We start from the raw sequence: 57,671 nt of genomic DNA, 5'->3' as shown, positions 1-57,671 counted from the left end.
GGGATTCCGTCATCGGTAAAGCCCACAGCGCCCGCCGCCAGGAGCGCAGGCATGTCAGTCAGCTCCTGCCCCTTCATTCCCCTGGTCACATTGGCGCAGGTGGTTACATGGATTGCCGTCTGCTTTCCTTTTTCCAAAACCCGGGCAAGGGTTTCCGGGTTATCCACGCATGGATTCGTGTTGGCCATGAGAACCACGGTGGTAACGCCTCCCGCCGCCGCAGCGCGGGCTCCCGTCCGGATATCTTCCTTATGTTCAAAGCCCGGTTCCCGGAAATGGACATGGGCATCCACAAGTCCCGGCGCGGCAATCATGCCTCCGGCATCTATGACCTGAAGCATGTCCACCTCCTTGCCGGAAAAAACAGCAGCCTCTTTTTCCGTGACAGAGTCTGCTATTTTTATGATTTTATCATCCTGAATCAAAATGTCTTTCCTGGCGTCAGTGCCTGACGCCGGGTCTATCATATGTGTATTTTTGATAAGCAGCATATTTTTCTCCTTCTGCTGTTGCCGACCTGCGGTTCTTTGTTTTGGACACTGCCCTGCCCGAACCGGCGCAGGTATAATGTCGGCTACACCGACATTATACCATACACCCGTTTTTTTCTTCAACCGCTTTGCCCGGATTTATGGCTGCCCGGATTTTCCGCACACAGTCACCGATCCCTGTAAAAACGGACGCTCACAGGAATCCCTGCCGCTTCTCTTCAATCAAATACTACCGTTTTGTCCCTGAATTCTATTTTCAGTACAATATAAGGATAGGAGGGACTGGTCCCGGGCGAGCTTCCCGCTTTGGGGCCAAGCAGGTTGGTATTGACGTAAATGGCATTGTCCGTTTCATACAGTTCATTTACCGTCACGCTGTAGCCGCCGCTTTCCTGCTTTCCATAGCCGACGCAGATGTAAAGATAGCCTTCGTCCGCATAGGTCAGCTTGAAGGCGCTTTCCTTTTTCTGATCCAGAATTTCCTTCAGCTCATCCGGCAGCCTATCCTCGCTTACCACCGTAAATTCCAGATTGTTCCTGTTCTCTTCTTTTTCTGTTTCGCCGCCGCAGGCAGAAAGCATAGCAGCCATGATGGAGACTATCACCAGCAAGCATATTTTTTTCATAGAAAAACCTATCCGCCTTTTTTACTAATCTATTGGCGGACAGGATGTCCTATGCCGGATATTTACAATTTCCCCCGAAAAAGGGGGACTATTCAGCCATGCCATTCATATTGCGGCGGATGGTACATATTGATGATAAATTTTTCCCGGCCCCGTCCGCTTATCAGGCGGGCATTCTCCCGCAGAACGGGATACCTGGACAGGCCAATCTGTGGTAAAGTATGTTTACCGGCCGGAACAAAACAGGATGCAGCGGCGTTATTGTATGTAAAAAAGCTTAACGGCCGCGCGGCATTTAGATTACAGGGGGACACTTTATGGCAGAATTTCAATTTCAAATCGCTCCGTTACGAAAACAGCACGGCCTCAGCCAGCAGCAGTTGGCCGCGCTTCTGGGCGTGGCGCCGCAGACCGTCAGCAAATGGGAAACCGGCGTCACCTTTCCTGATATTGCCCTGCTGCCACAGCTGTCCGGGATATTCGGCGTATCCGTGGATGAACTGATGGGGCTCAAGCCTCTTCCGGATGCCGCCTATATTCCCACAGATAAGGGGAAAAAAGGCTATTGGGGCAGGCAGCTGGATTATCTTACCCGCACCCGTTCTTCCTTCTGGAACCAGGATTATATCGGTTTCCTTGTGGAAAAGGTGTGGAAGCTTACAAAGCCCGTCCGTGTCCTGGACTGCGGGTGCGGCTATGGTTTCCTGGGCAGCCTCCTGCTGCCGCTGCTTCCTGAGGGAAGCACCTATACCGGCGTGGACTTTGACGAAACACTCATCCGGGAGGGAAAAGCCATGCTGTGCGATACGGATTTTGACGTTTCTCTGCACTGCGCGGATTTTATGGAATGGATGCCGGAAAAAGCATCCGAATGCAGCTATGATCTGGTTCTCTGTCAGGCGGTGCTCCGCCATATCGACAGAGCGGAAGCATTTCTGGAACGGATGGTTTCCTTCACCCGCTCCGGAGGGATTACCGCTTGCTTTGAGGTAGACAGAGAGCTGGAATGCGACGGGCTGTACATTGAAGGAATGGATTATGGGGAGCTGTGCAGCCGCACCGGCCTGCGCAGTCTGTGGAAAAAAGAACGGGAATGCCAGGGACGTGACTACGCCATAGGAATCAGGCTTCCTGTCCTCATGGAACGTATGGGGCTTTTGCATGTGGATATCCGGCTCAACGACAAGGTCCGTTATATCAGCCCGGCCCAGCCAGATTATGAACAGGCCGTTTCCGATCTGCTCCGGGCCAACCACTGGATGCCGGAGGATATGGCCGTGGATACCCAGGCCGGCGCGGAGGGCTTTATGAACCATGGCATGAGCCGCCAGGAGGCTGAAAGCTACTATTCCAGGCAAAGAAAAATTGCCTCCTTCCTAAACGGAAACAGAGACAATCTTTCTATCCTCCAGACACTGGGGCTGCTGATTTCCTACGGCTATAAGCCATAGCTTTTCCACAGCCGGCCCGTAAAAATCAGCCGTTATCCACGATTCTGCGGGCTACATCCGGTTTATTTGTGATAATCGCATCGATGCCTTCCTGCACCAGACGGCGCATGTATTTTTCATCATCCACGGTCCACACGTGAAGAAGGAGTTTCTTTTCCCGGCAGGCCTTAAGAAAGCCTTCATACTGCAGGTTATAAAGCGCAGGGTGCAGAGCGTCCGCTCCCAGCCCTGCCGCATAGCCGGGCACATCCTGGAAGCCGTCCGCATACAGCAGACCGGTTTTGGCCTTCGGATCATACTCTCTCATCTTCATCACACTGTAATGATTGAAGGAGGAATAAATAATTTTCCCCTGCATTCCCAAAGCCTGTTCCAGCCGGAACAGCTTTTCTTCTATTCCGGGATAAAAATAGATTCCCGTCTTGATTTCCACATTGATTTCCAAGCCTGTGGGCTTTAACAGTTCATACACCTCTGCCAGCGTGGGGATGCGCGCATCCGCATATTCCGGGTGAAGCCTGTTAAAATGAAACCGCTTCAATTCCTCCAGCGTATAATCCCTGACATAACCTGAGCCGTCGCTCACCCGGTCAATGGTTTCATCGTGAATGACCACCAGCTCTCCGTCCTTACTCAGCTGTACATCCAGCTCCACGCCGTCCGCCTTCTGCTCCGCCGCCAGACGGAAGGCCTCCAGTGTATTTTCCGGCGCGTAGGCGCTGGCTCCTCTGTGTGCCCATACCTTAGTTTTCATAACCCTGCTCCTTTTTTCACTGCCTGACCGGCATTTATTCCAATTCGCTATATTTCCAGCCGCATCCCGTCGTAAGCCACTATTTTGCTTCCGTAATCCTCATCCGGCCTGTGCAGCTCCCGGGATAGATGGGACAGCACCACCAGGGAATCCTTCCTCAATATCCCGCATTCCTCCATGGCTTCCACCAGCATATCCACCATGGCCAGCGTATTGTGGCTGGCGATCCTGTAATTGGCCCGCATGGAACCCACCGTCGCCTCCATGATGGCCAGATCCAGCTCATGCTTTCTGAGAACCGACCAGGTCTGGGCAAGAAACCAGGCGCCGTCACAGCCGTAGAAAAATTTCTTTCCTTCACAGGCAAACAGATAATGCAGCGCCGTCTCCCGGGTCCTGGATACCTCATGGTTCGCCCCCAAAGCCTGCATGGTCACCTTGCCCAGCTTCACCCTGTCCCCTGTTTTCAGCGGGTGCAGCCTCATCCGGGACAGCTCCTTTTCCGTCAGCTTCAGCGAGGGTATCGTGCCCTCATGGCAATAAAAGCCTACCTTTCCCCTGGCCTCCCCCAGGAATCCATCCAGCGCCTTAAGGCTGAAATGATCCCCGTGGCTGTGCGTCAGTATAACCGCCTTCAGCCCGGATAAATCAAGCTTAAGCACCTTAACGGCAAAAAACCAGGATTCCGGCGCAGGATCAATCAGGTATTTACCGTTTATAAGCAGGCTGCAGGTCCGCCGGATGAGACCGTCCGTATCATATCTCACATCGGCCTGCGGCCTCACGGGCCAGTCCGCGGCCCCCGTTCCCAGAAAAACCAAATCAAATGCTGCCATCCTGTTCTCCTTTTTCCAGCCGGAGGCCTCACTGCCCCTGGCCCTTCTGATATTCCTTCGGCGTCATCCCGTATTTTTTCTTAAACAGGCTGAAAAAATAAGGATAACTGCAGAAGCCCACTTCATCAATGATTTCCTTCAGCCTCAGCTGCGAGCTGTCCATCAGTTCCTTTGCCCGCTCCAGCCTGACCTCGTTCAGATATTCCACGAAGCCCGTGCCCACCTCATTTTTAAACAGGGTGCTCAGATAGGAGCTGTTCATACCGGCATTATCCGCCGCGTCCCCTAAAGATATCCCGTCCATATAGTGCTGATGGATATAGGATACCATTTTTCTCACCGGAACGGAATAGCCATTCTGCCCCTCCAACACTTTTTTCTCCCGGATAATCGCAGCGAAAAGCTCATGAAAAAATTTCCCGCACTCCCTCAGCTTTTCCATCTGCGCCACATACTCCATGACGCCGGTTCTGTGCGTATATACCTTTTCATAAGGAATCCCCTGTTTTTTGCAAAAAGATATAGAAAGGATAGTCAGATCGGAAAACAGCTGGGTACAGCCGGAACGCAGGATATTCCCCTCAAAAATCTCCCGGAAAATATGGTCTACGGTTTCCTCCGCCAGCGTCTCATCCCCCTGTCGCAGCGCAGCCGTAAGCCTCTGCTCATCCTCCAGCCTGATGCCGTTTCCTCCATTATATTCCTGCGCCTCCTCCCTCCCGCTCTCCGGCTGCAGATCCATAAATTCCTTTTTCCTGCGTTCCTCCAGTTCCTGAAAGGCCTCCGGCATCTCCCGCAGGGGACACATGCGGCCGATATGGAAGTTTCCATTCAGACGCATGAACTTATTCAGACAAAAGCTGCTGCGGTTCATCATCTTCTGCAGTTCCTCTCCCGTCCGCTGCTCGCTGGCACAACCGTTTAACGAAATCAAAAGCAGGATTTCATTATTTTCCAGGGGAACCGCCATCCCCTTATGATCCTCCCTGATAATTTCCTCCAGCACATTGCAGACGGAAAAAATTATGATCATCCGGTCACGCAGCGTCCCGCCTCCCGTCTTTTCTTCAAGATTGCGGATAACCAGCAGCACCGGGATCACCCTTCCCATATCCATATCGATGGAAAGCGTCTGCATTTCCTTTTCTATGGCCGCTTCCTTTCCCTGGTATTCCTTTCCGATCAGACGCAGCACAAACTGCCTCCTGAGCGCCTGCAGATTGTTTTCATCCTTTTCAATGCCCGGCCCCGTCTTCAGTATCTCCTCCGCCTTGTGCAGCGATTCCAGCAGAAGCTCTGGCGTCAAATCATTCTTGATCAGGTAATCGATGGCATTATTTTTCAGCACGTCCCTCACATATTTGTAATCATCATAGCCGCTGAAAACAATGGTGCAGATTTCCGGATACTCCAGGGCGATGCGGCGCACCAGCTCATCCCCGTTCATCCGGTTCATCTTCACATCCGTAATCACGATCTGCGGCCGAAGGGACGGTATCGCCGCCCAGGCCTGGGTCCCGTCGCTGCATTCCCCACAGATGGTATAGCCCTCTTTTTCCCAGTTAATCAGCGAGCGGACCGTCATCCGGCTCAGCAGCTCGTCATCCACCAGTAATACTCTAATCATCTTCCTCACCTGCCTGTGTCCGTTTGGGAATACGCAGGGAAACACAGGTAAAAATCCCCTTTTCCCCGGTAATGCTCACCCCATATTCCTCGCCGTAATACAGCTGGATCCGCTTCTGGATATTAAACAGCCCGATTCCGTCCCCTTTCTGAAGCCGGGCCAGAATATCCCTGCTTTCTTCCTCGCTCAGACCCCGGCCGTTATCCTCCACGTCGATTACCACATCCCCGCCGTCCGCATAAATGGAAATGGAGATATAACCGTCCTTATCCTCCATTACCCCTCCGTGCTTCAGGGAATTTTCCACAATCGGCTGTATCAGCATTTTCAGGATATAGCACTGTCTCAGCTCTTCCTCAATTTTGCATACAAATTTAATTCTTGCCGCCTTCTGGAATTCCTTCATGCATATGTATTTGTTCAGGTAATCCAGCTCCTCCTGAAAGGTCATATATGTTTTCTTGGACATGTTCACCTGCATGATGGAGCTTAAGGCATCCACTGCGTCCACTACCGCTTCCGCCCCCTGCATCTGCCCCATCCACTTGATTGTATTCAGACTGTTATACAGAAAGTGGGGATTGATCTGCGCCTGAAGGGCACGCAGCGCCAGCACCCTCTTTTCCTTCTCATGCATTCTGATATCGATGATCTGTTCCTTGATTCGATCCACCATATCCTCAAATCTGTGATAAAGCACCTCCGCCTCATCCCCGGAGGTAATGACCACATTCAGCTGCAGATTATCCTTTCCGATCCCCTCCACGGCATCCGTAAGAAGCTCTATGTTACGGAGAAACCTCTCCGCAAGGATACGGCATAACAGAAGCGCGGTCAAAGACAGAAGCAGCAGAACCACCGCATTCATGGAAAGCATTTTCCCATGCTGCCCTGAAATCTGTTTATACGGAATGAGAATAATGCTCTGCCAGCCGGTCACCTCTGACTGCATGCTCATGAGCAGAACCTTGTTTTTCCCGATCCTGCTCACCGTTCCGTCCTCTTTTTCCGCCAGGACGGCCACCTCTTCCTCCGTCACCGGCCCGCCCCGCTCCAGCCCTTCCAGGTTGTTGCGGTATATTTCCTGCCCTGCCTGTCTGTCCCAGATAATCACACCCGCATCGTACCGCTGCATTTCATTATAAATTCCATAAATTCCCCGGCAGTTAATGGACATGACCACCCAGCAGAGCGGCTTCCCCCTTCCCAGATCCAGCTGCTTTGTCAGCATCATTTTGGGATAATCGTATTTATCCCTGGCCGGCTGGACCGAAAATAACACATCCTGCTCCCCCGCCAGCCTTTTATAGCGCTCCAGCTCCTGTTCATCCGGCGTTGACAGCGAGCCTCCCGCAGAAAATTCCATCCCGTTTTCCGTAAACACATAGATGTTCTGCATATACTCGGCCCCTGTCATCACGGCCTTCAGAAGCAGCTGCATATTTTTCATGTCAGTCAGCCGCTCGCTGTCATTGGAATAGGAGGTCTTATTCAGTATGGGCTTTGCAAGCGAATTATTCTGCAGGATATAGGCAATCAGCCGCAGCTTCTTCAGATAGCCCTCCACATTCTTATTCGCGCTCTCCGTCATCTCCCTGGCATACTCCACGCCCCTTTCGGAAATTTCCCTCGTAAAGGCAACGCCCCAGATCACCGTTGTCGCCAGCACAAAACACAGAAGCAGGCTGGCGACCATGATGACAAATTTATGCTTCATACTGAAAAATTTTTTCTTCATAACCTATCCCTTAACCGCCCCGTCCGACAGCCCCGCCACAATATATTTCTGCATACACAGATATAGGATGACGATCGGCATGGACACCAGAACCACATCAGCAAACAATAGCTGCCAGTCCGAAGCCTTCTGCCCCATGAACAAATAGGTGGTCAGCACCGCCGTCGTCCTTTTTGCGCTGTTGAGCAGATACAGGGAGATTCCGAAATCATTCCAAATCGTCATGACGCAGTGCATCAGCGCCGTAATGGTAACCGGCTTGAGCAGCGGAAAAATAATCCGGAAATACATCAGCAGCGGACTTGCGCCGTCTATAATCGCCGCTTCATCAATTTCACCGGATATCCCTTTGATAAATCCCGTATAGATAAAAAAGATAAACGGAAAAATACTGGCTGCATATACCAGTATAGCACCTGCCACCGCCCCTGTGCCAGTCGTCATATGCACTTTTGACAGAAGAAAGTATACGGGAACCATTGCCAGCGGCAGCGTCAGCCCCATTACGATAAAATTATTTACCGCCTTCATGGCCTTTGTTTTTCTGCGCACTACTACAAACGCCGCCATGGAAGCGAAGGTCAGCACCAGCGCAGATCCGCAGAAGGTTACAATCGCGCTGTTAAGGAAGCTGGATACCAGCCTGGCCTCTTTAATCACCGTACCGTAATTTTCCACAATCTGCCCCAGGGAAATCCCTTTCAGGTTCAGCTGGAGCAGATTTGCCTGTCTTTTACTTTTCATGGAATTCACCAGAACCATCAGAAACGGGATCAGCACCAGAAAGCTGATGAGAACGCCGATTGTCTCAAACACGGCCTGTTTAATTTTCTTTTTCCTGTTTTCCCTCATAGCTCCACCTCGTTTTTGGCTATCGTCTGATAGGTGCATAACGTGATCACAAGAATAATCACGGCCAGCAGCGTCGTGCCTGCCGTGGCTTCTCCGTATTTCTGATAGCTGTAGGAATTGTAAATCATGGTATTGAATACCTCAGTGGCATAGCCGGGACCGCCTCCCGTGGTCGCCACCACAATATCAAACACCTTCAGCCCGCCGATGATGCTCAGCACCACCACATTGTTCACGGAAGCCATCAACAGGGGAAGCGTAATATTTCTGAACTGCTGCCATTTGGTCGCGCCGTCCACAATTGCCGCTTCATAATAATCCCTGGAAATATTCTGCATCCCCGCCAGAAGAATCATCATGGTATAGCCGGACCACTTCCAGATTTCAATGGCACAGATAGAGAGCATGGCAATTCTGGTATCGGTCAGCCATTTCGGCTGGAAGCCGGTCATTCCCAGACCTCGGATTACCGTATTGATCAGCCCTTTGGAGGGATGCATCAGGGAGGTAAACACAATGCCGATAGCAATGGAATTGACCACTGCAGGCAGATAAAAAACGGTACGCAGATAATTCGTGGTCCGCAGCTTCCTGTTCAGCAGCACGGCCAGAAGCATGCCCAGGCAAACCTTCCCCGCGGTCGTTACTATCGTAAATAAAAAGGTGTTCTTAAAGGCAATACTCATATTTGGATTTTTAAGTATACTGATATAATTTTCCAGCCCGATAAAATCCGCTCTCCTGAAATTCCAATTGGTAAAGGAATACCGGAACCCAACCAGAAACGGAACAATAAAAAAAGTAATAAAAAGGATGATGCCCGGCAGGGCAAAATAAACCGGATACTGTTTTTTTCTTAGCATAATTCGTCCCTTCCTTTAACAGGGGGAAGGTGCCTCCCGGCCCCTTCCCCGCTTTTGGCGCAGCAGATATCTGCATCCGTTATTTGCCGCCTTGTTCTGTTCTTTTTTGGCAACGGTCCAATCCCCTCACAGTTACCGCCGCAAATCAATATCCCCAGTCAGGATTTCCCGCTTCCTTCGCATAGGTATCCTAGTCTGTGTCATAGCCTGCAAGCACGTCCTTGGGAGTTTTGTCTCCGGCCAGCATAGCCTGTACGTCGCTGGCCATGGAAGGCGTGGAATAAATGGTGTTGGGCAGCGTGCTTGTTTTACCTGCTTCAATGAGTGCGGAAACATCCGCCGGGATACTGGTCAGCTTAACATCAACGCCGTTAACTGCAGGAATTCCCTGATGCATCTTGTAATACTCGGTCATAGCTTCCTTGGTTACCAGTTCTCCTACAATCTGTACTGCCAGATCCACTTTCTTTCCTTCCTTAGGCACTACAAAGCCGGTAGGAGTCTCCGTATAGGCGATGGAATCCTTGGCTTCTGTTGCCGGGATGGGGAAAAATCCGATATTTTCCAACTCCTCCTGGGATTCTGCAAGCTTCGTCAGCTCCGCATAAATCCAGGTTGCCTGTGAATACATGGCCGCCGTACCGGTAAGCAGCGCTTCCTGTGCATCCGCATAGCTGTCGGAAAGGAAGGTATCCTGGATATAACCCTTATCCTTCATTTCCTTCATACGGTCAAAGGTCAGCTGCATATATTCCATATCGGTCCAGAGCTTTTCGTGGGAATTCAGCGAATCCATGCTTCCCGGCACGATGGATTCCTGTTTCAGCCTGGCGTCAATAGGAATGATCTGAAGCGTCCATTCATTGTCTGTCGTACCGGATACATACATCGGTGTCACTCCGGCTGCCTTCAGCGTCTCACAGGCCGCCATCATTTCATCCCATGTCTGCGGAATTTCGATCTGATTGTCCGCAAATACCTTTTTGTTATAGCACATGCCAAATACCGTCACATCACCGAAAGGCGCGCAAATCAGTTTCCCGTTGTAGGTCTGGTTGGGAGACTCCAGGATGCTGGCATTATAATCGTTTACCCAGTCTCCAGACAGCTCTACGAACAAATCCTCGCCAATTTCCGTGGCGCTGGTCTTCGCTCCCTGCCACCAGAGAATATCCGGCACCTCGCCTGACTGCATCTTTGCAAAAATAAGCTCGTTTCCTGAACTGCCCTCCGGCACCTCTTCGAACTCAAATTTTACATTGCACTTCTCCGCCACATAATCAAATACCGCATTGGCCTCGTCCGTCCGCCAGCTGGAATGACAGAGCACATTCAGGATTTCCCCGCCTCCGTCAACCGCCGCTTCCGCTGCCACAGTGCTCTCCTGGCTCTCCGCCGCCTCCGTGGATTCAGGCGCCGCGCTCTCCTTGCTCTCCTCCGCAACGGCTGCTGCCGGTTCACTTGCCACCGTCGTGCCTCCTGAAGCGCCTCCGCAGCCTGCCAGAGTAGTAATCCCCAGCGCCGCACACAATAAAATACTGATCATTTTCTTTTTCATAGATAACCCTCCTTCTCTTTCCTTATGCTTCTATTCTAACAAATCACAGGAAAGGAAAATCCTTCTGATTTTTTGGATTTATTACTGTTTTTTTGGAAAATTGGTTGTGCCGCCATCCAATCCGTGTTAAATTATCCCTACGGATATTCTAATCTTCTTCCGGCCTTTTTAACAGGCCTTTAAATATCCGTTCTTTTCTCTTATGCCGCTAGGCGGCATCCGGCGTTTTCGCCATCATCTCTTTTCTATTAATTACGAAACAGAAAGCGTGGTGTACAGCCTATGGTTTAATTTCGCCCACATTACCGTTGAAACAAAAAGAAAAATACTGTATAATGGAGGTAACACAAAAATTGGAAGTACAAATTACCAAAGAATACAAGGACAGGCTGTACGGCAAAAAGCTCATTCCCCTTCCCCGGCCGAAATTTGTTGTCTTTTACAACGGCCTGGAGGATCAGCCTGACCGCGTTGAGCTGAAAATGTCCGACGCTTTTCCTCCTGCTTCGGATGCCGGAGAGCCATGCCTGGAATGCCGGGCAATTATGCTTAACATCAACGCGGGACACAACAGCGGGCTCATGGATAAGTGCAGGAAATTAAAGGAATATTCCATCTTTGTAGAAAAAGTACGAACGAAACTGCAAATGAATCTGCCCTTCGATGAAGCGGCAGATGCCGCCATCCGGGAATGTATTCAGGAAAATATACTGAAGGACATTCTCACAGCCCATCGCGCGGAGGTGATTGATATGTTATTTACGGAGTATGACGAGCAGGAGCACATGGCTTTTTTAAAGGAAGAAGGTCTGGAAGAAGGCATAAAAGAGGGAGAAAACAGGGTCAATCAGTTAATACGGCTCCTGATTGAGAACGGACGCAGCAGTGAAATAGAAAAGGCCGTTACCAGCCATGACTTTCAGGAAATCCTGTTCCAGGAATTTGGCCTCTGATATTTGCATTATTTGCTGAAATAACCTTTCCCTGCATCTATCGCAGGATAAACGCATCCATCGACACAAAGCAAATAAATTCTTGCTTTGCAAATAATGGTAGTATATACTTAAAAATACAAATACCCCGGGCATTTATCACGGTTTCCGGGGACAGGGAAAGGAAGGAATCATCCCATGATTCGTTTTATCAGTGTGGCAGTATTTGTAGTTTTATTTCTTATTCTGAGCATTCCGCTTATGGTCGCAGAGTGGATTATCGGGAAATTCAATATGGACGTCAAAAACAGGAGTTCCCTGGCTATTGTCAACTGGGCTTTCCGCTGGTGTCTGCGCCTGTCCGGCGTTAAAATCACCTACATCGGCGAAGAACGTGTTCCCAGGGATCAGGCCGTGCTTTACATCGGAAACCACCGGAGCTATTTTGACATCCTTATGACCTATGTCCGGGTTCCACGCCCCACCGGCTATGTTGCCAAAATAGAAATGTTGAAAATACCTCTCCTCAGCAACTGGATGAAGAACCTGCATTGCCTGTTTCTGGACAGGAATGATTTGAAACAGGGCGCCAAAATTATTTTAACCGCCATTGGAAAAATTAAGGATGGCATTTCCATCTGCATTTTCCCGGAAGGCACCCGCAACAAGGTTCCCGACACTTTCCTGCCTTTCCATGCAGGAAGCTTCAAAATTGCCGAGAAATCCGGCTGTCCCATCGTCCCTATTGCTTTGAATAATGCCGGTGATGTTTTTGAGGATCATCTTCCCAAGATAAAGAAAACCCATGTCGTCATCGAATACGGCGAGCCGATTTATCCCAATGAGCTTCCAAAGGAAGACAAAAAGAGGCTGGCGGATATTACGCTGGAGAGAATAAAAGAGATGTATTTTAAGAATAAAGAGCTGGTGTAAACATACCGTAAAATATAGTAAATTATCATTTTTGTCTTTTGTATACATAAAATTCCCATCAGACTCTGCAAATCCCTATAAGTACTGCATTTCTCTGTTAAAGCTATGAAATAATTTTTATTATCTGGGGAATGCTTGGAGAAGAAAAATGAATATAATCGCCCGCACGGCCGAACTGACCGGAACCCATAGGACTATTGGCAGACAACTGACAAAATACTGCGGTGAACAGATCATCTCATTTATGAAGTCCGGCGAAGAACTGAACAAGGCGGATATGAATGAAATAATCAGATTATTGGATCGATGGTGTCCGGGTCTTAACGATGAACTGCAGGGGTTTGCCGATGCAAGTAGTATACCAGTCTCGAAAGTTGCTTATTATGCAGGTACATATCTTCGTCCGTCATGTAGTCAAATTGCAATATCTGCCCAGAAAAGTGCAAACGGCCACCCTATTCTTGCACGGAGTTATGAATATCATCACGATTTAGAAGAATTTACACTGGCGCGCACATGTGCAGATGGGAAAAATGCTCATATAGGTACCTGTGTGATGATGTTTGGGCGGGAAGAGGGAATTAACGATAAGGGATTAGCTGTAGCTATGAGCATGAACACCGGACGCCAGATAAAAACCCGTGGGATGATGTACTGGGCAGCGTTGCGTTCCGTGCTTGAGAATTGTTCGTCTGTAGACGAAGCCATCAGTTTTTTGAAAGAAATGCCCATTGCTTACAACATGAATATGCTTTTAGCGGATCATGGAAAAATGGCTCTGTATGAAACTATGGACGGACAAAATGCTTTTCGGTATGCGTCTTCCAGGGAACTTTCTTTGACTGCCACCAACCATCCGCTTCTTGAACCAATTACTGAAATTTATCCATATGCCGCTGTCCATTCTTTGCAGCGATATGAGAGAATCAATGCTTTTTTATCTAATCATCCCACAGTGCATCTCTCCCAATTAAAAAAATTCCTGCTCACTCCTTATCCCGAAGGGCTAAGCTGTATATATTATGAGGATTATTTTGGAACAACTAAATCGGTAGTTATGGATATTGAAGAAAAAACTTTGGAACTATGTTGGGGCGGCCAGGAAGAAAACGGATGGAACCGTTATGAGTTATCACAATCCCTGACTCCGCAGCAAAGGGAAATACATCTTACAATGGGCCGCGGTAATCCGGACATCTATAAAGAACAATCACTATGAATATCTGATCATTTAAGGGCATCCTGAATTTTTTCAGGATACCCTTTTTTACCACCTCAGCTTACCATTCTCATCACCAGTTACAGCCGGCCTATCCAATATCTGATATTTTAATCACACATATTTAAGCGCCGCTGTCGGAAAGAAGTATTCAAAAAACTCTAATACACGCTCCCTGCCTTCCTGACCAGTTCTTCCATCAGCCTCTCCATTTTCCCTACGACAGGATGCTTCTCCAGGCCATACTCCGCCGCCATCCGGGGAATTCTTGGAAATGCCAGCCATGTGCTTCCGGCCTCGTCCTCCCAGATGGAAATCCTGAGAGGCAGTTCCAGTGAAATACTCTGATCTGCCTGCATGAGACCCGTGCCAACCTTTGGTGAGCCAAATACCAATACGATAGTCGGACGCAGCTCAAGCCCTGCATCCTTTGCATTCTGCGCATGGTCAAACTTTGCAAAAACAGGTATCTCTCTGCCGGCAAGCTCCTTCTCCAGACGCTCCACCGTCTCCTCAGCCGGAAGCTGGCCCTCAAACAGATAAAGCTTATTATCATCGTAGTTCGTGGATAGTAAATCCCCGAAGGCGCCCGCGATGCGTCGGCCCAGATTTGTAAAATCAATTCCCTCCTTATTGGCCATCAGGGTAACGCATACCAGTTCCTTTGCATCCGTAAAGCGGCTCAGGAATGCGGAATATCCCGGAACTGAGCCCTTGATATCCATCAGTCCCCTGTGTTTATAGAACTGCCAGCCTGCCACTGCCGGAACCAACCGGCCATCGGGCAGCTCCCACGGCGCATAAACCTTTGCCCTGTTTTCCGGCTCATGAATCAGCACGGAACCGGCCAGTCCGATATCCCAGAAGGAAATATCCTGTGCAGATGCCCAAATATCTGAAAAACCTCTTAACGCGGAGGAATCCGTACGTGGTATCAAACCTCCTTCTCCGTCATAGCTTGCCGCAGGCTCTGTGGGATCAATGTACAGCCGATCCTTCTTAAACAGCTGATGTACATTTTCCGTAAGAGAAACATCCTCATACATAAAATGCCCCAAATCCTCCGCAAAGCCGGTATGGCGTAAACCAAGGTATTGGATCTGCCTTTTCGTAACAAAGTCATGGTAGCTCTGTTCCCCCGCCCTTTCCACAATTTCCGTCAGCAGAAGAAAATTCGTAGCGCTCTGCATCACCTCTGTTCCCGGTTTGAAGTGCAGCGGCAGCGCCTGAACCAAATCTATTAATTCTCCAAAGGCCCATGCCCTGTATGGATTAAAATCCTGCTGGAAGCGGTAATCCGGCAGACCCGTTGCATGGCGCAGCAGCTGAAGTATTTCAATTTCCTTCCAGGCTTCCGGAACCTCCTGAATCCATTTTCCTACCGTATCGGAAAGATCCAGCCTGCCGTCTTCATAAAGCTGCATAACGGCCACCGCCGCAAAAGCCTGGGAAATATGCCCCGCCGGCCACATAGTATTAGGGGAGGCCAGACGCCTCTGCTTTTCATCAGACATTCCGTATCCAACCACCCGCGGGATATACGGCGCCTGTACAATGGCAAGCGTAAGCCCGGGGATCTCATGCTCCCGCATAAAATCATATATCATACTGTCTACCGCCTGTCCCAGATAAGATATATCGCTGCTTCCCCGCATTTTCATTGTTGCATGCTCCCTTGTGTTCATTCCCATACCTTCCTTTCATTTTCCCAACCATTAATATGTTACACTTATAGCTTCCGTTCATTCTGTAACTTTATTAGTTACATTTAATATACTGTAATTATATCAGTTACAGATTAAAAGTCAAGTAAAACATAATATTAATATCCGCAAAGCTAATTATTATTTTTCTTCAAAAGCAAATATTATGCTTCCGTAAAGATAAATATTATTTTTCCACAAAGTAAAATATTATTTTATCTCCGACACATAAAAAGGGTATTCCACTACCTGAGCATACAGGCTTATGGAATACCCTTAAAGTCATTTCTGTTTTATTTTCTCTTCGTTCTTTCCTTAATCCTTCACGACGCCCTTCTGCAGCATCACATTGGCATATACAGCCATTTCACCGGTTGCCACAATGGCATAAGCAGTTTTTGCCTCATCATAGAAGGCAAACCTTTCAATATTGCCGACCGCAGCGCTTCCCCTGTCGTCGTGCCTGGAAATGATTTCTTTATACTCATCCCAGATAGGAGTCTCCACAGGATCCCCCGGCATTACCTCCATCAGGTTCACGGGATGCTCTACATAAGTATCAAGCGGGAATACCTGAAGGATGGCGTCCAGAATTTCCGGGACACCGTGTCCGTCCAACCGAACTACCTTGGCATTTTTCCCCATGGATTCCACTGGGAAATTCCCGTCCGCAATTACAATCCTGTCACTGTGTCCCATTTCACACAGAACCTTTAACAGCTCCGGTGATAAAACAGAAGGAATTCCTTTTAACATAGCTGCCTCCAATCACCATTTCCTGATAGCTTCACAATAGTTCCGATAGGCTTCCTCCCAGCGTTCTCCATCCTGCGGGTCAAACCTGCGGATTTCTTCCGAAGCCTTAATTACACTGCGGATTTCTTCCAGACTTCCCACAGCGCCTTCCGCCATCAGCTGAATCGCCACGTTTCCGTAAACAGTGGCCTCCACAGGACCTGCATATACGGGACGCCCGCATGCATTTGCTGTCAGCTGGCACAGCAGCGCACTCTGTGTTCCGCCGCCCACCATATGTATCACGGGATATTCCTTTCCCGTACATTCCCTGATTTCTTCAAAAGCCATACGGTATTTCAGCGCAAGGCTTTCGTTAATGCAGCGTACGATCTGCCCTTCCGTTTCCGGCACCGGCTGCCCGGTACGTTTGCAGAATTCCCGGATTCTGCGGGGCACATTTCCTGAAGGCGCAAATTCGGGAGCGTCCGGATCGATCAGAGAACGGAACGGCTCCTCTTTGGCAGCCAGCTTTTCCAGCTCGCCGAAGCTGAATTCCTTCCCTTCCCGCATCCACTGCCTGCGGCTCTCCTGAATCAGCCAGAGACCGATAATATTCTTCAGGAAGGAAATTTTTCCTCCCACGCCGCCCTCGTTTGTAATATTAAAACGGGCGCTGTTTTCATCAATAATCGGCTCATCCAGCTCTGTGCCAAACAGGCACCAGGTCCCGCAGCTTATGAAAATAAAATCCTTTTCCCCTGTAGGCACGGCCGCCAGCGCACATTGGGTATCATGTCCGGCGCCCGCCACTACCTTCATAGGCTCAATCCCCAGCTCCTCACACAGCTGCGGGCTGAGTGTTCCCACGGTAGTACCGCTGGGAACCACCTGCTGCAAAAGCCTTGCAGGCAGGCCCAGCTTTTCTATCACCTCATCCGACCAGTTCTTCTTTACAGCATCCAGCATCTGCGTTGTGGATGCAATGGAATATTCGCAGCATTTCCCGCCGGACAGATAATAATTGAATAAATCCGGCATCATCAGAAGGCTGTCAGCCTGTTCCAGCAGTTCCTTTTTATTCAGCGCAAGATACAGGAGCTGGAATACCGTATTGATTTCCATAAACTGATTGCCGGTGATTCCATAAAATGTATCCTTGTCTATTTTTTCAAAGCTTTTATCCAGCATCCCATTCACTCTGGCATCCCGGTAATGCACCGGATTTCCCAGCAGATTCCCTTCCTTATCCAGAAGTCCGAAATCCACTCCCCAGGTATCCACACTGATGCTGTCTATCTTCCCATATGCTTTGGATTTAATCAGCCCCTGCTTGATTTCATGAAACAGGCGGAGAAAATCCCAATACATGGTATTCCCCAGGATGACGGGATCGTTGGAAAAACGGTGCAGCTCCTCCACGGTTATCTTTTCCCCGTCAAAGCTTCCCAGCATGACTCTTCCGCTGGAAGCCCCCAGGTCAACCGCTAATACCTTCTTTGTCTCCATAGGCGGCTCCTTATTCTGATTCTGTGAAACAACAAATCAGGGCCAGGCGGACCTTCGATTCGTCTGACCCTGATGACCTGCTCCGGGATGTTATTTGTACATAGGGCCGTAAGTAGCACATGCACGGTAATCCTGGCCTTCCTTATCCATACCGAATGCATTCCATGCGGAAGGACGGAAGATCTTTTCTTCAGGCACGTTGTGCATGCTTACCGGGATTCTCAGCATGGAGCACATGGTAATCAGATCCGCTCCGATATGCCCATAGCTGATAGCGCCATGGTTTGCGCCCCAGTTATTCATTACATCATATGCTGTTGCAAATGCGCCCTTGCCGGTTGTGCGGGGTGCAAACCAGGTGCAGGGCCATGTATAATCAGTACGTTTCCAGAGCTTGTCAGAAACCTCATCAGGAAGCTTCACCGTCCAGCCCTCTGCGATCTGGAGCATGGGCCCAAGTCCCTTTACAAGGTTCAGACGGATCATGGTAACAGGCATCTGGGCTTCCGTAACAAATCTTGAGGAGTAGCCGCCCCCTCTGAAGTATCCGAAGTCCGCTTCATTCCATGTGGTGGCTTCCATGATAGCCTTCTGATCCTCCTGAGTAATCTCATACCAGGGCTTCATCACGTTGTTGCCGTCCTTATCCTTTGCCTGTCCGTTGGCATCCAGACATGCTGCGCCGGAATTAATCAGGTGGATAAATCCGCCCGCTTCCTTCGCTACGCCTTCTATCTCATAGCCAGTCGCTTTCTTAACCGCTTCCGGGCTCCAATAGGTACGCACATCTGCAAAAATCTGCGCCCGGTTGGTCAAAAGCTTCATAAACATCATTCCCAGGCCGTTGAGGACGTCATTTTCCGTCGCGAGTACATAAGGCTCTCTCGGTCCGTTCCAGTCAAAGGAGGTATTCAGCATCGCTTCCGCGAAATCACAGTTGGGATAGAAATCCGTCCACTGACGCTGTCCCTGGAAGCCTGCCGCAATCGCATTATGGCCTACCATTTCCTCTTCACAGCCAACGGGCAGGTTCTTGTTGCCGTTCATCAGATCTTTGATGATACACATCATCTTAACAACGAACTCCCAGTCCTCGTCCTTCTTCTCTCTGGATTTCTGAACCTCTTCAGGATTTTTATCAAAGCCTTCAATGCAGTTTGCTTTTGTCCAGGCCAGCGCCTTTTCAAATTCTGCCTTGTCATAAATGCCTTCCGTCATACGGCGGATGATTTCCACCTCATCCACGGATTCCACACGCATTCCCAGATACTCTTCAATAAATGCGGGATCAATGATGGAACCGCCGATGCCCATGCAGATAGAACCAATCTGCAGATAAGATTTTCCTCTCATAGTGGCAACCGCTACCGCAGCTCTTCCGAAGCGAAGCAGCTTCTCCACAACATCCTCCGGGATATCCGTTGCGTCCGCATCCTGAACATCATGTCCGTAAATACCGAATGCCGGAAGTCCCTTCTGCGCATGGGTAGCCAGTACACTTGCCAGATATACGGCTCCGGGACGCTCCGTACCGTTAAAGCCCCATACGCCCTTGATCGTATTGGGATCCATATCCATTGTTTCCGCGCCATAGCACCAGCAGGGTGTTACGGTCAGGGTAATATCCACACCGGCCTTGCGGAATTTGTCCGCGCATGCCGCAGTCTCGCCCACACGACCGATGGTAGTATCTGCAATAATCACCTTTACAGGCTCCCCGTTGGAGTAGCGTAAATTCTCTTCAAACAGCTTTGCCGCTGCCTTCGCCATATTCATTGTCTGCTCTTCCAGTGATTCCCTCACCTTCAGGTAGCCTCTTCTTCCGTCGATGGTGGGCCTGATGCCAATTACCGGATAATCCCCTACATATCTGTTTTCTGCCATTTCTTTCCCTCCTTGAAAAAATACCTTTACCGGTTTCCACAGGAACTTAACTGATACCGCTAAGTCCGTTAAGTTCAGTATATCATTGGCAATTTCTTTTTGCCTGTGTTATAATGGCAAAAAATATAACAATATTCACTTTTTTAAAAAAACTGTGAAATAAATAAAAACAGGGGAAAACCCCCGGCAGGCTGTTTGTGAAAGCGCCGTATATATGGAGGAAAGCGTATGCATTATCTGGATTATAATGAAAAAATAGATCATGGGACACCGGATTTTCCCATTGCATTTTATCATGTGGATGAGCATCATTCGCGGTATAATATGCCCTTCCACTGGCATAAGGAAATGGAGCTGATTCAGATATTAAGCGGTTCTCTCCGTCTTTATCTGGATGATGAGGAGATAAACGCAGGGGCCGGCGATGTGATTCTTATCGGGGAAGGCATCATACACGGCGGCGTTCCTGAGCATTGTGTATACGAATGCGCCGTTTTTGATTTAAATCCCACTCTCATGCATACGGATGCCTGTAAACGGTATATCCGGCTCATTTCCCGGCATCAGATACGGCTGTATAACTATTTTCAGGCGGGGGAAAGCAGGAATTCCCGCCTGCTGCAGGCAGCCTGCCGTCTTTTTGATGCGGTACGTTACCCCCATGCGGGAAGCGAGCTGAGAACGTTGGGAGCTTTGTTTGAGTTTTTCGGCTGTATTTTTGAAGAGGAATATTATGTTCCCACAACGGAGGAGCCTTCGTCGGCCCCCAAGAAAATGGATCAGCTTAAGCCTGTTCTGGAATACATTGACGCCAATTATGCCAGCCCTGTCACACTTGCGGATCTGTCACGGATTGCGGGCATGACGCCCAAATACTTCTGCCGTTATTTCCGTACCGCGGTGCACCGGACTCCCATGGATTATCTGAACTATTACCGTGTGGAGCGCGCCTGCTACATTCTGAGCACCACCGAGCTTCCCGTCACGGAAATTGCCTATCAATGCGGCTTTAATGACAGCAGTTATTTTGTCAAAACCTTTAAGAAATATATGGGAGTGACCCCGAAGCACTATGCCCTGGGACGAGTTTGAAAAAAGACAGGATTTCCAAAACAGAATCTTTTATCGCATTTCCGGTAATACAGGCACTTTCTGGGCCTTTCGGATAAAAATGTAAAAGATCCTGCTTCAGAAACCTCTGAGAGAACCGGACATCGGTATTAATATGGATAGATTCCATATCGATATGTTTTGTACATTTATATAGTAAATAATAACGTATTGCATTACATGTGTCAACTCTATAAAATCTTAGTTTTTCCGGTTTTCAGTATATAAAAAAATACTGTCCGGCTTCCTGTTCACCCCTCGGAAATGGACGCTGTTTCTTTATCTTCAAACTTAAAACAGACGCCTCCGGCTGCTGCCGAAAGCGTCTGTCATCAATGTTCTCAGATTTCGTACCAGATAATCTGGTTTGCTTCCAAATCCAAATCAAAGCCTGTTCCGTCACCCTTATATACAGTCGTGGACTGTGGTTCATAGGTGTTATTTACCACACAGTATTTGCCGTTTTTAATATAGGCATGTACTTCCACGTTATAATTGGTGCTGAACCACTTATTGATATTTTCTTCTTCGCCTGTGCTCCATAAAATAGCACGGTAGAGAAGCCTGCTGTTTTCAAAGCTGTAAGGAAGCCCGCTGATATATACGGCGCGGCCCTTGCCGAACTCATTCACCGCCAGCTTCACTTCTTTATCCTCGGATACAAGTACCTGTGCGTTTTCCAGCGCATAGATGTATTTCCTTGATTCGCCGAAATCAATTCTCTCCTGAGAGTCAGCCGTAATGAAGTGGCTGTGGTTTTCCCAGTTGTATTTATCATAGCCGAGTGTGAAGTCTCTCTCTTCCTCAACGCCGAACACATTTGCCAGCTGGAAGAAATGTCCGTTTGCCTGATGGCCGCTGGGTTCTCCCACACCGATAATGCCGCCGCCGTTATATACGAATTCCTTAATGGCAGAGGAAATTACCGGATTGCACCACCATTCGCCGCCTGTCTGTGCGGTATCCGCATCGCCTACGTTGATGATGACATCAATATCCTTTAAAATATCCTTATCTTCCAGGATATCTTCAAAGCTGATGAACTTCACGTCAAACGGCGCGCCGGAAAGCGCCTCTATAATTCCTGCATAGGAGTAATTCTGCTTGAAGTAAATCGCATGATGCACCATATGATTTCCCCAGGCTCTCATTTTTCCCCAGCAGTTCAGCACTGCCACCTTCTTAATGCAATAAGGCGTAGTGCCCTTGATATTATCGTAAAGCTCCCTGAATTCCGCACATACGGATTCCACGTAATCCACAAAATCGGGGAATTCATTCGCCAGCTTCAGGTATCCGCCATAGCCGATGCGGTCAATGGGCTTTCTCAGAATCGCACGTCTTGCCGTTACCCAGTTTGTCTTTGCTTCCTTAACAGGATCGCCTCCCTCATGGAAGGTATCCGGGAAGAAATAAGGCAGGAGGCGGCCTTCCGTATATTTCACCCCTTCGATATCGCTGATCAGACGGAGTGTTGCTCCGTTGCCCACGCTTCCAACCACCGCATCAAGGCCGATGGTCTTAAACTCATCCATAAACGGTTCCGTTCCAATCCAGTGGTCACCCAGGAACATCATCGCCTCCCTGCCGCATTCATGGCAGATATCCACCATTTCCCTGGCAATCTTGGCGACCTCTCTTCTCTGGAAGGCCTGGAAATCCTTGTATTCTTTGGAAGGAATACGGTACTGGTTATTGTAATAGCCCTGATCAATGATGAATTCAGGCCGGAATTTGTAGCCTGCTTCCTTTTCGAACTGTTCCAGGATATAAGGGGATACTGATGCGGAATATCCGTACCAGTCCACATATTTTTCTCTGGCCAGCTCGTCGAATACCAGCGTAAACTGGTGGAAAAATGTGGTGAAACGCAGCACATTTACATACGGATGCTCCTCAATAAATTTGCGCAGGCGCTTCATGGTATATTCATGGGTTTTTGGCTGTCTCACATCAAAGGTAATCTGATGCTCCACATCCTTCCACTCATTTACCACCGCGTTGTACATATGTACCGGATCCCACATGATATATGCAAGAAAGCTCACGGTATAGTCATGGAAAGGCACACTTTTGATTTCCACCTCTCCCGCTTCTTCATCATAGGTCCAGTCCGCTGTGGGAACCACTTCTCCCGTTGTCCGGTCGATTACCTCCCACCAACGTCTGATGTCATCCCTGCTGTTGGGGGTAAGCATATCAGGATACAGGCCTTTCATAAGCCTGATCCTCAAAGCTTCCCCGGCTGCCGTGTAGAACGGCGTCATTACATACATCTGCTGGATTTCATCAGGATTAGCCTTTGCCCAGGCATTATCCTTTCTCGTAGTATAATAGGTGGAATAAACCTTCAGTCCCACATCCTTTAACTCTACGGGAAAATCCGTGCCGTCGCAGTCACGCACCGCATCTGCGCCCCAGCGTTTGGATAAATCCAGTGTCTCCTGTATCACGTCTATATCGGTGGGAATTGTTACTCTCCCTTTTTCCTGACTCATATTGTGCCTCCTCTTCTTTAAATAAATACGGCATCCATGCCATTAACCTTTGATACCGCCGCCTGTAACACCGGCAATAATCTTCTCGGATAAGAAAATGTACAATAAGAATGTGGGCAAGAACACGATAACAACCGCCGCAAACAGTCCGCCGTAGTCTCCCGTGTACTTCATGGAGTTTACAATCTGGAGAAGGCCGACGCCTACAGGTGTCATTCTTTCGGAGCTTGCAAAGATCAATGCCATGAAGAATTCGTTCCACACACCCAGGAAGTTAAAAATAGTTACCGTAATCAGCGCCGGCTGTACCAGAGGCAGCATGATAACCCAGAAGGTTTTAGCCGGAGGGCAGCCGTCAATTGCCGCTGCTTCTTCGTAGGTCTTACTCAGAGTTGCGAAGAAGTTGAGCAGATAGGTTGTTGTATAAGGTACATTTAAGAAAATATACAAAAGTATCAGCAGAATCCTGCCCTTCAGGTTCCATTTTGTGGAGAGTGAGAAAATAGGCATGATAATCATAACCGCAGGAATACTCATGGCAACGATCAGGCTGGATTTCATGACCTTGTTGCCGAGGAATTCAAACCTGGACAGTACATAGGCCGCAGGCGCGGAAATCAGGATTACGCCGACACAGGCCGTTATCGCATACAGCAGGGAGTTGGCGAAGAATACGGAAACATTCTGCGCTTTCCATGCGTTTACATAGTTCTCAAAATGAAGGCCGCTCTCAAATTTGAATACTGATCCGGAGAAAATTTCCCTGGATGTGGAAAGGCTGGCGCCCAGAATCCATAATAAAAAGGCAGCTGTGAATATGATCCAGACAAGTACGATAATATATCCCGGAAGAAGAGATGCTTCTTTTCTCCAGTTAATTCTTTCTTTTACCTTAGGCTCTTTCTTTTTGCTCATAATCCACACCTCCTCTTAGAATTCCAGATCATCATCTCTGAGCAGTCTGTTCATGATGACATAGATAACAACAATGATGAGTGCCAGAATCACGCCGGTAGCAGCACCTGCGCCCGCATCTCTTGTTGAGTTGCCCTTGCCGCCGAAAACCGTATCATACAGATAAACAACGGGAACCGTGGTGGTAATCTCCGAATCCACAGGTGAAAACATTTTTGACCACAGGAAGAATGTGGTGGTATGTACGCTCCAGAAGGTAATATTCGTCTTGGTAATTCCCTTCAACAGAGGCATTGTTATCTTGCCGAACTGCTGCACCTTGTTGGCTCCGTCTATCGTTGCCGCCTCATATAAATCCGCCGGGATTCTTTCAATACCGCTGATAAATATCAGCATGTAATAGCCGACCGCACCGAAGATGAATGCAAACAGCATTGCCCAGAACTTGGTATCATTGCCCAGCCATTTTACGCCCTCCAGCCCAAATGTCCGAAGGATTTTATTGAGCATACCATAGTCGTTGTTGTAAACATACTGAATCCACATGGTTGCCAGGGCAACAGCACTGATAACGTTGGGAAGATAAATTGCAGCACGGAAAAACTTCTTAAAGCGGATGCCGCTTGTCAGTATAACAGCGAACAGAAGCGAAAAGGAAAGAACAATAATGCCGCCCACAAGCCAGATACGGAACATATTCCACATGGAAGCCTGCCATCCGGGGCTGTTGAAAATCTTCTGATAGTTGCTCATACCGTTAAAGACCCAGGTGGAGGTGTCTGATGTCACACTTTCAATCTGGAAGAAGCTCATGATTACGGTCCTGACCACAGGATAAAGATACATGATGAGGAGGGTTAACAAACAGGGTAATATAAAACCTACAATTAAGGACTTATTTTTTTTCATTAATATGTCACCTCTTCTTGTCAAAAGAGGCGGCACCACTTCAGTGCCACCTCCACTTGATAAACCTGTTTAGTTTTTATGTTTTAGTATAAAGCGTCCATTGCTGCTGCGAAATCTTCGCCGGTAGCATATTTGCCTTCATACAGGCTGATGATGATATCCTTAAAGCTGGTCTTTAATTCGGAGTTATCATTCAGGCCCATGTTCCAGGACAGGGGAGCTTTGGTAGCAACCAGAGCTTCTACGGTACCGCTCATGATAGCAGGTGCTGTATTGCTGGGGTCTGCAGGAATCTGATCCGCTGTATCAGCCATCTTCTGGTCAAATTCGCCGCTTGTTAAGAACATCAGGAAATCAAATGCTGCCTGTGCGTTCTCGCTGTATTTTGTGATAGCAAGGGAGTTAGCGCCTGCATATGCATTGGAAGGATCCGCGCCGCCTTCAACTGCAGGGTAGTTGAACATTCCCCAGTTGATTTCTGTGCCGGAGTTGTTGTTTACTTCAGGTGCTACGTAGTTAGCGCAGACAACCATTGCCACTTTACCAGTTAAACCAATCTTGTTCTGGCTGGAAGGATATTCATCCGGAGCGCCGTCTGCAAGATATCCTGCTTTAACAAAGTCGATAATCTGCTGAGCTGCTTTTACAACGCCTTCGTTCTTGCTCCAGCCGCCGTTTACAGCCAGGTCGGAGATTGCTTTTTCACCGATTACTCTGTCAAGATGGTAACCAAAGGTGAAATCTGCGTATGCGCTGTCAAGAGCCAGGGGCTGATAGCCTTTGTCAACCATGGTCTGGCATGCTGCAAGGAACTCATCCCATGTGGTGGGAACGGAGATTCCGCAGTCATCGAAGATATCCTGGTTGTAGAACACGCCGCCTACCTGAGGCTGCTCTGTTACACAGGGAAGGAATCCTGCCCACTCTGTTGCAACTTCATTGAAGCATGCATAGCTGGTTGCGTCATAGTTAGCTGCCTTAGCCATATCTGTAAGGTCATAGCAGTAATCTTTGTAGTTCTTTGCGATTCTGGAATAGTCATCTTCGAAGATATCAATCTTCTCATTGGATTCCAGAGCTGCCTGGATGATGGTGTTGATGTCACGGCCCTTCCACTCGATATTAATGGTTGCGCCTGTCTTCTCCTTGAAAGCATCTGCTGCTTCCTGGATTACCTGGCCCTGAGGCTCTGTGGAGTTCCACATAGACCACATTGTCAATGTAACGCCGCTGTAATCTGCTGCTCCGCTTTCTGCTGTCGTTTCAGCAGCTGCGGTTGATTCAGCAGGAGTTGTCTCTGCCTTAGCTTCCTCTGTGGCAGCTGCGGGAGTCTCTGCAGGCTTTGACTCAGCAGGCGCTGTTGTGCCGCTGTTGCCGCAACCTGCCAGCAGGCTTGTTGCCATAACAGCTGTTAAAAACAAACTGATGAATTTCTTTTTCATTTTTTTCCTCCTTTAGTTTGTGCATCATGTATCGTTTTTTGATAATCTCAGTATATCTTTTATAGCCAATCTATACAATCCATATCTTGCTTCTTTTTTTAGAAATATTGCTTTTTATCGCAAGATTTGTTAATATACTTTTAGTCATATACGTGCGCCATCAGATTTAACTGCTTGTTTTTTTAAACAGATTGCTTAATCGCTTACTATAAAAACCTGTGTTTTTTATATTTTTATACATCTTTTTTGCACAAATGTTTGCTTTCCATTGTTATCCGCCCGTTTTCAAGCGCAGTATTTCTAAAAAGAAAAGGAAAGACGGATTGCATGTATAACCTGAAAGATACCGGCCAACCAAAAAGGAGAAATTTATGCCGATTACAAGATACCCCCTGGAAACCGGGGAAATTGATCCTATTAATGCAAAGCTTTTGTATGTCACGCATTCCATTTATGAAAACGACTGGCCCAGCCTGCCGCATATGCACTATTTTACTGAGCTTTGCTATATTAAAAAGGGTACGGGGAATTATTTGATTGAAGATCAGAACTTTCCTATTAAAGAGGATGATTTTATCATCATCAATTCCAATACCTCCCACACAGAGCGGTCTGTGGGGGAGATTCCGCTGGAATACATTATCCTTGGTGTTGAAGGCCTGAATTTTTCCTTCGGCGGGGAGCATGAGCACCTTATTTTCAACTGCAGGCGTGATCATGAGGAATTTGCCTACTTTATGGATTCCCTGCTGGAGGAGATGGAGAATAAAAGGCCCCACTATGAGCTTGTGTGCCAGGATCTGCTCAACATGTTGATCGTTAAGCTGATACGCAGGACGAACTTTTCCTTTGAATTCGTTCCCTCCGTGAAGTCCAGCCGGGAATGTATCAAGCTGAAGCAGTATATGGAGGCCAATTATAACCAGAACATCACGCTGGATACGCTTGCCCAGGTATCCCATCTGAATAAATACTACATGGTGCATGCCTTTACCCGGCAGTTCGGATGTTCTCCCATGAATTATCTGATGGAGGTAAGAATAAAGGCCAGCAAGGAGCTGCTGGCCAGTACGGATTACAGTATAACGGAGGTTGCGCAGTCCTCCGGATTTTCCTCACAGAGCTATTTTGCCCAGTGTTTTCTGAAACACTGCCATATGACGGCCAGCGCTTACCGGAAGGCCTGTCAGGGCAGATAGGCTCCGGCAGGTTCAAAACTTCAGCCCATACTGTCCATCAAAGCAGGAAACAGCCCTCCGTTCCGTTACCTTGTCTCCTTCCCTGACATGTCCGACAAGCATTTCGCTGTTTTTATCCATCTGCCGCAGATTGGCCTCCAGAGCCTTCGGAGAATGGTTGGCATAGCAGTAGATACAGCCATTAGGACAGGTGTTATAGGCGCCGATGTCAATGCTTTCATAGCAGCCGCAGCCTTTTCGCTGCCCTTTGTCAGGCTTGAGCGTCACGCTGCCGCCCAGGATATCCTCTATGACGGCCCTGTCAATGCAGGAGGCTCTTCCCACGCCAAATGCGGTCAAATCCTTTGCCTCACAGCAGGCGCTGACCTGCAGCCCATATGCAACGCCGGTGCGGGCAAAAAAGGCCGCCAGCTCCTCCATTTCCGTTTCCGCCGCATCGCGCAGCAGGCTTTTCCTCCTGGCTTCAGGTTTCCCCGGTTTCTGCCAGTACCCATTTCCGGAGTATCTGTCCACAAAGCTGACAGTCACGCTCCGCATACAGCCCTGCAATTCCAGGCACAGCTGCCGGAACGCCTGTTTATGATATCCGATTCCCATTTCTTCATTTATAATAACAGGATCATAGCGCCAGATAATCCTGCCGCTTCCAATCTGTTCCGCCAGGCTGCGGAAGGTGCGGATAATTTCCTTTTTATCCCGCAGGCCCGGTTCCAGCGCTTTGCCATAGGGCGTAAGCGTAAACTGGAAATAATACCGGTAGCCTCTGTTGTCCAGTTCCTTCAGATAAGGCATCAGCGGCTGCGGATCCTTCGTCCAGAAAACAATGCAGTCCACTGCCTCCGGCGTCATGGGTATGCGGCCAAGCTGGCCCGCGTTAAACGGATTTCTCACCACCGCAGAGCCTTCACGGATCCGGTTCATAAACCATTCGCTGTATCTGCAGGGGATATCGGTTCTTCTGGAAACAGACAGAATCATGTCAGCTGCTCCACCACCTTTTCAAAGCCCATCCCATGGGAAGCCTTCACCAGTATCGCATCACCCGGCAGAAGGAGAGCCGCAAGGCCTTCCAGAAGGCTTTCCCTGTCCGGAAAATAATGGATGCCGTCCGCCGGTTTTTCCACCGCTTCCGCCGCCTTCAGGGCGCCTTCGTACATGTGACGGGAAAGCTTTCCGGTACAGATCAGGCAGTCCACGCCTTTTTCCACGGCATACCCGCCCACGCGTTCATGCAGCTTCGCTTCCTCTTTCCCCAGTTCAAACATGTCTCCCAGCACCGCCACAGTCCGGCCGTCGGCCTGAAGGAGAAGATCCAAGGCTGCCTCCATGGAAACCGGATTGGCATTATAGCAGTCGTCGATGACAACTTTATCCGCCAGCTCAATGATGTGGCTGCGTCCGCTGACGCCTTCCACCGCGGCAATCCCCTTACTGATTTCCTCCGGCGTAAGGCCAAGCAGGCGTCCTGCGGCAGTGGCGGCCAGGGCATTATATACCATATGTCCGCCGGGAAGCGGTATCTTCGCGTTAAAGTTTATCCCTGCCTCCCTGTCATGAATCACCGCCTCGCTTCCGAGAAGTCCCCTGCCTGCAATATCCGCCGCATAAATCCGGCAGCTTGAAGAAAGCCCGAAGGTTACCGGAGGCTTTCCTTTTACTTCTTTTATTGTACTGAGCATGTCATCGTCACCGTTAACGCATACGGCGCCGTCTTCGCCCATGAAATCAAAAATTTCCGACTTGGCCTTCAGGATCCCTTCCCTGCTTCCCAGGAATTCCAGATGGCACTGGCCGATATTTGTCATGATACAGATATCGGGACGGGCAATGCGGCTTAAATTATGCATTTCCCCGAAATGGTTGATACCCATTTCCAGTACCGCAACCTCCGTGTCCTCAGGCATGGAAAGCACCGTCAGCGGCACACCGATTTCATTATTATAATTTCCCAGGGTCTTATGGACCCTGTATTTCTGCGAGAGTACGGAAGCAACGAATTCTTTAGTGCTGGTCTTCCCCACGCTTCCGGTGATGCCTACAACCTTCACAGACAGCTGCCTGCGGTAAAATTCCCCTATCCTTTTCAGGGCTTCAAAGCTGTCCTCCACCAGAATGCAGGGGCCTGCAGGCTGCTCCGGCAGCCGTTCGCATACTACGCCCAGCGCGCCGCCCGCAAAAACCTCCGGTATAAACCGGTGTCCATCCACCCGTTCTCCTTTTGTGGCAATAAAAAGGAAATCCTTTCCGGCTTTTCTGGAGTCGATTACCACGCCCGCCGCCTCGGCAGCAGGGGGCTCACCCGGGCAGATCAGCCTGCCGCCGCATGCCTGGGCGATGTTGGTTAAAGTCATATTTTTCATATACGTCCTCTTTTCCTGATCAGTCCTTTTGCGCCAGCTCCAGAATCCACTGGCACAGGTCTTCAAAGCTTATTCCAATGGCCCGGGCTTCCTGCGGAATCAGGGAGGTAGGGGTCATTCCGGGAAGGGTGTTGGCCTCCAGGCAATACAGCTTGCCTTCCTTATCCATCATGAAATCCATCCGCGCATATTTTTTGAGGCGCAGCGCCCGGAATACTTTTTCGGAAATGAGCTGCATTTCCCTGGTCTTATCCTCCGGCAGGTCCGCCGGGCAGGTTTCAATGGTGCTTCCTGCCTGGTATTTGTTCTTATAATCATAAAAGCCGCAGAGAGGGGCGATCTCAATTACCGGCAGCGCTTTTCCGTCAATGACTGCACAGGAAAATTCCCGTCCTTCAATATACTGCTCAATTACCGCTTCCTCATCATATTTGAAGGCTTCCTCCAGGGCGGCCTGGTATTCCTTTTCCTCATGCACGATGCATACGCCCACGCTGGAACCGCCCTTGCAGGCCTTAACCACACAGGGATAAGGCACTCTTTCCGCGCTTTCCTGTCCCTTTCTCACATGGATCCCCGCAGGGGTCGGAATGCCGTGGAAGGCAAAAAGCTCTTTTGCCAGGCTCTTATCCATGGACAGCGCAGAGCTGACGTAATCCGTTCCCGTATAACGAATTCCAAGCAGGTCAAAGGCCGCCTGTACCTTTCCGTTCTCTCCGTCCTCTCCGTGCAGTCCCAGGAAAACAACATCGGCCATCTGGCAGATCTCTATCACATTGGGGCCGAAAAAGCTCCTTCCGCCATCCTTTCGCAGCGCCTTAATCTGCGCTATATCAGGATTGCTTTCCTTGATTCCCCCTATGTTTTCAGCCCAGTCCACATCCTTTTCAAAAATGCCGGCGTAATCGTCTTCATATCCCAGATAGACATCCAGCAAAACCGCCTGGTGTCCCTTTTTCTTTAACGCTTCATAAATCATGCGGCTGGAGCTTAAGGAAACATCCCTCTCCGTACTGATGCCGCCGCCTAATACCACAATTTTCATGAGTCTCCTCCAATTCCTGTCTTTTATTTTAAGCTAAGACAGCTTTTCTCAGGAACTGTTATAAAATGCACAGTCCAGTTCCTTACTACCTTATTTTTCACAGGGCCAATTTATGTCAGATACCGCCCGTGCTTTTCAATTGTAGCATATCCGGGGCTATTAGAAAATGAAAAAGATGCTTTTTTTAAGGCTCACAGTGTTCCGCAGGAGGGCATGGAAATACCCGTCCGGGCCGCGGGAGGGATGCGGTTCGGGCGGGTTGGGATTTGAACAGGGACCTGGATAAGGATTCAGGTATTAAAATTAAAAGCCGGTATCCCTGTATACAATTTTTCCGTTAATTATGGTGCACATGGTCCTGGTGAAGGTTTCCATGGGATTGCCTGTAAAAATAGCGATATCCGCATCCTTTCCTGGTTCCAGGCTGCCCACACGGTCAAATACGCGGCAGATACGGGCTGGATTGCAGGTAATGGCTCTCAGTCCTTCTTCCAAAGGCAGTCCGGACTTTACAGCAAGACCCGCGCAAATGGGCAGCGACTGGATAAGGGATACGGGGTGATCGGTGGTAATTGCCACCAGCACCCCTGCCTCGTGCAGAACGCCTGCGGTTTTAAAAGCCATATTCTGTACTTCTATTTTGCTTCTGCTGGACAGGTCGGGGCCGACTATTGCGGGAAAGCCCTCTTTTGCCAGGTCCTCCGCGATGAGGTGTCCTTCACTGCAGTGGTCAAGTGTCATGGAGAGTCCGAATTCTTTTGCAATGCGTATGGCGGTATATATATCGTCCACCCGATGTACATGCGCCTTCAGGGGGATTTTCCTTTCCAGTACGGGCATCCAGCATTCCAGGCGGAAATCCGGTTCAAAATCCGGTTCCTGCCCCTTCGGGCAATCCTTTGTCAGGCGCATTTTTTTCTTACGGTATTGTACGGCCTTATGGAGCTCCTCCCGCAGGATTCCCGCGATGGCCATTCTGGTAACCGGGGATTTTTCCTGGCCGGAAAAATTAACCTTGGGATTTTCTCCGAAAGCGATTTTCATGGCGGCAGGGGCCTTTACAATCAAATCATCTATGCGTCTGCCTTTTGTTTTAATAAAGGCAAACTGGCCGCCCACCACGTTGGAGCTTCCCGGGCCTGCCATAATTGAGGTAATTCCTGCCCGGACGGCATCGTCAAATGCGGCATCCATGGTATTTACGGCGTCTATGGCTCTCAGCCACGGCGTTACCGGAGAGACATTTTCATTGCAGTCATCTCCCTCCATCCCCTTTTTTTCTTCCGTAATGCCAACATGGCAGTGGGCTTCAATCAGGCCCGGCATCACCAGGCAGCCGGATGCATCAATGATTTCCGTACTGCCCGTGTCCGGGACTTCTATCCTTTCCGCCACTGCGGTTATTTTTCCATTTTCGACCAGGACGCTGCCCTTGGGGATAACCTTTCCCGTCATGGGAAGTACGCGTCCGTTTTGTATCAGCAGCTTACCTTCCATCTCAGCTCAGCCTGTTCAGCGGATTTACCGGCTGTCCGTCTTTGGTCAGCTTGAAATAAACATTGCAGCCTTCCACGCTGTAATATTTGGTAGGCTCCGCCACCTTTCCGATAATTTCCCCGGTGGTTACCACATCACCCTCGGCTACGGTAAGATCTGTCAGCTGTCCGTAGGTAAGCTCATAGCCGTCGCCCAGATTCATAATGACTGCGGTCCCGATTTCCGGATCCTCATAAATGGTAGTTACCTGTCCGTCGGCGGCAGCCGTAATGCCTTCTCCCTGGGTAGCGGCAATGATGATCGCCGGATTATATTTATACTGCTGGAGTGTGGCAAAAAAGACGGTCTTGTCCATGCTGTAATTCACGAGGACATTTCCCACGATGGGCCATACAAGGGTATCTGACTCGGAAAAATCCAGGGCAGGCACCGTATTCATGGCATCCTCGTCTCTTTTTGCAGTCTCATTCCCATCGTCTGTTTTTGCTATGGCATCGGACGCATTTGCTTCCAGCGCTTCCTGTGATTCCTGTGCCAGCGCCTCCTGTTGTGCTTCGGCCTGTGCCGCCTCTGCAGCTGCCTGCTCCGCTGCCGCCTGCTCTCCGGCGTTTGCCGTGCTGCCAAGCATTTTCATGTCAGGGTTGTCCACTTTCCCGGAATTGGCCTCCTGAAAGCTGGGATCATAGTCCAGTTCACCGGCATCAGCCTGCTGTTCACCCAAATCCTGTGCTTCACCCGCTTTATCCCTGTTGGCTTCGTCCAGCGTGGTGAAATCCACAATATAATTATCCTCTTCTTTTTCCTGGCCTCTGTTTCTTACATACAAGCCGGTAGCGGTCAGCGCCGTCAGAACGAGGCAGCTGGATACCAGCATGATTGCTTTTTCTTTTCTAAAGCTTGATCTCCTTCTTCTTCTCATAGGGCATTCCTTCTCTTTCCTATTCATTTTGGCAGATGCCAATTATCAGTTGAAATCCTTCAAGCTTAGTCTTTCCGTTTTCCTTTCCATTATTCAGTTTTTTGTATTTCAACACCGTAAAAAAAATCTTTTAAAAGAGCCAGGAAATCCTCGCCCTGCACCGCCCTGCGGTTAGCCTCAAACTGACAGAAGCCCAGCCCATGCCCTACGCCGCGGCTTTCCAGCACTACAAGCCCCTGCTCCTCACTGATGGTAAAGCAGGAGGAATTCAGGGAAAAAAGGCTGCGGAATTTTTCTCCCGACATATGTATTCCCTCCGCATCCACCCACAGGACATAACCGGCGCTGTCTCTTGTGAGGGTTATTTTTTCCGTTTCGCCAACTCCCAGAGCCGTCCAGAATTCGTTTTTCTTTATGGTTGTTCGCAAGGTATAGCCTTCGGCTTCTATATCATGCTCGCAGTCCACGCTCACCAGATAATCATAGCCTTCGCCCAGCACCTCCCGGCCGGTTCTCGTCTTTCCCGCACTGAGCCAGAAGTAGGCCGGTTCTATAAGCTTTCCCTCCCAGGTCAGATACATACCCTTTGTTTCTGATACGGCCTGGGAAATTTTTGCCTGATTATCCACAGCCGAGCTTCCCCAGAGGGCTTCCCGTTCCCGCAGGTCCAGATAGTCCTGTCCGATTTCCCTGGCGGAAATCGTTGTTTCTTCAACCGATGCCCTGTCCTCATACGCCTTCATGCACATGGTACGGAGGATCACAGCCTGCGCCTTGAGCGTCTCTTCCTCACAGCCTGCGGGGATACTGGCCGCCAAAGCGCCTTCCACATAAACCTCCAGGGGGATTCTGCTCACTCCCGCGCTGCTTTCACAGGCCACCATGAACTTTCCATCCTCCTCAAATACCGGAACGGTTTCATGGCCGCTTTCTCCTTTTCCGAAAAAAAGGCTGCATACATAGGGAAGCAGGAGTAAAAATAAAAGGACCGCACAAAGATCCAGCAGCCGCTGCCGGCCTGCAGAATTTCTGAATGCGGGGGAAAACGGCCTGCGGGGGGTGGGGCGGGTTTTCGGAAGTAACTTTTTTCTGTCCATAGTCATCTCTCCGCATTCTGCATATTTACTTCATTCTATGTCCCACCACCCATTTTTATTCGTGGGGAACGGATAAGGGCATGTGCTACGGCGGCTTGCTGGCTCTGTCCGGTGGGGGCCGGGGCCTGTCTGTGTTTCCCGGGGGCGGCGGTGGGGTATTTTCTGATCCAGTTTCAAAAACGGGGTGTTTCTAACTGTTTCGCAAAGCCAGGATTCGGCCAACGTGGCCAAAACTCCTCGCCTGCGCGACTTACGTCGCATTGGCTCGTCCCAGCGACTTTAGTCGCTTGCGCCACTAGGGGCGGCCGAATCCTGGCTTTTCGAAGCAGTAAGAAACATCTCCGTTTTTTCAAATGGATCTGAAAATATCCCCACCGCCGCCCCCGGGAAACACAGACAGGCCCCGGCCCCCACCGGACAGAGCCAGCAAGCCGCCGTGGCACATGCCTTTATCCTATAGGTTGTGGTAAGAGGAAGGAAGGACAAGAGATAAATATGGCAAAGGCCATATCTGTATTTGGGAACAGATATGGCCTTTGGAGGTGATAATGATAAAAAGTTATTGGTAATGAGCGATATTTAATAATAATTTGTTAGGGTTGTTATTTTACTATTTTACGCGGTTGTAGTTTATGAGGCAGCCGTCCAGGATGATTTGGCGTTCTTCTTTGGTGAGGTCGCCGAGGGTGAGGGGGAAGGGGGTGAGGCCTTCGGGGGTCACGGTGTAGGCGGTGATGGTGTCCTGGGCTTCTTCTACGGCTTTTCTGATGCCGGGGATGAAGAGGTAGTCTTTGTTGGTAAAGGGAAGGGGGCCTTCTTCAATGAGGAAGGGGAGCATTCCCCAGTTAATCAGGTTGGAGCGGTAGCGTTTGGTGGCGTATTCGGTGGCTATGTTGGCCCAGCCGCCCAGGACCTTCTGGCAGCTGGCTGCCTGTTCCCTGGCGGATCCGTCGCCGGGTTTTACCGCAAAAATGGTGGATCCAAAGCCGATGTTTCCTTCGCCTGCTTCCGGGAAGCGGGTGTGGATGGTTTCCATGACGGGCTTCAGCTCGGGCTTGGCCTCCAGGGGGCATTTTCCTTTCATTACGGCGGTCTGGGCGGTTTGGATGTCTTTTGCCAGGCCTACGTAGGCGGGGTCTTTGCGGGAGAGCGTGAATTCCGCAAGGCCCAGGGGGTTGGAGCGGTAGGATGATGTTTCTCCGGAGGGAATCAGTTCATCGGTTGTGGTAACCGGGTCGTGGATCTCGGATACTACGCGGAGTACCAGGTTTTCCGGTAGTTCGCACATGGCCGGCCAGTCTTTGATGTTGGGGCCGAAGTGGATTTCCACCTCAGGATCCGCCACGCCCTTGGAATCGAATACGCGGTTTGCATATATTTTGGAGTCAAAATGGTATTTGTATTTGCCCAGGGTAGCATCAAATTCCGTTGCCGGTGTGAGGACGCCTTTATTGGCTGCAGTTGCCGCAATGGAGCGGGCATCCATGAGCGCAACGGATGCGATCTGGCCGTTCTGGAGCTTGCTGCCTTCTCTGTTGGGGAAGTTCCTGGTGGAGTGGCGGATGCTGAAGCCGTTATTGGCCGGGGTATCGCCTGCTCCGAAGCAGGGGCCGCAGAAGGCGGTTTTCATGACTGCGCCGGTTTCCATAATCGTGGCGGCACAGCCGTTTTTGATCAGTTCCATATAAATGGGCATGGAAGCAGGGTAAACGCTGAGCGTAAATTCATCCGCACCGATGTATTGTCCCTTGAGGATGTCCGCTGCCGCGCAGATATTTTCAAAGCCGCCGCCTGCACAGCCGGCGATGATTCCCTGATCCACATGGAATTTTCCGTTTCTCACTTTGTCGTGCAGGGAGTAGTTAACAGCGCCGTCAAGGCTTACCTGGGCTTTCTTTTCCACATCACACAGGATGTCGTCCAGGTTGGCGTTGAGTTCTTCAATCGTATAGGTGTTGCTGGGGTGGAAAGGCATGGCAATCATGGGTCTGATGGCGGAGAGGTCCACGGTTACCAGGCCGTCATAGTAGGCCACGTTTCCGGGGTTGAGTTCCTTGTATTCTTCCTTCCTGCCGTGGATTTCGTAAAATTCTTCGATTTCTCTGTCTGTTTTCCAGATAGATGAGAGGCAGGTGGTTTCCGTGGTCATGACGTCGATGCCGATTCGGAAGTCAGCGCTCAGTTTTTCCACGCCGGGGCCTACAAATTCCATTACTTTATTTTTCACATAGCCATTTCCGAATACTGCGCCAATGACGGCCAGGGCAACGTCCTGGGGGCCTACGCCCCTGACGGGCTCTCCGGTGAGGTAAACGGCAACTACGCCGGGCATTTTGATATCATAGGTCTGGTTGAGAAGCTGTTTTACCAGCTCCGGCCCGCCCTCGCCCATAGCCATGGTTCCCAGCGCGCCGTAGCGGGTATGGGAATCGGAGCCGAGAATCATCCTGCCTCCGCCGGCAAGCATTTCCCTGGCGAACTGGTGGATAACAGCCTGATGAGGGGGCACATAGACGCCGCCGTATTTCTTGGCACAGGTGAGTCCGAAGAGGTGATCGTCTTCATTAATCGTCCCGCCCACCGCACAGAGTGAATTGTGGCAGTTGGTAAGCACATAGGGTATGGGGAATTTGGTCAGTCCTGATGCTCTCGCCGTCTGGATAATTCCTACAAAGGTTATATCATGGGAGGTCAGCTTGTCAAATTTGATTTTCAGGTTGTCCATGTTACCGGAAGTGTTGTGGCTTTCCAGGATGCCGTAGGCAATTGTTTCCTTTGCCGCTTCCTCCTTTGTTACCTGTCTTCCGGTTTCGGCAGCTATCCGCGCCGCCGCATCCTGATTATCAGGAATGATCTGTGTGCCGTTTACAAGATAGGCACCGCCTTCTAGTAATGTTACCATGTGTCTCCTCCTTTATTTATGTAATGCATAATTTTCAGCTTCACTTACTGATTACTTATTATAGAGGAAACACAAAAAGGAATCAATCTTAAATTGCGGGTACTTTCCGGTATCCGCAGATTGCGCTGCAATTTACATCTCCTTTGGGCTTCCGGCGCCTGCGCTAAAATTCTGTTAAGCTGTGTGTAAAACAGTTGAGTCATCTTCTGCTTTCTGTTATGGTGTATAGTAAAAACATTTCCCAAAGGAGGTATGCATTTTATGGATGAATCAGACGACAGTGACGGAAATCCTTCCTGTTTTCAGTTCCGCAGAATGGTATTGCTGGAATGATCCTTTTTGTCACAGGAACCGGCTGCCATCACTGAATTGAATTATGAAAGGATTTTATCTGTAAGGTTAAATTATGAATATTACATTGTTAATTATTATTTTATGTATTGTCATGTCTGCTTATTTCTCCGCAACGGAAACCGCTTTTTCTTCCCTGAACCGTATCCGCATAAAAAATATGGCCGATAAGGGGAACAAAAGGGCCGCGCTCGTCCTGAAGCTGTCCTCGGATTATGACAGGCTTCTTTCCACCATTCTTATCGGCAATAATATTGTGAATATAGCCAGCGCTTCCCTTTCCACCCTGCTGTTTGTCAGGTTCCTGGGGGAGGATATGGGCGCCAGTGTTTCCACCGCCGTCACTACTGTGGTGGTCCTGATTTTCGGCGAGGTGTCTCCCAAGAGTATTGCCAAGGAAGCGCCTGAGAGCTTTGCCATGTTTTCAGCTCCCCTTCTGAACGGTTTCGCCCTTCTGCTCACTCCCCTGAATTTTCTGTTTAAACAGTGGAAAAAGGTGCTCTCCCGGCTTTTTGGCACCGCCTCAAACCAGACTATTACAGAAGAGGAGCTGATAACAATTGTGGAAGAGGCGCAGCAGGGCGGCGGCATCGACAGCCAGGAGGGCGAGCTGCTGCGCAATGCCATTGAGTTTAACGAACTGAAGGCGGCTGACATCCTTACGCCCAGGATTGATATTACCGGAATCAGCGCGGATGCTTCCCCGGAAAAAATTGCTTCCGTTTTCGCGGCTACCGGTTTTTCCCGCCTTCCTGTATACCAGGGCTCCATTGACAATATCACCGGAATTTTGTATCAGAAGGATTTTTACAATTCTGTTTATGGAACGGACAAAGCCATTGAGAGCATCATCCGCCCGGCGCTTTACATAACCAGGCACCGTAAAATCAGCCTGCTGTTAAAGGAGCTTCAGGCTTCCAAGCTTCATATCGCCGTTGTCATCGATGAATTCGGCGGCACCGTAGGCATTGTTACCCTGGAGGATATCCTGGAGGAGCTGGTGGGGGAAATATGGGACGAACATGACGAAATCATCCAGCCCATCCGCAGGCTTTCCGGGAAGGAATATCTGGTCATGGGCAGCGCCAATGCGGATAAGCTGTTCGAAACGCTTGGCGTGGATGAGGAAACGGAGGCGGTCTCCGTCAACGGCTGGATTATGAATAGCCTTTCAAAAATACCGGAAAAGGGAGACTCCTTCAGCTTTCACGGCTGGAAGGTAATCGTAACGGAAATGGAAGAAAGACGTGTGAAAACCGCGCGTATGGTCCGCACGGATTAAGAACAGGCGCCGGACGGCGCACCATCAAAACAGCCGCGCCAATAAAGGCGCGGCCGTCATATGATAATCATTCCCCATGTAAAACACTTATAAATATTTCTCTGCGATTGCCGTCATTTTATCCCACTTGCTCTCCATGTCGGCCACCAGCTTGAACTGGGTGCGGGCGCGGTCCAGGTTATGCTCGGGACGGTGGATTTTGAAATAAACATCCCCCTGAAGATAGTCCGCCAGGAATCTCATTCCGCATTCAAGCGTCATGAGCTTTGCCCCCATGGGAAGCATACGGATTTCCTGCTCTGTCAGGCTGCCGCCGCAGCCTTCCACATAGCCTTTGGTATAGATTTCAAAAAGCTTCAGGTCACAGCTGATTAAATCCAGATTTTTCTCATCCTCCGCTCCGGTACTCGCGCCAAAACGGATGGAATCACCGTAATCATAAAGTGCGGAGCCGGGCATTACCGTATCCAGGTCAATGACGCACAGGCCTTTTCCCGTCTTATTGTCGATCATGATATTATTCAGCTTCGTATCATTATGAGTAACACGCAGCGGAAGCCTGCCCTTAGCCAGCGCATCACAGATAACATGGGTATCAGGCTCTCTGTCCAGCACGAAACGGATTTCTTCCTGCACGCCGGAGGCTCTCTTCATCACATCCTCTTCAACCGCCCTGGTAAAATCCGCAAACCGGCTCACCGTATTATGGAAATTCGGGATGGTTTCATGCAGGGTCGCCGCCGGATAATCCGCCAGCAGCCTCTGGAAATTACCAAAGGACAGCGCGCTGTTATAGAAATCCTCCGGCTTCTCAACGATATCGAAGCAGGTTGCATCCTCTATAAATATGTAGGTTCTCCAGTAATCGCCGTCCTCGTCCACCAGGTAATTATCCCCGTCAACCGTGCGGATAACGTTCAGCGTCTCCCGATCCGGATCTCCGCCGTTCTGGATAATTTTATTTCTGAGGAAGGAGGTTACATTCATGATGTTCTCCATCAGCTCCCTGGGCTTTTTAAAAATTTCATGATTCATGCGCTGCAGAATGTACCGTTTTGTCCTGCCGTTATCAAGCGTACAGGTCAGACGGACCGTATCATTAATATGACCGCTTCCATAAGGAACCGCTTCGGTCAGGGTTCCTTCAATCCGGAACATCGGCGCAATTTTCTCTTGAATTACCTTCATATCCAGTTTATCCATTTCCACTCCTATCTGCGCGCTGTGACGCGCATGCGGCTGTAGCCGCATACAAATCCTACCGGCTGCAGTGCTTTTCTTCCGGCCCCTGAAAACGCTTTTCTGCCAGCCTTCACCTCCGCTGCTTCTCCGGTCCCGGATCCGCAGCCATTTTCCCTTTTTGTATTTTCATTATAACATTATTACACAATAATTATTTACACAATAATTTCGCTTTTTTATCTGATTATGCCAACAGATAGACTTTTTCCATAAAAATATATTTATTTATTTTTATTTTTTGTTTCTATTTTACATTTTATTTATTTTTATTTTCAATATCAAAGGCTCATTGCACAAATAAATCAAATCCATTTGTACTATCCGTCCGCTTATTTATACAATCAGTTGGGCAAAATAAAAAAAGTATGAAAAAAAGGTGAATTTCTTCCCCGAATTTGTTAATATAAATTCATACGTATTATAAACTTTCCGGAGAGAACAGCTTTTTTCCCCGGCCCCGGATGAAGAGAGGATAAGAGACATGGAAAATACAAATGCCGGCGCTTATGAGTATGTGACACTGCAGCCTTCCCTTCTGATCAACAGGCTGTATACCGTACATTATTTTGAATATATGAATGATTTTTCCTTTCCCGGGGAAGCCCATAATTTCTGGGAGTTCCTGTGTGTGGATAAGGGCGAGGTCAATGTGGTCGCCGGAAGCCGCACCCTGTCCCTGAAAAAGGACGAAATTATATTTCATAAGCCTAACGAATTCCATACGGTGCGTTCCAACGGCAAGGTGGCGCCTAACGTGGTGGTGGTTTCCTTCGAATGCACCTCGCCTGCCATGGATTTTTTCAGGGACCGGGTGTTTACAATCGGTGAATCGGAGCGCAGCCTCATCGCCCAGATCATTACAGAGGCCCGGCAGCTGTTTTCCTCCGTCCTGGATGATCCTTATCTGAAAAAAATGGAGCTGTCCGCCAATCCGCCCTTTGGAAGCGCACAGATGATCCAGCTTCATCTGGAACAGCTGTTAATTCAGCTGATCCGCCATTATACGGCAATAAAACCGGAGCTTAAGCGTCCTGCCACACTGAAGCAGAAATCCGATGTGGATCTTTATGAACGGATAATGAATTACCTGGAGCTTCATATTTATGCACAGCTGACGATTGAACAGATCTGCAGGGACAACCTGGTGGGACGTTCCCAGCTGCAGAAGCTCTTCCGTGAAAAAAACGGCTGCGGCATCATCGATTATTTTTCCCGGATGAAAATCGACGCCGCCAAGCAGCTGATCCGGAACCAGAGCCTGAATTTTACACAGATAGCGGATACCATGGGTTATACGTCCGTCCATTATTTTTCCAGGCAGTTCAAAAAAATTACGGGCATGACGCCCTCCGAATATTCTTCTTCCATCAAAAAATTATCAGAAGAGCCGCAGTTCAGGAAATAACCCTGAGCTGCGGCTCCTTTTTATCAGTCCGGGCAGCCGTTTCCAACCTCGCGGCTACTCTCCCAAAACCTTTTCCAGTTCCCTAATCACTATTTTCAGCGCTTTAATTCTGGCGTATTTCTTATCCACGGACTCCAGTATATGCCATGGCGCATAGGTGGTGCTTGTTTTCTGAATCATCTCATTGACCGCCGATTCATAGGCATCCCATTTTTCCCTGTTTCTCCAGTCCTCATCCGTAATTTTCCACTGCTTTTCCGGTGTGTTCTGTCTTTCGTTAAACCGCTCCAGCTGGGTATCCTTATCAATATGCACCCAGAACTTAATGACCACCGCGCCCCAGTCCACCAGCTCCTTTTCGAACTCATTGATTTCGTTATAGGCACGCTGCCAGTCGTTGGTACTGCAGAAACCCTCAATTCTCTCCACCATGACGCGGCCGTACCAGGTTCTGTCAAATACTGCAATATGCCCGGTCTTGGGAAGCCTGGTCCAGAAACGCCAGAGATAATGGCGCGCCTTCTCATGCGGCTCCGGGCTGGCGATGGGGTGCACCTCAAAGCCTCTGGGATCCAGCGCCCCGGTGATCCGTTTGATATTGCCGCCCTTTCCTGCCGCATCCCAGCCCTCATAAGCGATGATCACAGGAACCCGCTTACGGTACAGCCGGTTGTGCAGTTCTCCCAGCCTTTTCTGAAGCTTATCCAGCTCCTCCTGATATTCAGCTTCCTCTATTGTTTTATCCAGCGCGATTTCGCCAAGCTTCGGCATTTTTTCCAACGGGAAGGTATTCTGCAGCAGCGGAACAGCAAGGCTCTTATTCTGCAGCGCCACGTCAATCCCCTGACAAAGCATCTCCAGCACCTGCAGCTGCGCCCACTTCCTGGAATGGGCATCTACAATATACCAGGGGGCGGTGGAAACATTGGTGTCATCAAGATAGCGGTCGAACACCTTCAGACATTTATCATAATGCTTATTCTGCCAGCGGTCGGAATCGCTCACCCGCCAGCTCGTATCCTTATTTACCAGCAGCGCGTCCAGACGCTTCCGCTGTTCTTTTTCATCAATATGGAAGAAAAACTTCATAACAAGATAGCCGTTGTCCGTAAGCTGTCTTTCAAAACGTTTTACGCTGTCAATTCTGGAAGCATAGCCCTTGTCATCCAGCTTTCCCTGCAGCACATCCCCTGTGATTTCGTCCATCCAGCCGGAATCAAGGAACGTGAATTTTCCCGCCTCGGGAATCCTGGCAAAATACCGGTACAAAAACGGTTTCCTCAGTTCCTCCTCCGTAGGCGCCGCCATGGTTGCCACCTTGAAAAAACGGGGATCAATGTTCCTGATAATCTTCCCAATAGTACTGCCCTTCCCGGCAGTTCCCCAGCCTTCCATCAGCACCAGCACCGGCAGGCCGTGCTCCTTAATCTGCATTTGCAGCGCCCCCAGCCTCTTTCTGGCCTCCTCCAGACGCCTGCCCAGTTCCTCTTCCCCGGGTCTTTCCTGCTCTACGTGATTTTTCAGCATATTGCCTCCCTCCTGGTCTCCTTGCAGAAGATCATACAAATATAATTTGTAGTTTTCCCGTAACTATTCAGCAGGTCTGCTCAGTAAATGCAAAGGCCTGTCTGAAATACTGCAAACAATTACATTTTGCTTTCCCCGCCTTTCTTTCAGTGTATCACACGCAGGGCCGGGAGACAAGGAAGATTGCCCGAATTACGTCAATTAAATACTACAGCGCCGTATTCACAAATACGGCGCCATAATCACTCATTTATCCAGGACAAACCAATATCGTTACTTCTTATTCCCTTTTTCCAGCCTCATGCTGCCAAAGCAGTAAACCCCCGTATTCACACCCCAGGCAATACAAATAAGAACAATCGGAAAATTTCCCGTATCAAACATCAGCTTACCAAAAAGCGCTGCTGCCTCCAGCAGGGGAAGCAAGGTTTTCATTACTATAAAGGAACTGTAGGACGCCTTATAAATCACCATCTGCTCCGCTTCATCACAGCTCTCCAGCCATTTCTGCGTAAAACGGGCGTCTCCCACATCCCCCCGCTTCAGCGGCTGAATCCGCTTCACCTGCTTCACCAGAAACGCCTCCATAACCACAACAACCGTACAGCACACTAGGAAACATACGACGTTTGTCAGCATCATGGGATTCTTCCCATCCACAGCCAGCCCGAACAGAAGAAACTGAATCACCATATTCAGTTCATTCGCCGTTATCGCCGCATTCTGATATTCCCCTGCCCGATCCTCCGCTTCATAGTTCCCCAGCTTAATCTGCGCACCGGCCCTGAAATAAAGCGTCACAGCAATGCCTCCCAGCACAATAAAAAATCCAAGCTGATACCACAGGGCATATGCCAGATAGCCATTAAAAAACAAATGCATTACATTCTCAGTCTCTCCCTTTATGGAAAAAATCAGAAAAGCACCGAAAAACCCCAACGCTCCCCCAATCACAAGCCAAAGCGCTATTTTCCCAATAATACGCCCCATACTCTTTGATTTCCCTGTCATCTTTTCACTCATAAAAAACCTCCTGCCTGCCGGCTTTCACCTGCCATCCTTTCAAAATATCCGTTAACCTTTCCAAAAATTACACGCCTGTCAATCCCGCCCAATCTTCACTTAGCCTTCCGCCAACCCTTCATTCGTCCTCAAACCTTCATTCATCCTCATATGTAAAAATATCCTCCACAGTCGTACCGCAAATAGCCGCCAGCTTCAGCGCCAGGCTCACCGACGGAGAATAATCCCCCCTCTCGATAAGACTGATCGTCTGCCTGGACACCCCCGCCAGCTTCCCCAGCTCCGCCTGATTCACACCCAGCCTTGCCCGATGTTCCTTCAATCGATTATATAACGGCATCCCGCCCTCCTTTCCCGGCCATCCCATAACGCCTCCGGCCGCAGCAGCATGATTAATTTACTTCCTGCCTAAGAGCTCTTATCCAATCTTTAATGACAACTTTCCTTGTCAAAATCATCATACCACTGACAAATAAAGTTGTCAATGACAAATTTACTTGTCATTTTTATTATAGATTTAACTGTTAATTCTATAATACATTTCCCTGTCATTTCACTTTATCCTCTTCTTCCCGCCACCCTTATTTCTTACTTCCCAAACGGACATGTCTGCCTGCGCAGACATCACCATGAATGAAAGCCGATTGCTCCGGGACTTTCACAGTAAATCCCCCAGTCAAAGACCCCGCTGCTCTTCAGAGCAGCGGGGTCTTTGACCCTCGCGGCAGTCGCCAAATATCCATGCAAGCATGGCTACTTGGCTCGTTGCTCGCGGGAATAAAATAAGCACCTGATTCGCTTTCCCTCCTCAGATGCCCTCAAAAAAACTAATATTTATCTATCTCCACAGCCCAGTCAAAAATCCTCTCCCTGTACAATCCGCACAGCCAGGGGATAAATGCATCGGCGCCAGCGCCTTCGTCCTTTTGCCATAAGGGAACTGCCAGGGCCGGTGCATTTACCTTATCCCTCCACCTAAAGCTGAGGCGCCACCACTGTTTTGACCCCCTTATCCCCAAAGCTCTCCACCAGTTCCTCCGGTGCATGCCAGTCCGTAATCAGAACATCAATATCCTCCGGCCGGGCGATAAGCACCATGGAATCATCACCGAATTTCGTGTAATCCAGCATCATTATTTTTTCCTTGGAGATAGAAAGTATCTTTCTTTTCAGCTCAGCCTCTCCCAGCGTCGGCGTGGAAAAGCCTCTTTCCACCGTAAAATGATTGCCGCTGATAAAACCCTTGTCAAAAAAAAGGTTCCCAAGCACCTGCTCCGCCAGATAACCCACACAGGAATAAATATTCGTGCGCAGCTCTCCCCCGATAATAATGCTGTGGATATCGCTTGCCTTCGCCAGCTCCATGGCCACATAAATATTATTGGTACACGGCATTATATTTCTTTTCGGCCCTTCCACGATTAACCTTGCCAGCTCACAAACCGTCGTACCGCTGTCCAGGAAAATAGCTTCCCCGTCCTGGATGCAATCATAGGCCGCCATGGCAATCGCTCTTTTCTCCTCCCGGTGACGCACTTCGTTTTCCTGATGGGAAAATTCCCGCAGCGATCCGTACCTGCTGACCGCTCCGCCCCAGGTCCGTTTCAGAACACCCTCCTGCTCCATGCTCGCAAGAAGCTTACGCACAGAAACCTCCGAAAGGGAAAAAGCCTCGCTTAATTCCGAAACTGAAATAGATGATTTTATTTTCAGCTGATCTAAAATATATTTCCGACGTTTCTCCTGATTCATATGCCTTCCTCTCTGCCGTCCTGCTCCGGCAGTTCCTTCTTTTTTTTACAAAACCCATAGCCCCTTGGGCTGATTTCAGGCCTGCATGATGCCCCGCCCCCATCTGACAGGCTCTTCTTTCGAAACACCCCCTGGAATATCGGAACACGCCCGGGTCCTGTCCGGCTTCGTTCTTACCCAATTATATACTTTATCCCACACATTCCGCAACCGTTCTTTGTGTTTCCCTTCTGTTTCATGATAAATTTCGTCAACAGATCCGGTTGTTGTTACGTTTCTTTCATTTTAATTACGATTTTATTTCATTTTCTATAGACATCAAAAGATGATTATATTATAATATAGCTGAATCGGATGCCGAAAGCCCCGGTCAGACAAAAGCGCCGGCTGGCGCGGCAAACATGCTATTTTAACCGGATAGTTACATTTTTCACCATAAATCAAACCCATAGGAGGAATCCACATGATAATCGACAGTGCCAAACTCAACGGCCCCTGCTCCTGCGGCAGAAGCCACGAAATGATCACAAAGGAAGCCATAATTGAACCCGGCTGCCTGAAAAAGCTGGATCTTTATACGGACAAATACGGCCTTACCGGAAAAAGGGCTGTAATCTACGACGAAAATACATACCATGCCAAAAACATCCTCCATCCGGCCGCTGATCAGGAAATCATTCTCGATCCGTCCAATCTCCATGCCAACGAAATCGCAGTGGGAAAGGTGATGGAGCAGCTTGAGGAAAATATTGATTATCTGGTTGCCATCGGAAGCGGAACCATCCACGATACTACCAGATATTGTGCAAACGACAGAAAAATCCCCTTCGTTTCCTGTCCCACGGCCGCCAGTGTAGACGGCTTCTGCTCCACGGTTTCCGCTATGACCTGGAAAGGCTATAAGAAAACCATGCCCGGCGTGGCGCCCGTTTTTGTCCTGGCTGATATTGATATTATCAAGGAGGCCCCTCTTTATCTTGCCCTCAGCGGCGCCGGCGATATTTTTGGAAAATATACGGCTCTGGCTGACTGGAACGCTGGCCATGCCATTACGGGCGAATATTTATGCCCGGTTATCGAAGGGATGACCCGGGATGCTGTGGACGCAGTCCGTTCCTGCTGCACCGGCCTGGCCGAAGGAGATGAAAACGCCTTTGAACAGCTGACCTATGGCCTGATTCTTTCCGGACTGGCCATGCAGCTTATGGGAAATTCCCGCCCTGCTTCCGGTTCGGAGCACCATGTCTCCCACCTTATCGAAATGCAGCCTGCCGCTTTCCCGTTCCATTCAGATGCTCTCCATGGCGAAAAGGTGGGCGTGGGCACCATCCTTATTTCCCGTGCCTGCCATAAACTGGCTGAAATCGAGGATATTACGCCTTATGTACATCCTTATTCCATGATCCCCGCTTCCCAGCTGGAGCCTTTCTATGGCCCCGCCCTGTATCCCAGCATCGTGGAGGAAAACAAAAAGGACTGCATGGAAGGGGTCACTCCTGAAATGCTCATTAAAGCATGGCCGGAAATCCGCAGAATCATTTCAACCATCCCTGCTCCTGAAGAACTGTCCGCCCTTTATGAGAAAATCGGTGCAAAAAAAACACTGGAGGATATCGAAGTTCCCTCCGAATATCTCCCCCAGCTTCTTAAATTTTCTCCCAGCGCCCGCAACCGCCTTACTTTGATGCGTGTATGCTGGATGCTGGACATTCCTGAACTCAGCTAATCTTTGCAGGAAAAAGCTGCAGAATTTATTGCTGAAAAAACAGCTGTTCTTCAAAAAGGCAGGCCGCCGGATTCTTAGCGGTTCCTGCCTTTTATAGATTCCTGCTGTTTATTGATTCCTGCTGTTTATTGATTCCTGCTGTTTATTGATTCCTGCTGTTTGCTATTTTTGTTTTTTACTCTCCCCGGTCTTTGCTATTCCACCCAACGGATCGTTTCCCAGACCGCTGCGCCATCGTTATGCTGCGCCGGCCCTGGAGTGCTTCTTCCCCGGAAAATATGTGCCTTCAGAATTTCGCGCAGTTCTTTTACCACCTCCGGATATTCTTCAATCACATTTTTTCTTTCTCCAATATCCTCCGACAAGTCATACAGCTGGAAGGAAGGCGCGCCCTCCGGCTCCTCCCCCGGTTTAGGTTCCGACCAGCCGCCGGACCCCGGACACATTTCAAGTTTAAACTTTCCCTTCCGTATAGAAAGGGAACCGTCTATACTCTGGTGAATTAAATCCGCACGGACCTCCTCCTCATCCGGATTCAGCCACAAGGGCAGATTGCTCACGCTGTCAACAGCCGTTTCCGCATCCAAGGAAATTCCCAGGATATCAGCCATGGTTGCCATAATATCACAGAGACAAACTATCCTGGAGCAGCGCCTGCCTTCAGGCACCCTGTCCGGCCATTGAACGATCAGAGGAATCCGGTGTCCTCCTTCATAGATATCTGCCTTGGTTCCCCGGAAGACATAGCTGGGATTATGCCCCTGAGACAGCAGCTCCGGATAATCCGCCATGGGAGAACAGCCATTATCCGAAGTATATATGACAATCGTATTTTCATAAAGCCCCAATTCTTTTAGTTTACGGTCAATTCTTCCTGCTACATCATCACAGTGCAGCACGAAGTCTCCGTATTCATTAGTTCCGGATTTACCGCAAAACTGGCTGGCCGGAAGAATAGGAGTGTGCGGTGCGGGCATGGGAAAATAAAGAAAGAACGGCTCCTCCCTGTATTCCTCCATTTTTTCCAGCACTTTTTCCGTCAGTTCATCCAGCACCTTTTCATGTACAAAGCCAGGCGCTGTCGGCCCTTCCCTGAAAAAACCTTTACCGGTTCCTTTTGTCACATGATCCGGCTGCGCTGTAAAATGATCATTTTCAATATAGATATATGGCGGCATGTCCAAAGATCCGCTAATGCCGTAAAAATATTCAAAACCATTAGAGATTGGGGAGCCTTCTATTTTTCCGTGGTAATCCACATGATCACATACCCCAAAATCCGGTTTTTCCACAAATCCTTCTTCTTTGGCAAAATTCATCCCCAAATGCCACTTTCCCACCATAGCTGTCCGGTAACCGTTTTCCTTCAGCATATCAGCCAGCGTTTTTCTTCCTTTTTCAATCAGAGCCTCCGAATAACCGCCCATCACACTGGATTTCAGCCGGGAGCGCCAATTATAGCGGCCAGTAAGAATTCCATAACGGGACGGCGTACAGACGGCGGCGGTTGCATGGGCATCTGTAAAGCAAACACCGTTTTCCGCCATTTCATCCAGATTCGGCGTTTTAAAGCCACAGTGCTCATTCAGTGCGGAAATATCCCCATACCCCATATCATCCGCTAAAATATAGATCAAATTCGGTTTTCTCATTTTATTCCTCCTAAAAGGGGCATCCGTAAGCCGGCCCCTTTAATCATACACCATTTCGTTGTATTCCGCATCTAATCTATAATTATTGTCCGCACTCCATCCCTTTTCCGGTTTGATCGTTTCAAACACAGGCCTAAAGAATGCCTGAAATACCGGACAAAGCTATCCGTATCCCAGGACTGTCCCGTTCTCACTGGCCACTATCGTTTTTCTTCTGCCAATGACAGGTTGCTTTTCGTTTTAGTCTTCCGTAATTTCATGGACCTGTTCTATAGTAATACCACACAACTCTGCGATTTCCTCATTATTCCTGCCCTCTCTGACGTAACGCAATACTTTTTTCGTCAGATTGATTCCTTTTTCTATTCCCTCTTCAATCCCTTTTTCAATCCCCTTTTCAATGCCTTTTTCTTCAATTGCTTCACTCAAATTACACATCTGTCTCAGCTCCTCTCCCATTTCCTGTTCCATTACAATCCCATAATCTCTCGCCAGTATTTCTTCTTTCTCCGTAACGCTCATCGAAGGAGAAAGAAGCGTATTCAGAAATCCGTGCAGCCCACCCCTTTGATTCTTGTCATCCTTTTCATTCAGGCAGATTATGATCACCGAAAGCTTATCATAGCTCGCTTTCCTCTCAGGTATCCTACCAAGGATATTTCTTCTGGAGATCCTGTATTCTGTCATGGCGTTTCCTATATGCGCAGGCGCATTCATACAGATCCAGATACTGCAGACCTTTTTCAAATCATCATACTCTGCATCTGTAAATTCTCTGTCCAGCTGTTCCGACAGCATCCTCGCTCCATAGAATATCCCTCTGGTCACAATCCGGTATTTCTGATAGAACTTTTTCTGGGCTTCTATATTAACCAGAAGCTTTACCGTCTCCGCCCTTCTCCGTTTGGGGACGTATGCCCGGAATCTGATATCATAGGTCACGGTTCCTTCTCCCGGAACCTTGCTTTCCGTATTATCCCCCGTGATGAGGAGCATTTTATTCTCCTTTTCTCCCGGTCGCAGCGAGGTATTGGCGATTTCAATTCCCGGTTCGATCCACGCTTCTATTTCCTCCGGTGAATAATCCGTATATTCCGCCACAGCTCCCTTCAGGATACGCGCCAGAACCTGCCTGCTGCCCAGAATCCGCTTTACATGACCGTCATATTGGGCCTTAGCCCCGGCATCGTCCAGCGTTTCGGCAATCCATGTCCGTCTTTTCATTTGTTCCTCCTTATACAGGCAGGGATACAGGCAGCGGCCCCTGTAAAAACAGCTTCTGCATTTCCTGCCGTTTTAAATGTGATTTTTCGGCAGAAACTGCCAGAATGTGCGAATGCACTAATAAATAAGAATATAAAAATGATACTTTATTAATGTTTAGTTGTCAACAATAATCATTAAGAAAATATCGCAATAAAACTTAGCAATTGAAATATAGAATGAAATATTAAAATATAATAAATACAAAAAATGCCGTCACCGACGTAAAGCAATTCCTACATAGCTTCACGTCAGGCGGCGGCATCCTGTCTTATTTTTTGAAGATTACCGATATTTTAATCTCTTCTTTAACCAACCGGCTGCTTTTCTTATTTTGCCTTCGGCTTCTCCCCTCTCTTAGGCAGCACTACCTTATCCAGATGCCAGATATCGTCCACATATTCCTGGATAGTCCTGTCAGAGCTGAATTTGCCGGAGCAGGCCACGTTCAGGATTGCGCTCTTTGCCCAGTTTGCTTCATCCCTGTAAGCTGCCTCCACTCTGCGCTGTGCTTCCGCATAAGGCTTGAAATCCTTCAGGATAAAATACATATCCGCCTTGGAGGTGCTCTGTGTGTTCAGAAGGGAATTGTACAGCGGGCGGAACAGCTCCGTATCATAGGGGGCAAAGGTTCCGTTGATTAACTGCATCAGCACTCTGCGGATGTCAGGATCGTTGTTGAAAATATCCATGGGGTTATATCCGCCATAGTTCTCAAAACGGATAACCTCATCGGAGCTTAAACCGAAGATAAAGGCATTTTCCATTCCTACCTCTTCCACGATTTCCACATTAGCGCCGTCCATGGTGCCAAGGGTAAGCGCACCGTTGAGCATGAATTTCATATTTCCGGTTCCGGATGCTTCCTTGCTTGCCGTGGAAATCTGTTCGGACACATCTGCTGCGGCAAAAATCCATTCCGCATTGGAAACCTTATAGTCTTCTATAAATACCACCTTGATCTTGCCGCCGATGGAAGGGTCGTTATTCACCACATCCGCTACAGCGTTGATCAGCTTAATGGTAAGTTTTGCGTTGCGGTAGCCCGCCGCCGCCTTGGCCCCGAAGATAAAAGTCCTGGGATAGAACTCCATCTGGGGATTGTTCTTGAGTTCGTTATAAAGATACATAATATGCAGGATATTCAGCAGCTGGCGCTTGTACTCGTGGAGCCTCTTTACCTGCACATCGAAAATGGAACGGGGATCCACTTCCACACCGTTATGCTCCAGGATATATCTGGCAAGGCGCACCTTGTTCTGATATTTGATATTCATGAACTCCTGCTGTGCTTTTTCATCCTCGGCATAAATTTTCAGGCCGCTGATTTTGGACAGATCAGTAATCCAGTCATTGCCCACATGATCCGTTACCCACTGTGCAAGCAGCGGATTCCCATGGAGCAGGAATCTTCTCTGTGTGATGCCGTTCGTCTTATTGTTGAACTTTTCAGGCATCATTTCATAGAAATCTCTCAGCTCCTGCTTTTCCAGGATTTCCGTATGGAGCCTTGCCACGCCGTTGACAGAGTAGCCGGATACGATAGCGAGGTGTGCCATTTTCACCTGTCCGTCATAAATAATGGCCATTTTGGCAATCTTGTTCTGATCTCCCGGATACTGCTGGGAAACCTGCGCTATGAAGCGGCGGTTGATTTCCTCCACGATCTGGTAAATTCTGGGGAGCAGCCTTGAGAACAGCTCAATGGGCCATTTTTCCAGGGCTTCCGCCATGATGGTATGGTTGGTATAGGCACAGGTTTTGGTGGTCACAGCCCATGCTTCATCCCATGTGAGATAATAATCATCCATCAGGATACGCATCAGCTCGGCAATTGCCACCGTAGGATGGGTGTCATTGAGCTGGAAGGTCACCTTCTCATGGAATTTCCTGATATCGTCATGCTTTCTCATGTATTTTTCCACGGCCTCCTGGACGGAAGCGGAAATGAAGAAATACTGCTGCTTCAGACGAAGTTCCTTGCCTGCATAATGGTTGTCATTGGGATAGAGGACCTCTACGATATTCCGGGCCAGATTCTCCTGCTCCACAGCCTTCTGGTAATCTCCCTTGTCAAAGGACTCCAGCTGGAAGCACTCCACCGGCTCCGCATCCCAGATGCGCAGTGTGTTAACGATCCCATTTCCATAGCCCACAATCGGCATATCATAGGGAATCGCCTTTACGGACTGATATCCCTCCTGTTTAAAGTTATTGCGGCCGTTTTCGTCCACGTATACATTGACATAGCCGCCGAACTTAACCTCTTTGGCATACTCGGGACGGCGCAGCTCAAACGGGTTTCCATCTGCCAGCCAGTTATCGGGAACCTCTATCTGGTATCCGTCACGAATCTCCTGCTTGAACATGCCGTAACGGTAACGGATGCCGCAGCCATAAGCGGAATACCCCATGGTTGCCAGGGAATCCAGGAAGCAGGCAGCCAGTCTGCCCAGGCCGCCGTTGCCCAGCGCAGGATCAGGCTCCTGATCCTCCACCAGATTAATATCGATACCCAGATCCTCCAGGGCCTCGGCCACATCATTATAGGCCTGCAGGTTGATCAGGTTATTTCCCAGCGCGCGGCCCATCAGGAATTCCATGGACAGATAATAAACGGTCTTGGGATCCTGCTTCGCATATTCCTTCTGGGTATTCATCCAGTTGTCTACGATCACATCCTTGATAGCATAGGCTACCGCCTGAAAAATCTGCTGCTGCGTAGCCTCCTCCAGGGTCTTGCGGTAAAGAGTTTTCACATTATATATAACGCTGTTCTTGAAAAGCTCTTTGTCGAATTTCTGTAATACCGTTTTCTTAAGCATGTATTTCCTCCTCGATCCTCTTTATATTCTTTAATTACGGTCTTTTCCGGCACTTCCGGGCTTTGTCCTTTGCCCATGTTCGCCCAATACGTACAGTTTACAACAATTTACCAATAATGAAAACAGTAATTTTGTAAAAAGAACTGATAAAATAAGGTAAAGAAAGCCGCCACTTTAGCCAAGCGGCGGCCTTTCTCCCCTGAAAACCCGAATTACCGTACTTTGCAACTGTTCAGTTCACAGCACAGTTACTGTACTTTTTCAATTCCAATGGTCACATTTTCACCGTTTACGTTCCATTCCTTGCTTACAGCCAGGCTTTCCCCTGCTGTAATGTAATCCGCAAGAACCTTGCCTGCAATGAACTCCTGATTGGAGGCGGCGATTCCTGCCACCTTTTCATTGCCGCACAGGGACACTCTGATGTGATCCATCACTTCAAAATCCGCTTCCTTACGCATGGTCTGGATCTTGCTGATGATTTCATATACAAAGCCTTCCTCGATGAGTTCTTCCGTCAGGTTCGTATCCAGAACTACTGTCATATTATTATCCGCCTCGGATACATAGCCTTCCTTCTGGGTCATTTCGATAAGAAGGTCATCCTTGGTCAGGCTTACTTCCACGCCGTTTACATCGAATTTCAGCGCTCCTGCCGCATTCAGCTCATCCATGGCCGCATTGCCGTCCAGGGATGCCAGGGTCTTCTGGATGCCGCCCAGCTGTTTTCCGTATTTCGGTCCTACCGTACGCAGCTGCGGTTTGAAGGTATAGGTGGTAAAGTCTCTTACATCCTCCGTAAATACCACCTTCTTCACATTCAGCTCATCCTCCACGATCTCCTTATAGAAATCACTGAGGACGGTTCCGGCCTTCACGAACATGGTTCCGATGGGCTGGCGGTTCTTGATGTTTGCCGTATTTCTGCAGGCGCGTCCCATCACGACGATGTCCAGCACCTCTTCCATGGCTTCCTCAAGTTCCTTATCCACATAAGAAGGATTGGCTGTGGGGAAGTCGCACAGATGCACGCTTTCCGGCGCGCTCTTGTCCAGGCTTCTCACCAGGTTCTGATAGATCTCCTCCGTCATGAAGGGAATCATGGGCGCTGCCAGCTTGCTCACCGTTACCAGGGCTGTGTAGAGGGTCATGTAAGCATTGATCTTATCCTGCTCCATTCCCTTGGCCCAGAAACGTTCACGGCTTCTTCTTACATACCAGTTGCTGCATTCGTCCACAAAATCCTGCAGCGCTCTTGCCGCTTCAGGAATCTGATAGTTATCCAGACGGGTATCCACTTCCGTGATCAACGTATTCAGGCGGCTAAGCAGCCACTTGTCCAGCACGGAAAGCTTATCGAATTCCAGCGTATATTTGGAAGCGTCAAAATTATCAATATTGGCATACAGTACAAAGAATGCGTAGGTATTCCACAGCGTCCCCATGAACTTACGCTGTCCCTCGATAACCGCTTTCCCATGGAAACGGCTGGGCAGCCAGGGCGCGCTGCTTGAGTAAAAATACCAGCGGATCGCATCCGCGCCGTATTCCTGCAGCGCTTCAAAGGGATCTACCGCATTGCCTTTGGACTTGCTCATTTTCTGTCCGTTTTCATCCTGCACCAGTCCCAGGACGATTACATTTTCAAAAGAGGTCTGGTCAAACAGCAGCGTGGATTCCGCCAGCAGGGAATAGAACCAGCCACGGGTCTGATCCACCGCTTCGGAAATAAACTGTGCGGGGAACTGCTGCTCAAAGGTTTCCTTATTCTCAAAAGGATAGTGATGCTGGGCAAAAGGCATGGCTCCTGAGTCAAACCAGCAGTCAATTACCTCGGGCACACGCTTCATGGGCTTGCCGCATTTCGGGCAGGGGATGGTGATGGCATCGATATAAGGGCGGTGAAGCTCAACGGTCTTCGCTTCCGGATTGCCACTTAAGCGCTCCAGCTCCTCCCTGCTTCCTACGGAAAGCATTTCCCCACAGTCACACTGCCAGATATTTAAAGGGGTTCCCCAGTATCTGTTTCTGGAAAGTCCCCAGTCCTGGATATTTTCCAGCCAGTCGCCGAAACGTCCTTTTCCGATGGATTCCGGAATCCAGTTGATGGTATTGTTGTTGCCGATCAGGTGCTCCTTGACAGCGGTCATCTTGATGAACCAGGACTCTCTCGCATAATAGATCAGCGGCGTGTCGCATCTCCAGCAGAAGGGGTAGCTGTGTTCGAACTTCGGCGCGGAAAACAGCAGGTCTGCCGCCGCCAGCTCCTTTAAGATGATCGGGTCCGCTTCCTTGCAGAAGGTACCTGCCCAGGGAGTCTCTTTTGTCATTTCACCTTTGGCATCCACCAGCTGAACGAAGGGCAGATCATAATTGCGGCCCACATTGGCATCGTCCTCACCGAAGGCAGGCGCGATATGAACAACACCGGTACCGTCCGTCAGGGTAACATAGTTGTCACAGGTTACATAAAATGCTTTTTTATGCTGTTTTTCACAGGTTTCCACCGCACAGTCAAACAGCGGCACATATTCCTTGTATTCCAGGTCCTTGCCCACATAAGTTTCCAGCACTTCATAGGCCGGTACCTCCGGGTTTTCCTTGTTCAAATCGCCCAGCACGGTATCCAGAAGCGCCTGCGCCATATAATAGGTATAGCCGTCGGCGGCTTTTACCTTGGCATAGGTTTCCCCGGGGTTCACGCACAGCGCCACGTTGGAAGGCAGTGTCCAGGGTGTGGTGGTCCATGCCAGGATATAGGCATCCTCATCCTTTACCTTAAAACGTGCGATTGCGGAACGTTCCTTCACATCCTTGTAGCCCTGAGCCACCTCATGAGAGGACAGCGGGGTACCGCAGCGCGGGCAGTAGGGAACGATCTTAAAGCCCTTGTAAAGAAGGCCCTTGTCCCAGATTTTTTTCAGCGCCCACCATTCGGATTCAATATATTCATCATGATAGGTTACATAGGGATCATCCATATCAGCCCAGAAGCCGACCTTTTTGGAAAAATCCTCCCACATGCCTTTGTATTTCCATACGCTTTCCTTACATTTTTCAATGAAAGGCGCGATGCCGTATTCCTCGATCTGCTCCTTGCCGTCCAGGCCCAGAAGCTTCTCCACCTCCAGCTCCACCGGAAGCCCGTGGGTATCCCACCCGGCCTTCCTGGGCACCATATAGCCCTTCATGGTGCGGTAACGGGGAATCATATCCTTGATTGCGCGGGTTTCCACATGTCCGATGTGGGGCTTGCCGTTTGCGGTGGGCGGGCCGTCATAAAAGGTATAGGTCGGGCAGCCCTCCCTGATTTTCATGCTTTTTTCAAAAATTTTGTTGTCTTCCCAGAATTGTTCCACTTCGTGTTCACGTTCCACGAAGTTCAGGTCTGTGTTTACCTTAGTGTAAAGTGACATTTCTTTCTTCCTTTCTTTCTCCGGCATACAGCCATTCCTGTTTGATAAATTCGCGTCCTGCCGCGTGTCCGCCGTCTTGCATGGCAGTTCAGATCTCCTGGCACCTGCGCCATTCTGCGTCTGAAACAAAAAAATCCCCGTCCTTTCTTGTAAAAGGGCGAGGTCTGAGGCTCGTTGTACCACCTGTTACATCATACGGCTTATAAAAACAGCTGCCAAACCTGTCCCTATAAGAAAATATGGTTTCCCGTAACGGGGGAAATCCGGCGTCGCCTACTCGAAAAACCGGATGCATCCTGCATCCTGCGCTTTCTTTCAGCCTGCGGCTCCGAAGTGATGTTCACCATGTCTTACTCGTACCGGCCTCCCACCTGCGCCGGCTCGCTGTAACTTTCCAAACATGCCTACTGTCTTCATCACGGCCTTTGTTTCTGTGTTCATGTCGGTATTATATAGCCCGCAAAGCCGCATTGTCAAGGGCTTTCGTGCTTTATCCCCCCATTTGTGCGCAGAGGGGTATGCGGTGCTTCCGGCTGGTGTTCGGGGTCCGGCTGTGTTCTCCGGGAGGCGGCGGGGCGGGTGGGTGTTTTGCAGGTGCCGGTT

At 49.2% G+C, this 57,671-nt stretch carries 42 protein-coding genes (1 of these 42 running past the window's edge); 9 read left to right on the top strand and 33 right to left on the bottom strand.

What is annotated here, in order from left to right; translation table 11 throughout:
• A protein-coding gene (locus DXC51_RS14290) for a dihydroorotase (RefSeq protein WP_117544782.1) crosses the window boundary here: on the bottom strand, nt 1-491 show its 5' portion. It extends 805 nt beyond the left edge of the window; the window shows 491 of its 1,296 coding nt (coding positions 1-491); its start codon is at nt 489-491; its stop codon lies off the left edge, out of view.
• Between the two features lie 218 nt (nt 492-709).
• Nucleotides 710-1,117, bottom strand: a complete 408-nt coding sequence (locus DXC51_RS14285) for a protease complex subunit PrcB family protein (RefSeq protein ID WP_102290145.1) — start codon at nt 1,115-1,117, stop codon at nt 710-712.
• Between the two features lie 317 nt (nt 1,118-1,434).
• Here DXC51_RS14285 and DXC51_RS14280 point away from each other — a divergent pair, with 317 nt between their 5' ends.
• Nucleotides 1,435-2,568 carry a helix-turn-helix domain-containing protein gene (locus DXC51_RS14280; RefSeq protein ID WP_117544781.1) on the top strand — a complete coding sequence of 378 codons (1,134 nt, stop codon included), beginning with the start codon at nt 1,435-1,437 and terminating at the stop codon, nt 2,566-2,568.
• A gap of 25 nt (nt 2,569-2,593) precedes the next feature.
• Here the strand turns inward: DXC51_RS14280 and DXC51_RS14275 are convergent, their stop codons facing one another.
• The 7 genes from DXC51_RS14275 to DXC51_RS14245 form a co-directional block, all read right to left on the bottom strand.
• Nucleotides 2,594-3,322: a glycerophosphodiester phosphodiesterase gene (locus DXC51_RS14275; RefSeq protein ID WP_025487576.1), complete on the bottom strand. Its 729-nt coding sequence runs from the start codon at nt 3,320-3,322 to the stop codon at nt 2,594-2,596.
• Nucleotides 3,323-3,369: 47 nt separating this feature from the next.
• On the bottom strand, nt 3,370-4,158 hold the full coding sequence (locus tag DXC51_RS14270; RefSeq protein WP_117544780.1) for an MBL fold metallo-hydrolase: 789 nt from the start codon (nt 4,156-4,158) through the stop codon (nt 3,370-3,372).
• A gap of 28 nt (nt 4,159-4,186) precedes the next feature.
• Entirely contained in the window at nt 4,187-5,785 is a 1,599-nt protein-coding gene (locus tag DXC51_RS14265) for an AraC family transcriptional regulator (protein WP_025487578.1), read from the bottom strand.
• Nucleotides 5,778-7,523, bottom strand: coding sequence for a sensor histidine kinase (locus DXC51_RS14260; protein WP_117544779.1), 1,746 nt, complete (start codon nt 7,521-7,523; stop codon nt 5,778-5,780). The genes DXC51_RS14265 and DXC51_RS14260 overlap by 8 nt, the downstream gene beginning before the upstream one ends.
• A 3-nt stretch (nt 7,524-7,526) precedes the next feature.
• A complete protein-coding gene (locus DXC51_RS14255) occupies nt 7,527-8,375 on the bottom strand; it encodes a carbohydrate ABC transporter permease (protein ID WP_025487580.1) in 849 nt (282 codons plus the stop codon).
• Nucleotides 8,372-9,238 carry a carbohydrate ABC transporter permease gene (locus DXC51_RS14250; RefSeq protein WP_021635284.1) on the bottom strand — a complete coding sequence of 289 codons (867 nt, stop codon included), beginning with the start codon at nt 9,236-9,238 and terminating at the stop codon, nt 8,372-8,374. Before DXC51_RS14250 ends, DXC51_RS14255 begins: the two co-directional genes overlap by 4 nt.
• A gap of 190 nt (nt 9,239-9,428) precedes the next feature.
• Nucleotides 9,429-10,796, bottom strand: coding sequence for an ABC transporter substrate-binding protein (locus DXC51_RS14245; protein WP_117544778.1), 1,368 nt, complete (start codon nt 10,794-10,796; stop codon nt 9,429-9,431).
• Nucleotides 10,797-11,149: 353 nt separating this feature from the next.
• On the opposite strand from DXC51_RS14245, the gene DXC51_RS14240 reads away from it, so the two are divergent.
• The 3 genes from DXC51_RS14240 to DXC51_RS14230 all read left to right on the top strand — a co-directional run bounded on the left by DXC51_RS14240 (nt 11,150) and on the right by DXC51_RS14230 (nt 13,880).
• A complete protein-coding gene (locus DXC51_RS14240) occupies nt 11,150-11,749 on the top strand; it encodes a hypothetical protein (RefSeq protein WP_181970106.1) in 600 nt (199 codons plus the stop codon).
• A 177-nt stretch (nt 11,750-11,926) separates the two neighbouring features.
• Entirely contained in the window at nt 11,927-12,661 is a 735-nt protein-coding gene (locus tag DXC51_RS14235) for a lysophospholipid acyltransferase family protein (RefSeq protein WP_117544777.1), read from the top strand.
• Between the two features lie 148 nt (nt 12,662-12,809).
• Nucleotides 12,810-13,880 (top strand): acyl-CoA--6-aminopenicillanic acid acyl-transferase, encoded by a 1,071-nt coding sequence (locus DXC51_RS14230; protein ID WP_021635279.1) that lies wholly within the window; start codon nt 12,810-12,812, stop codon nt 13,878-13,880.
• Between the two features lie 161 nt (nt 13,881-14,041).
• Here DXC51_RS14230 and DXC51_RS14225 read toward each other — a convergent pair whose 3' ends face one another.
• From DXC51_RS14225 to DXC51_RS14210, 4 genes are all read right to left on the bottom strand, one after another.
• The gene (locus DXC51_RS14225; protein WP_117544776.1) at nt 14,042-15,565 is read right to left on the bottom strand and encodes a serine hydrolase; all 1,524 of its coding nucleotides are present in this window, start codon (nt 15,563-15,565) and stop codon (nt 14,042-14,044) included.
• Between the two features lie 333 nt (nt 15,566-15,898).
• Nucleotides 15,899-16,339 (bottom strand): RbsD/FucU family protein, encoded by a 441-nt coding sequence (locus DXC51_RS14220; RefSeq protein WP_025487588.1) that lies wholly within the window; start codon nt 16,337-16,339, stop codon nt 15,899-15,901.
• 12 nt (nt 16,340-16,351) lie between these two features.
• Nucleotides 16,352-17,827 carry a rhamnulokinase gene (locus tag DXC51_RS14215; protein WP_025487589.1) on the bottom strand — a complete coding sequence of 492 codons (1,476 nt, stop codon included), beginning with the start codon at nt 17,825-17,827 and terminating at the stop codon, nt 16,352-16,354.
• 90 nt (nt 17,828-17,917) lie between these two features.
• Nucleotides 17,918-19,711, bottom strand: coding sequence for an L-fucose isomerase (locus DXC51_RS14210; RefSeq protein ID WP_021635275.1), 1,794 nt, complete (start codon nt 19,709-19,711; stop codon nt 17,918-17,920).
• 228 nt (nt 19,712-19,939) lie between these two features.
• Between DXC51_RS14210 and DXC51_RS14205 the strand changes: the two genes are divergently transcribed.
• A complete protein-coding gene (locus DXC51_RS14205; RefSeq protein WP_021635273.1) occupies nt 19,940-20,803 on the top strand; it encodes an AraC family transcriptional regulator in 864 nt (287 codons plus the stop codon).
• Nucleotides 20,804-21,162: 359 nt separating this feature from the next.
• On the opposite strand, the gene gnpA is transcribed toward DXC51_RS14205, so the two are convergent.
• From gnpA to DXC51_RS14185, 4 genes are all read right to left on the bottom strand, one after another.
• On the bottom strand, nt 21,163-23,319 hold the full coding sequence (gene gnpA / locus DXC51_RS14200) for a 1,3-beta-galactosyl-N-acetylhexosamine phosphorylase (RefSeq protein WP_025487590.1): 2,157 nt from the start codon (nt 23,317-23,319) through the stop codon (nt 21,163-21,165).
• 42 nt (nt 23,320-23,361) lie between these two features.
• Nucleotides 23,362-24,234 (bottom strand): carbohydrate ABC transporter permease, encoded by an 873-nt coding sequence (locus DXC51_RS14195; RefSeq protein ID WP_025487591.1) that lies wholly within the window; start codon nt 24,232-24,234, stop codon nt 23,362-23,364.
• Between the two features lie 15 nt (nt 24,235-24,249).
• Nucleotides 24,250-25,143: a carbohydrate ABC transporter permease gene (locus DXC51_RS14190; protein WP_025487592.1), complete on the bottom strand. Its 894-nt coding sequence runs from the start codon at nt 25,141-25,143 to the stop codon at nt 24,250-24,252.
• 83 nt (nt 25,144-25,226) lie between these two features.
• Nucleotides 25,227-26,585, bottom strand: a complete 1,359-nt coding sequence (locus tag DXC51_RS14185) for an ABC transporter substrate-binding protein (protein WP_021635269.1) — start codon at nt 26,583-26,585, stop codon at nt 25,227-25,229.
• 371 nt (nt 26,586-26,956) lie between these two features.
• Between DXC51_RS14185 and DXC51_RS14180 the strand changes: the two genes are divergently transcribed.
• Nucleotides 26,957-27,784 (top strand): AraC family transcriptional regulator, encoded by an 828-nt coding sequence (locus DXC51_RS14180; RefSeq protein ID WP_021635268.1) that lies wholly within the window; start codon nt 26,957-26,959, stop codon nt 27,782-27,784.
• A 12-nt stretch (nt 27,785-27,796) separates the two neighbouring features.
• On the opposite strand, the gene DXC51_RS14175 is transcribed toward DXC51_RS14180, so the two are convergent.
• From DXC51_RS14175 to DXC51_RS14145, 7 genes are all read right to left on the bottom strand, one after another.
• Nucleotides 27,797-28,762, bottom strand: a complete 966-nt coding sequence (locus tag DXC51_RS14175; RefSeq protein WP_025487593.1) for a DUF1848 domain-containing protein — start codon at nt 28,760-28,762, stop codon at nt 27,797-27,799.
• Nucleotides 28,759-30,144 (bottom strand): UDP-N-acetylmuramoyl-tripeptide--D-alanyl-D-alanine ligase, encoded by a 1,386-nt coding sequence (locus DXC51_RS14170; RefSeq protein ID WP_025487594.1) that lies wholly within the window; start codon nt 30,142-30,144, stop codon nt 28,759-28,761. Before DXC51_RS14170 ends, DXC51_RS14175 begins: the two co-directional genes overlap by 4 nt.
• 19 nt (nt 30,145-30,163) lie before the next feature.
• Nucleotides 30,164-31,189, bottom strand: coding sequence for a D-alanine--D-alanine ligase family protein (locus DXC51_RS14165; protein ID WP_025487595.1), 1,026 nt, complete (start codon nt 31,187-31,189; stop codon nt 30,164-30,166).
• 303 nt (nt 31,190-31,492) lie between these two features.
• Nucleotides 31,493-32,686, bottom strand: a complete 1,194-nt coding sequence (locus DXC51_RS14160; protein WP_044914098.1) for an amidohydrolase — start codon at nt 32,684-32,686, stop codon at nt 31,493-31,495.
• A gap of 1 nt (nt 32,687) precedes the next feature.
• Nucleotides 32,688-33,605, bottom strand: coding sequence for a M23 family metallopeptidase (locus DXC51_RS14155; protein ID WP_055725878.1), 918 nt, complete (start codon nt 33,603-33,605; stop codon nt 32,688-32,690).
• An 89-nt stretch (nt 33,606-33,694) separates the two neighbouring features.
• Nucleotides 33,695-34,702, bottom strand: a complete 1,008-nt coding sequence (locus tag DXC51_RS14150; protein WP_025487598.1) for a SpoIID/LytB domain-containing protein — start codon at nt 34,700-34,702, stop codon at nt 33,695-33,697.
• A gap of 610 nt (nt 34,703-35,312) precedes the next feature.
• On the bottom strand, nt 35,313-37,604 hold the full coding sequence (locus DXC51_RS14145; protein WP_025487599.1) for a hydratase: 2,292 nt from the start codon (nt 37,602-37,604) through the stop codon (nt 35,313-35,315).
• A 406-nt stretch (nt 37,605-38,010) separates the two neighbouring features.
• On the opposite strand from DXC51_RS14145, the gene DXC51_RS14140 reads away from it, so the two are divergent.
• Nucleotides 38,011-39,237 carry an HlyC/CorC family transporter gene (locus tag DXC51_RS14140; protein WP_025487600.1) on the top strand — a complete coding sequence of 409 codons (1,227 nt, stop codon included), beginning with the start codon at nt 38,011-38,013 and terminating at the stop codon, nt 39,235-39,237.
• An 87-nt stretch (nt 39,238-39,324) separates the two neighbouring features.
• Here DXC51_RS14140 and DXC51_RS14135 read toward each other — a convergent pair whose 3' ends face one another.
• Complete coding sequence (locus DXC51_RS14135; RefSeq protein WP_025487601.1) at nt 39,325-40,440, bottom strand: phosphotransferase enzyme family protein; 1,116 nt, start codon at nt 40,438-40,440, stop codon at nt 39,325-39,327.
• Between the two features lie 520 nt (nt 40,441-40,960).
• Here DXC51_RS14135 and DXC51_RS14130 point away from each other — a divergent pair.
• Complete coding sequence (locus DXC51_RS14130; RefSeq protein WP_021639474.1) at nt 40,961-41,884, top strand: AraC family transcriptional regulator; 924 nt, start codon at nt 40,961-40,963, stop codon at nt 41,882-41,884.
• Between the two features lie 54 nt (nt 41,885-41,938).
• Here DXC51_RS14130 and pap read toward each other — a convergent pair whose 3' ends face one another.
• The 4 genes from pap to DXC51_RS14110 form a co-directional block, all read right to left on the bottom strand.
• Entirely contained in the window at nt 41,939-43,411 is a 1,473-nt protein-coding gene (pap, locus tag DXC51_RS14125; protein ID WP_035323835.1) for a polyphosphate:AMP phosphotransferase, read from the bottom strand.
• 273 nt (nt 43,412-43,684) lie between these two features.
• A complete protein-coding gene (locus DXC51_RS14120) occupies nt 43,685-44,434 on the bottom strand; it encodes a DUF3169 family protein (protein WP_025487602.1) in 750 nt (249 codons plus the stop codon).
• Between the two features lie 136 nt (nt 44,435-44,570).
• Nucleotides 44,571-44,774, bottom strand: a complete 204-nt coding sequence (locus DXC51_RS14115; RefSeq protein WP_025487603.1) for a helix-turn-helix transcriptional regulator — start codon at nt 44,772-44,774, stop codon at nt 44,571-44,573.
• A 635-nt stretch (nt 44,775-45,409) separates the two neighbouring features.
• The gene (locus DXC51_RS14110) at nt 45,410-46,186 is read right to left on the bottom strand and encodes a DeoR/GlpR family DNA-binding transcription regulator (RefSeq protein ID WP_025487604.1); all 777 of its coding nucleotides are present in this window, start codon (nt 46,184-46,186) and stop codon (nt 45,410-45,412) included.
• Between the two features lie 463 nt (nt 46,187-46,649).
• Here DXC51_RS14110 and DXC51_RS14105 point away from each other — a divergent pair, with 463 nt between their 5' ends.
• Nucleotides 46,650-47,912 (top strand): sn-glycerol-1-phosphate dehydrogenase, encoded by a 1,263-nt coding sequence (locus tag DXC51_RS14105; protein WP_025487605.1) that lies wholly within the window; start codon nt 46,650-46,652, stop codon nt 47,910-47,912.
• A 194-nt stretch (nt 47,913-48,106) separates the two neighbouring features.
• On the opposite strand, the gene DXC51_RS14100 is transcribed toward DXC51_RS14105, so the two are convergent.
• The 4 genes from DXC51_RS14100 to ileS all read right to left on the bottom strand — a co-directional run bounded on the left by DXC51_RS14100 (nt 48,107) and on the right by ileS (nt 57,068).
• The gene (locus tag DXC51_RS14100; protein ID WP_117544775.1) at nt 48,107-49,564 is read right to left on the bottom strand and encodes a sulfatase family protein; all 1,458 of its coding nucleotides are present in this window, start codon (nt 49,562-49,564) and stop codon (nt 48,107-48,109) included.
• 240 nt (nt 49,565-49,804) lie between these two features.
• Nucleotides 49,805-50,788, bottom strand: coding sequence for a hypothetical protein (locus DXC51_RS14095; protein WP_117544774.1), 984 nt, complete (start codon nt 50,786-50,788; stop codon nt 49,805-49,807).
• 368 nt (nt 50,789-51,156) lie between these two features.
• Nucleotides 51,157-53,652 (bottom strand): glycogen/starch/alpha-glucan phosphorylase, encoded by a 2,496-nt coding sequence (locus tag DXC51_RS14090; RefSeq protein ID WP_117544773.1) that lies wholly within the window; start codon nt 53,650-53,652, stop codon nt 51,157-51,159.
• Nucleotides 53,653-53,900: 248 nt separating this feature from the next.
• Nucleotides 53,901-57,068: an isoleucine--tRNA ligase gene (gene ileS, locus DXC51_RS14085; protein ID WP_117544772.1), complete on the bottom strand. Its 3,168-nt coding sequence runs from the start codon at nt 57,066-57,068 to the stop codon at nt 53,901-53,903.
• Nucleotides 57,069-57,671 lie beyond the last annotated feature (603 nt).

Source organism: Eisenbergiella massiliensis (assembly GCF_003435485.1).
The sequence above is the reverse complement of the archived record's forward strand: the minus strand, read 5'-3'. Positions and strand labels throughout refer to the sequence as shown.

Coding starts and splice junctions, on each gene's coding strand:
- DXC51_RS14285 (WP_102290145.1), bottom strand. CDS start 1,117: ATGAAAAAAATATGCTTGCTGGTGATAGTCTCCATCATGGCTGCTATG.
- DXC51_RS14280 (WP_117544781.1), top strand. CDS start 1,435: ATGGCAGAATTTCAATTTCAAATCGCTCCGTTACGAAAACAGCACGGC.
- DXC51_RS14275 (WP_025487576.1), bottom strand. CDS start 3,322: ATGAAAACTAAGGTATGGGCACACAGAGGAGCCAGCGCCTACGCGCCG.
- DXC51_RS14270 (WP_117544780.1), bottom strand. CDS start 4,158: ATGGCAGCATTTGATTTGGTTTTTCTGGGAACGGGGGCCGCGGACTGG.
- DXC51_RS14265 (WP_025487578.1), bottom strand. CDS start 5,785: ATGATTAGAGTATTACTGGTGGATGACGAGCTGCTGAGCCGGATGACG.
- DXC51_RS14260 (WP_117544779.1), bottom strand. CDS start 7,523: ATGAAGAAAAAATTTTTCAGTATGAAGCATAAATTTGTCATCATGGTC.
- DXC51_RS14255 (WP_025487580.1), bottom strand. CDS start 8,375: ATGAGGGAAAACAGGAAAAAGAAAATTAAACAGGCCGTGTTTGAGACA.
- DXC51_RS14250 (WP_021635284.1), bottom strand. CDS start 9,238: ATGCTAAGAAAAAAACAGTATCCGGTTTATTTTGCCCTGCCGGGCATC.
- DXC51_RS14245 (WP_117544778.1), bottom strand. CDS start 10,796: ATGAAAAAGAAAATGATCAGTATTTTATTGTGTGCGGCGCTGGGGATT.
- DXC51_RS14235 (WP_117544777.1), top strand. CDS start 11,927: ATGATTCGTTTTATCAGTGTGGCAGTATTTGTAGTTTTATTTCTTATT.
- DXC51_RS14230 (WP_021635279.1), top strand. CDS start 12,810: ATGAATATAATCGCCCGCACGGCCGAACTGACCGGAACCCATAGGACT.
- DXC51_RS14225 (WP_117544776.1), bottom strand. CDS start 15,565: ATGAACACAAGGGAGCATGCAACAATGAAAATGCGGGGAAGCAGCGAT.
- DXC51_RS14220 (WP_025487588.1), bottom strand. CDS start 16,339: ATGTTAAAAGGAATTCCTTCTGTTTTATCACCGGAGCTGTTAAAGGTT.
- DXC51_RS14215 (WP_025487589.1), bottom strand. CDS start 17,827: ATGGAGACAAAGAAGGTATTAGCGGTTGACCTGGGGGCTTCCAGCGGA.
- DXC51_RS14210 (WP_021635275.1), bottom strand. CDS start 19,711: ATGGCAGAAAACAGATATGTAGGGGATTATCCGGTAATTGGCATCAGG.
- DXC51_RS14205 (WP_021635273.1), top strand. CDS start 19,940: ATGCATTATCTGGATTATAATGAAAAAATAGATCATGGGACACCGGAT.
- gnpA (WP_025487590.1), bottom strand. CDS start 23,319: ATGAGTCAGGAAAAAGGGAGAGTAACAATTCCCACCGATATAGACGTG.
- DXC51_RS14195 (WP_025487591.1), bottom strand. CDS start 24,234: ATGAGCAAAAAGAAAGAGCCTAAGGTAAAAGAAAGAATTAACTGGAGA.
- DXC51_RS14190 (WP_025487592.1), bottom strand. CDS start 25,143: ATGAAAAAAAATAAGTCCTTAATTGTAGGTTTTATATTACCCTGTTTG.
- DXC51_RS14185 (WP_021635269.1), bottom strand. CDS start 26,585: ATGAAAAAGAAATTCATCAGTTTGTTTTTAACAGCTGTTATGGCAACA.
- DXC51_RS14180 (WP_021635268.1), top strand. CDS start 26,957: ATGCCGATTACAAGATACCCCCTGGAAACCGGGGAAATTGATCCTATT.
- DXC51_RS14175 (WP_025487593.1), bottom strand. CDS start 28,762: ATGATTCTGTCTGTTTCCAGAAGAACCGATATCCCCTGCAGATACAGC.
- DXC51_RS14170 (WP_025487594.1), bottom strand. CDS start 30,144: ATGAAAAATATGACTTTAACCAACATCGCCCAGGCATGCGGCGGCAGG.
- DXC51_RS14165 (WP_025487595.1), bottom strand. CDS start 31,189: ATGAAAATTGTGGTATTAGGCGGCGGCATCAGTACGGAGAGGGATGTT.
- DXC51_RS14160 (WP_044914098.1), bottom strand. CDS start 32,686: ATGGAAGGTAAGCTGCTGATACAAAACGGACGCGTACTTCCCATGACG.
- DXC51_RS14155 (WP_055725878.1), bottom strand. CDS start 33,605: ATGAGAAGAAGAAGGAGATCAAGCTTTAGAAAAGAAAAAGCAATCATG.
- DXC51_RS14150 (WP_025487598.1), bottom strand. CDS start 34,702: ATGGACAGAAAAAAGTTACTTCCGAAAACCCGCCCCACCCCCCGCAGG.
- DXC51_RS14145 (WP_025487599.1), bottom strand. CDS start 37,604: ATGGTAACATTACTAGAAGGCGGTGCCTATCTTGTAAACGGCACACAG.
- DXC51_RS14140 (WP_025487600.1), top strand. CDS start 38,011: ATGAATATTACATTGTTAATTATTATTTTATGTATTGTCATGTCTGCT.
- DXC51_RS14135 (WP_025487601.1), bottom strand. CDS start 40,440: ATGGATAAACTGGATATGAAGGTAATTCAAGAGAAAATTGCGCCGATG.
- DXC51_RS14130 (WP_021639474.1), top strand. CDS start 40,961: ATGGAAAATACAAATGCCGGCGCTTATGAGTATGTGACACTGCAGCCT.
- pap (WP_035323835.1), bottom strand. CDS start 43,411: ATGCTGAAAAATCACGTAGAGCAGGAAAGACCCGGGGAAGAGGAACTG.
- DXC51_RS14120 (WP_025487602.1), bottom strand. CDS start 44,434: ATGAGTGAAAAGATGACAGGGAAATCAAAGAGTATGGGGCGTATTATT.
- DXC51_RS14115 (WP_025487603.1), bottom strand. CDS start 44,774: ATGCCGTTATATAATCGATTGAAGGAACATCGGGCAAGGCTGGGTGTG.
- DXC51_RS14110 (WP_025487604.1), bottom strand. CDS start 46,186: ATGAATCAGGAGAAACGTCGGAAATATATTTTAGATCAGCTGAAAATA.
- DXC51_RS14105 (WP_025487605.1), top strand. CDS start 46,650: ATGATAATCGACAGTGCCAAACTCAACGGCCCCTGCTCCTGCGGCAGA.
- DXC51_RS14100 (WP_117544775.1), bottom strand. CDS start 49,564: ATGAGAAAACCGAATTTGATCTATATTTTAGCGGATGATATGGGGTAT.
- DXC51_RS14095 (WP_117544774.1), bottom strand. CDS start 50,788: ATGAAAAGACGGACATGGATTGCCGAAACGCTGGACGATGCCGGGGCT.
- DXC51_RS14090 (WP_117544773.1), bottom strand. CDS start 53,652: ATGCTTAAGAAAACGGTATTACAGAAATTCGACAAAGAGCTTTTCAAG.
- ileS (WP_117544772.1), bottom strand. CDS start 57,068: ATGTCACTTTACACTAAGGTAAACACAGACCTGAACTTCGTGGAACGT.